This is a genomic window from Citrobacter sp. 172116965 (genome assembly GCF_013458095.1).
Lineage (GTDB): Bacteria > Pseudomonadota > Gammaproteobacteria > Enterobacterales > Enterobacteriaceae > Citrobacter > Citrobacter braakii.
Map to the genome: position 1 here is coordinate 2,355,978 of NZ_CP046673.1, position 56,752 is coordinate 2,412,729.

Below are 56,752 nucleotides of genomic sequence, written 5' to 3' on the forward strand. Positions count from 1 at the left end.
GGATCTATTATCGATGCAGGCTTTCAGTTTCAGGATTGACTAATGCAATTTAATAGAGTTGCTGAAGATTTCTTTCCTGGGATTGGTCAAGAAATTTGACCACTGTTTTGTAGTAAGAACGGCATCTGCTCTCTGATTCGTTCGTTGCCAGTCTGCCATTGGCACAAAGCGGCTATTCAGTCTGCTTAACTTTGTTTCCAGGTTCAAAGGGGGAACGATGAGGTTTTGGCAGAATATGCTTAAGTTAAATGCGAAAAGGAATTCAAATTGGATGGAGTTTTTCACACATGAAAGACATCTTTCAGGATGCAGGTAAAAATTACCGAACAAGCAGATTCTGCCAATCTGGATTCTCAATTTTATGGGAATAGGGCAGCATCGCACGATTAATCAGATCAAAGAATTCTGACTCCACCATCCTTACCGCTTTGCTTGTACCTGGCCCTTTCCATTCATCAAAGAGACGCCAGTAAAGCGATTTCAGCATATCGACCGCTGCCTCGAAAATCTTTACGTCAGGTTCAAACCAATGACACACCAGAAAATACATTTTTTGTTCTGCATCATGAATGGATGTGCACTGGGAAAGTTGACTCATAAATAGCTTTATCCAGACCAATGCTGCTGTTTTTAGCGGTGGCAGTACAATCCGCTGCTCTATCATGTATCGTGACAGATATAATTCAACCTCATTCCGTTCAGGTTGATTATCATGACCCAGTGAAGCGAGAATTAAGAGAGTCCCCGAATCATTTCCTTCGGTAATTTTATCTTCAGCCCATGCAATGATCAGGCAGTCCAGATTATCGTAGAGAAAGTGATATTTTCTTGAAAAAATAAGCAGTCCGAGCAGGTCATTGAGTGAGTATATACATGGCATCTGATGTTCTCTTTCCTGTATCGTTTACATGAACCTTGGCAATGCTCCTGTCTAAGGCCATCATTCATTTAACGGGTGGGGCTACGTATTCGAATGAAATGCCAGTTAACCTTAATTTTATCTTAACTATTGATATAAATACTATAAAGTGTAGTGACATACAGATTTTGACCACATAAGCCGAAGTGTGAGAAGTCCGCCTCTGGCACGGAGCAGTCTGGCTGGCGCCCCTCAAGAGCTGCTATGTCAAGAGCGGACGTTGAGCACGTTGTTCAACGTCACCAAATTCAGCCCCTGGAACTCAGTTTCTCGCGAGTCGGACCTTGAAAGTAGATACTACCTATATGGCAACTACGCGGTTGAGCCAGCACAAAACGAATTGTTTCCCAGACTGAGCGTCCATTTAATAAACGTTCCCCCATTCTGGATTGACTATCGACAAACGTATCTAACCCTGTAAGTTCGAAATCCGGTGGATACAACCCGGTCACACGTATATTTTCTTCGGACAACTGGTGTGACAGTTTAGATGTGAATCCGCTAAGCCCGTGTTTGCTGGCAAAAAAAGCGGGATGCGCAATTGAATCCGTAAAATTCGGAATCCCACATGAAGATATTATTGAGACGACATCCGCGCTTTCTGAACGTCTTAACCCAGGCAACAATGCATGAGTCAATATAATCGCACCTGTCAGGCCTGAACTGATGGTATTGATAATTTCTGCGTCTGGTTGATCGTCTAACGTTCCTGACAGCCACTGGGCGGCATTGAGGATTAAAATGTCGATGGGCTTGTCTGAAGTTAACAACTGTGAAGAAAACTGCGAAAGGGATTCAGGCTGGGTTAAATCACAGATATATCCTTTTGCAATCCCTCCTTCAGCCGCGATGATACTGCAAGTTTTTTGAATATCATCAGCACGCCGCGCGCAAAAATCCACCTCGACGCCTTCTTGCGCCAGCCACACGCACAGCGCCTGACCAAATCCTCCGCCTCCACCCGTAATTACAGCTCTTTTACCTCTTAGCATCTTCATCCATCCTTTTCTTTATGACTATGTGTGGATATAGATATACATGAGGAGGTGGATTGGCATCTTTCAATTAGTGCCATTTTTACATGAGGAATAGGGATAGGGGACTTGCAAAGCCAGCGTCTGGCGCGGAGCGGACTGAGCGTTAGGTTATTATATTCTCTGCAAGGATATGTATGCGCTATAAACCAATTTTAATTGTGCTATTTAGTCAGTAAATTTGCTTAAAATACCATCCCTCTTCTGTTTATAAAGACAAGAAGAGGGATGTATTAATCATTTAGATATCAGTAGCCTGCAGCCCTGTTGGCTTCTTTGATGCGATTGTTTCTTGCGTCTTTATCATGTTGGTCTTTTGCCTGCATTATCCCACTTGCAGCATCCACCCAATCATTTGCGGTACAACCTGATAATACCATACTCAACATTAATGCAAACGCATACTTCATTATAACTCCATCATTCATTATTGTATAAATAGCGTCTGTGTAATGCTCAATGTATTTAACGCTAATGCGGTTAATTTAACAAATAATCATATCTCAGGCAAGGTGAGGATCTCGAACCCGTACATGTAATGGGTAATTCATAATGATTAGCTGAAATAATTGAAGGTGCAGGGTGGAAATAACACTGCATAAAAAACGACATATCGTATTGAGTGGATTATTAAACAGCGAATTAATTAGCCTCTGTGACAGAGGTTATCTTTACGCGTCAACGCATAGCTGCGCCACTCCCGGCGATTGTCATTCGTCGGGAGCTATCTTTAATTATCGAACCTGTAGTGCTTTGAGTTCAGAACACCGGCAAACCCAGCCCTTGCTTTACTTCTTTTAATGTCTGCTGCGTGACCTCGTGCGCCTCTTCGCTTCCTTTTTTGAGCATCGCCATCAGCATACCTTTATCCTGGATGTAGGTTGCCCGCCGCTCGCGCATCGGGGCGATAAGCTCCTGCAAGCACATCTCCAGCTCGTTTTTGCATGTCCGGTCGCCCAGCCCGCCGCGCTGATAATGTGCTTTCATCTCCGCCACTTTTGCTTTATCCGGATGAAAAGCATCGAGGTAAGTAAATACCATATTGCCGTCAATCTGCCCCGGATCGGACACTTTTAGATGATTGGGATCGGTGTACATTGCGCTGACCGCATGATGAATAGCCTCTTCGCTGGCAGACAGGAGTAGAGTGTTGCCGAGCGATTTTGACATTTTGGCATTACCGTCGATCCCTGGAAGACGGCTGGTCTCACTCAGTAGCGCTTTACAATGCGACAAGATAGAGGTCGGTAACAGACTATTCATCTTATGCACGATCTCATTGGTCTGTTCGATCATGGGCAACTGATCGTCGCCGACGGGAACCACCTCGGCTTTGAAAGCGGTAATATCTGCTGCCTGGCTGATGGGATAAACCAGAAAGCCAACCGGTAACGAGCGGGCAAATCCTTTCTGCGCAATTTCGTTTTTGACCGTAGGATTTCGCTCCACGCGAGCCACGGTAACAATGTTCATATAAAGCGCGGTCAGCTCAGCGAGGGCGGGCAGGGCCGACTGCAGACAAATGGTGGTGAGTGACGGGTCGATTCCTGCGGCGAGGTAATCAGCCAGCACTTCGGGAATATTGTTGCGGATCTTTTGTGGTGTGCTGCCGTTATCGGTTAGCCCTTGCAGGTCAGCAACCAATATAAACTGCTGATAATCATGTTGCAGCGTGGCGCGCTGGCGCAGAGAGCCAACATAGTGGCCGAGATGCAGCGGGCCAGTGGGACGATCGCCAGTGAGGATGATAGTTTTGTTGTTCATGTAAGACTCCTTAATCAAAAAACCGAAAGGGGTCTTTAAATGCAAATAACCGCCTTTCGGCGGTTATTTAAAATGGGGAAAACACATTCTGACCGCCTTTAAGAAGGCAGCCACCACAGGTTGTGATTAAACGCGGTGATATTGTGTTTTGTGTTCATCCAGTCAACATATCACCGCCTGGCGCAGAGGTAAAGCAATGCACGACGTACAGACGTATCTTAGCTCGCTTCCAGCATGCCAAAGCTCACGATGCGCGAACGCCCTAACTCTTTCGCGCGATACAGCGCCACGTCTGCGGCGCGCAGAAGGTTGTCGCTCTGGGCGTGCTGCGGATAGCTGGCAACGCCGATAGAGACATCAACGTGACCAATCTCTGAGAGTCCAAAGCGCAGCGACAGTTCGCGTACACCATTATAAATATCTGTCGCAAAGCGGTTGGCGGCCTGCTCATCCGTATTGGCCAGCAACACCAGAAACTCTTCACCGCCGTAGCGGAAGGCCATGCCGCTGTCATGGACAACGCGCTGAATAGTGGTGGCGATACTTTTTATCACGCTATCGCCCGCCTCATGGCCAAAGCGGTCGTTAATATTTTTGAAATGATCGATATCGATCATCAGGCAACTGATTGGCTCTTTGTTACGCACTGCCTGGCTCATCTGGGTGCGCAGCGTATCTTCCAGATGATGACGGTTGCGCAGGCCGGTTAGCGGGTCGTAGAGTGCTTTCTCCAGCAGCGCATCACGCAGGCGCTGGTTGGCTAACGCCAGACCGAGTGCTTCCGCCATCAGTTCCAGATACGCGCGAGAGGGAGCGGAATCATTGCTGAGGTTCTGGAATGAGAGCAGGCCGATGGCTTCACCCTGGGCAATCAGTGGCACGCATAGGGTATGCTGCTGGCATGATTCCGGTAGATGGTAGCAGGCGATATCGGGTTCGCCTTGCACCGGTGGATGGCTCTGACCGCGGCGCACTGCCCAGCATTCGTCCGGGTGGAAAGCATCCGCTTTGCCCTGCGGTGAAAGCCATTGCGCAACGCAGCGCATTTGCCAGGGCTCTCGATCCAGTATGTAAAGCCGCCCGGCAATACCGGGAGCAACATTCGGCGCAAACAGCTCTGCCACATTAATGACATCGGCAAAATTCTCGCAGCCTTGCAAACGTTGAGTCATACGTGCGAGCAGCTCGCGGATTGCCCAGTCGGCGTCTCGTTCTTTCTCCAGTCGCTGACGTGCCAGGCCGTTCTCGCGAAAAATGCGGATCGCCTGTGCCATATCGCCGATTTCATCGATCTGATTAAAGCTGGGTGTCTCAACGGCGTAATCCTGCGATGCCAGACGGTTAACCACATCGCTCAAACGCACCACGGGACGCAGTACGCGGCGTTTTAAAATAAAACCGAGAACGAACAAAAATAACAGCGCCGTCAGCCCGACCATCACTTCCGAAGCCGTACGTAGCGTGCGCGATGTCTGAGTGGCATCTTCAATGGTGTTGCGTACGCGGCTGTCGAGTAACTGACGGAAATGATCTATCCGGTCCTGGGCTCGCTCCAGTTCCTGTTCATAGGATTTGCCATACAGCAGGGCGATGGCCTGCGACTCTTCACCGCGCGCGACGCTGGCAAGCGCCGCAGCTTGCTCATCCTGCAGGGCATCAACAATCTGCAGCCCTTCATGCAATAGCGCCAGTTCTTCATCCGTCGCCCCAATGTCTTTTAGTTTCGACAGTCGCTGTTCAACGGCTTTCAGCGACGCTTCTTTCTGGCGGTAGGCGTTAAGCGCTTCCGGGTCTTTTGCAATAACATATTCGCGTGCCAGATCGGACAGCGACCAGGCATCGAGCTCGACTTCTTCGGTCAGTTGATCGAATTGATAACGCTGCTCCACCACCTGGCGTTCGGTGTTATCGGCGCTGGAGGCCATCAACATGACAACGCCGGAGGCTATGGTCAGACACACCGTCGCGCTGTAGGCCCAGTTGGTGATTGTGGCAATTCGCACTGATTAGTTCCTTCTGCGACGATTAATGAATAAGCATGATTGAAATTATAGGAAACGTATGATTTTGCGTGAAAATAAAAAAGGCGGTCTCAGGACCGCCCTCTGTTATCGTCCTGCCATCATAAATCTGGAGGATTTTTTCCTTCTTCCATAAAGGCTTCGTCGATTCCTTCCACGTTACCTTCATGATCGCGCCCGGAAAACAGGTTCCAGCAGGTAATGAACAGTGCGGCAATCAGGGGGCCAATCACAAAGCCGTTAATGCCGTAGATCTCCATTCCGCCGAGAGTGGAAATCAGAATCAGATAATCCGGCATTTTGGTGTCTTTACCCACCAGCAGCGGGCGCAGGATATTGTCCACCAGCCCGACGATAATCACGAAGAAGCCAACAATAAACAGCCCTTGCCACAGCTGGTGCGTGGCGAAGAGGAATATTGCCGCAGGTACCCAGACGATCGCTGAGCCGACCGCGGGCACGAGGGAGAGAAACGCCATCAGCGCGCCCCACAGGACGCTGCCGTCGATGTCGACAATTGCAAACGCGATGCCGCCAAGAATACCCTGAACCAACGCCACGACCGCTGTGCCCTTGACTGTTGCCCGCGTCACGCCGACGAATTTGGCAAACAGGTGCTGTTTGGCAAAATCAGAAAGCGGTAATGAGTCCAGAATCTGGCGCACCAGGTACGGCCCGTCCTTCAGTAAGAAAAACAGCAGATACAACATGATGCCAAAGCTAATAGCAAAGCCGAATGTCCCCTTACCAATCAGGAACGCGCTGCCGGCGAGGTACTGTCCACCCTGCAGTACAACGTCGGACAGTTTTTTCTGGATCTGCGCGACGTTATCCAGATTATGTTCTGCGAGGAATCCTCTGGCCCAGTCAGGAAGATACGAAATAATGGCGGTGACCACTTCCGGGAACTGAGTGTCGTTTTGTTGTAATTTGGCATACACCACGTTCAGCTCAATAGCCAACGAGGAGAAGATCACCATCAGTGGGATAAAAACAATCAGACAGATGATGCCGATGGTGAGCAGTGACGCCAGCCCGTTACGTTCGCCAAGCGCGCTGCGCAGTCTGTTTTTCACCGGGTTAAAGATGGTGGTTAAGATTGCGGCCCACAAAATGGCAGAGAAATAGGGAGACAACACATCGAAGAACGCCCAGGTCACGAGGGCAAGTATGAAAATGAAGAAACCTTTAGTCAGTCCGTTAAATCGCATTAGTGAACCCTGTAATGAGAAGCAGTCCCGACTATAGAACCGTTCAGGGGAATTACCAACTTTCGCTGCGCATATTTTCTTAAATTGGTTAACCTGTTTTTCGTAGGGAGCCTGCGACAGATAAATAACGTACGCTATGATTTATTAGTGAAACAGTCATACTTTTCTTCCCGAAAAAGGGCGTCAAAAAAAGAGGGGGCGTTATGAACACTCAACCTGTAATCGGGATTAGTGGATGTTTAACCGGCTCAGCCGTGCGATTTGACGGCGGGCATAAACGGATGGGATTTGTGATGGACGAGCTGGCTCAGTGGGTGACTTTTAAACCTGTCTGCCCGGAGATGTCTATCGGTTTGCCTGTACCACGCCCCGCGTTGCGTTTGGTTCAAACCGCCCAGGGGAATATCCGCATGTGTTTTAGCCATGCGCCTGGTGAGGATGTAACCGATAAAATGTCCGATTTCACCGCTTCATATATCAATGGGCTTGGCGGTCTGTCGGGTTTTATCGTCTGTGCTAAATCACCGAGCTGCGGAATGGAGAGAGTGAGGCTGTATGACGAAAAGGGAAATCGCGGGCGAAAAGAGGGAACCGGTCTGTTTACCGGCACCTTAATGGAAACCTACCCGTGGTTGCCGGTCGAAGAAGATGGCCGCTTGCACGATCCGGTGCTGAGGGAGAACTTTGTCGAGCGAGGTGTTCGCGTTACATGAGCTTAATATGCTGCGAGCCACTGGTCTTACTCGCCACGGTTTACTCAACTTCCATAGCCGCTATAAGCTCCAGCTTTTGGCTCATCACCAGGCGGGTTACCGGGATATTGGCCCTTTCGTGGCCTCGCTCCATCAATGGGATGATTTGGACGCTTTTTTCGTGGTATATCGCGAAAAGCTAATGGCGATCCTCAAAAAGCCCGCCTCACGGAAAAATCATACCAACGTACTGATGCATATTCAGGGCTACTTCCGCGATCGGTTGAACACCCGCCAGCGCGGAGAGTTGCGTGACGTTATCCTCAACTATAGCGGCGGCCTGCTGCCAATATTGGCGCCACTGACTCTGCTCAAGCACTACCTTGCTGAATACCCAGACAGCTATTTACTTACCCAGAACTATTTTGATCCTTATCCGAAGGATTTAGCCCTACGGTTAATGATTAATTAGCCTGATAGCGAGTAAATCTGGGGCAGAAATATCCGTTGTTCGCGAAGGTTATCCCTGCCGTTTTCTGATGCGTTTAAGCAGGGATAACTTTCACGGTGTGTCATCGATGAGAAAATGCGGCCCTGCACCCACGGGCAAATGTGCCGACCGCGATTTAACCGTTTCTGATTTCCTCATCGATACAAGGCTGAGGTTTGCCAAACAGATATCCTTGCGCGAAATCGCAGCCCAGAGCCTGAAGTCTTGTCAGTTGCTCCTGCGTTTCAACACCTTCTGCAACAGCCTTCATATTGAGAGATTTCGCCATACCCGTGATCAGTTTGATGATAGTCAGGGCGTCTTCCTGCGTAGATATCGAATGCACAAAGGACTTGTCTATTTTGATTTTATCGAAGGCCAGTCTGCTGAGGCGCGAAAGAGAAGAGTATCCGGTACCAAAATCATCGATGGAGATTTTTACCCCCAGGGTCCGGAGCTTATTAAGCGTATTTATCGGTGTAGCACTCTCGGTAAAGAGAGAGGATTCAGTCACTTCCAGTTCGAGGCGGTCAGGTGGAAGTCCAGTTTCTTTCAGAATGGTTAACACGATTCCTGCAAAGGCCTTGCTGCTTAGCTGGACAGGGGAGACATTGACTGAAATTTTAGCCGGAACCGCCCAACCCGCGGCTTCCCTGCAGGCAATTTCCAGCACCGCTTTCCCCATCTCATTAATCATCCCTGTTTTTTCAGCAACAGGAATAAAGCTATCCGGCGACAGGAGGCCCTTGAGAGGATGGACCCAACGAATTAGCGCCTCATAGCTGTATATTTTCTGACTGAAAGAATCGACAATAGGCTGGTAATACACCACGAACTCTTTGTTCACTATTGCTAATGCCATATCATGCTCAAGCGTTCTGCTTTCTTGCAATTTTTCTAACATTCGTTGCCGGAAGACTTTTATCTTGCCAGAGCCTTCATTTTTGGCTTCATAAAGGGCCAGATCGGCAAATTTATAAAGATAGTCGGAGCGGCGCTCATTTTCTGAGATAACAATGCCAACACAGGTGGTTATGTTGATAATTGTGTTGTAAATAGTGTAGGGCTGGCTGATAAACTCACATATTTTCTGGGCTCGCGAAACGGCCCGACTTTCTGTCAGACCACTTGAGAGAAACGCAAACTCATCCCCGCCTAAGCGATACAACGTATCCGACGTTAGGCTTGTCGAAATCAGACGATCGGATATCTGGCGCAGTAACATATCACCGGCATCATGACCATACGTATCATTGACCTCTTTGAATCGATCTAAATCAAACAACATCACCGTCACAGCATCGTTATTTTTCTCTGCCATTTCGATTGTTTTATTTAAATCGCTCCAGAATAGCTGGCGGTTATTCATCTCGGTGAGCGAGTCATGGTAGACGTCATATTCCAGCTTGGCATTCTGAATTTGTAGCTTTTCCTTCGATTTTTGCAGTTCTTCGGCAAGACTCTTGACCTGAAGGTGCCCCCGCAGAATATTTCTGTTTTGATAAAAAATGAGCACACCCAGAATCGCACTCAGTATTATTAGCAGTACAGATGTCGTTGAGTAAATATAGTACAGCGTTTGAATTTTTTGGTTGGCGTTATTAATCGAGTTAACATCTTTGTTTAATGCGCCGGATGAAAGACGGCCAAGTTGTGCATCCAGGGTATGCATTTTTTTCAGATACGCCTGGAGTGCTGGACGGTTCATTTTCTCGAGATTATCATCCAGATAACTAAGGGTATTTTCAAGTGTTACCGCTAGCTCACGGTGGGCAATGTTGCTTTCTATGTAGCGCCCCAAATCACCTTCTTTTATCAAATCACTCTGGCTGAGCATAATGTCGAGACGCATGCGTACATCATCAAGATTCATCGTATCATCGATAGTGTAAAGACCAAGCAACGATTCAAATCGGTAATATTGAGATACCAACTGAGCGGCAGACCAGGAATCGGTGTAGTGAGTCAGTTTCTGTAGCTCTTGTTGCCGTTCATGGGTAATGACTCCAACTTATTGATAGTGTTTTATGTTCAGATAATGCCCGATGACTTTGTCATGCAGCTCCACCGATTTTGAGAACGACAGCGACTTCCGTCCCAGCCGTGCCAGGTGCTGCCTCAGATTCAGGTTATGCCGCTCAATTCGCTGCGTATATCGCTTGCTGATTACGTGCAGCTTTCCCTTCAGGCGGGATTCATACAGCGGCCAGCCATCCGTCATCCATATCACCACGTCAAAGGGTGACAGCAGGCTCATAAGACGCCCCAGCGTCGCCATAGTGCGTTCACCGAATACGTGCGCAACAACCGTCTTCCGGAGCCTGTCATACGCGTAAAACAGCCAGCGCTGGCGCGATTTATCCCCGACGTATCCCCACTGTTCGTCCATTTCCGCGCAGACGATGACGTCACTGCCCGGCTGTATGCGCGAGGTTACCGACTGCGGCCTGAGTTTTTTAAATGGCGGAAAATCGTGTTGAGGCCAACGCCCATAATGCGGGCGGTTGCCCGGCATCCAACGCCATTCATGGCCATATCAATGATTTTCTGGTGCGTACCGGGTTGAGAAGCGGTGTAAGTGAACTGCAGTTGCCATGTTTTACGGCAGTGAGAGCAGAGATAGCGCTGATGTCCGGCAGTGCTTTTGCCGTTACGCACCACCCCGTCAGTAGCTGAACAGGAGGGACAGCTGATAGAAACAGAAGCCACTGGAGCACCTCAAAAACACCATCATACACTAAATCAGTAAGTTGGCAGCATCACCACCTTGTTGAATAAATCGAACTTTTGCCTATTCCCGGGATTAGATTACACAGGCGTAGCAGACGTTCAAAAATAGTCAATTATCAGGAATTCAAAATATGCAAAATCACCTACGGGATCGTCAGCAACTTAATGAACTTATCAATGGCTGGATACACCGAGATTGGGGGAATATGCCGCGCTGGCTTGCTGCATGAGCCAGGCGGATAAACCTTGCTGAGCGCCGCATAACCTGGTTTATTCGCCAGCCTGAGCCGACTGGCGGGCATACAGATACGCGGTCGCTCTGGAGACGCCCAGATGCTGCGCCACAGTGTCCATAGATTTTCGTACGTTCAGCAAACCGTCTTTGCGTAATTGTTGAATCAGTCGTTTACGGTCTTCAGGTTTCAGGGCGCGGGCCGTCGTTGCGCATTTAGCGGCAAAGTCATCGATACGCTGGCGGATGACTTCGTTACTGCCGGGATCGATATGTTCCTTAATGGGAGAGTCAGCGGTTTCAGTAAAACGCGCAAGGGCACTCTGCATGCCACGAAACAGCGTCATATCCACGTTCAGACAGAGTGCTGCTACGTATTTGCCTTCATCATCCTTGATGCCGATGGAGGTACTTTTCACCGGGCGGCCATCGGCAAACTGGTTGCTGTAGTTGGCTATAATGCTGGGGAATTCAGGCGATGCGATTCGCGCCAGACCCAGTTCTGTTGCCGGTTGGCCGGGTTCTCGCCCGGACAGGTTATTATGGATGGATAAAATGGCATGTTCAGGATTTTTGAGATCATGAACCACCACTTCGCAAAACGGCGAGAAGGTCTCGCTCAAGCCCCTGGCGATAGTGTCAATTTGGCTGAGAAGTGAGTTGTTATCGGTTTTTGGCATGCCAGTCTCCTGCGGTGATGCTTGTTGCCATGATTGCGGGCAGTTTACAGTGAGCAGGGTTCGCTTTTCCAGACGCGAGTGTTCAGACGGTAATAAGGTATCCGCATGGCAGATACCTTCTTGATTACCCGGCAAGGAATTCACTGTAGCGGCTGATATCCACGTTCCCACCGCTGATGATAATGCCGATTTTCTTGCCGCGAAGCTCAGCTTTGCGCGCTCTGGCGGCGGCAAAACCCAGACAGCCAGTCGGCTCCACGACAATTTTCATTCGCTCAGCGATAAATTTCATCGAGGCGACTAATTCATCGTCTGAGACAGTCAGAATATCGTGCACATTTCGCTGGATAATCGGAAACGTAATATTCCCGAGATGTTGGGTCTGAGCACCGTCAGCAATGGTTTTCGGCGTATCGATATGAACAATCTTTCCGCTGCGAAACGATTGTTGACCATCGTTTCCTGCCTCCGGCTCGACACCATAGATGATGCAGTCAGGTGACAGATGTCTGGCTGCCAGTGAGGAGCCCGAAAGCAGGCCGCCACCGCCCAGACACACGAAAAGAACGTCTAGCTGACCCACTTCTTCAATCAGCTCTTTTGTGGCGGTACCCTGGCCCGCAATCACGTGCGGATGGTCGTATGGCGGGATCAGCGTCAATCCTTGTTTCTCTGCCAGCTCCCGTCCGATTTTTTCACGATCTTCGGTATAGCGATCGTAAATCACCACATTTCCACCATAGCCTTTTGTGGCTGCAACTTTAGCCGCCGGGGCATCATGCGGCATGATAATCGTCGCCGGGATCCCCAACAATTTTGCCGACAGGGCAATGGCCTGCGCATGGTTGCCGGACGAAAAGGTGACGACGCCCGCAGCGCGTTGTTCTGGCGTGAACTGGCGTAACGCATTCATGGCTCCGCGAAATTTAAACGCGCCCATTCTCTGGAAGTTTTCGCACTTGAAGAAAACTTCAGCACCAAATTCGTCATTAACCGTTCGGGAGGTCATCACCGGCGTTTTGTTGGCATAGTCGGCGATGCGCTCTGCCGCGGCGGCAACATCGTTATAATCAGGCAGTGTCATTTCAGTCATTGTTGTTCACCTGTATGTCGTTAAACGTCATGCTTGTGGGGCCAGGGCAATAGCTTCAACTTCCAGTGCGAAACCATAATGAAGCTCTGCAACGCCCGCTACCGCGCGGGAGGGCCGGAAATCACCGATCCACTCCCCATAGATTTTGTTAAACGTTGGCCATTGGTTGATATCTGTCACATAGACGCGTACTGACACCAGGTGCTGTCGAGAAACCCCAGCGCCAGCCAGGCAGGCATCAATATTCTGCAGTACCAGCCGCGTCTGCTCTTCAAAAGAGGCATCCGTTTTTTTTTCGCCATCACTTGTGACCGGCAACTGACCAGAAATGAAGACGAATCCGCCAGCCGTTGTACTGTGTGAGTAATGACCTGCAGGCGGAAAACCTCCTGCAGATGAGTTCAATGTAATGTCCACGGACATAAGTGAATCTCCTGTAGTTATTGATAATCCATTTTGTATAAAATAATACTGTTTGTATTATTTTATACGCTTTCATACCGCGTTCGGCTAGTGATAGTTTTCACAGATGATGATTTTGTGAACTAAGGCAAACGTGACCCACGTTATATAGCTATCCTGGCGCGGTGAAAGAGGGGGAACGCTTTTGATGAGGGTAAAGCTGGGGAGTGAAGAAGCGCCCCGGGGCGGGGCGTTAAAGCCAAAAATTAGCCGATATGGCCGTGGTTAATCTTACTTAACGGTTCATTGATATCGAAGATTTTGCACGTCACGTCATCCACACCCAGGTGCTTCAGGCGGGCCGTGTGTTTTTTGATATAGGCCAGAGCGCTGTCTTCATCCTGAAACAGGTAGATGCCACCCGCTTCGTGGTTTGCTGCGTTCTCGGTCCAGATTTTCCAGATGAAACCCGGCTCCTGGTTGATGGATTCGGCCAGTTCAACAAGCTGATGTGACATCTCAGTGCCAAACGGACCAGGAAAATCAAAGTGTATCTGCACGAGTTTGTTCGCCATAAATCCTCCATGGATTGGTTAATTCGGGTAAGGCTGCTAGCGTAACAGCACTTTACCTGTCAGATAAGTTACAGCTTGTCCACCGATATAAACACGTGTTCCTGTCAGCTGGCAGCGTAAATCGCCGCCGCGTTCAGAGACCTGGCGCGCCAGCATCTGCGTTTTATTCAGTTTTGCAGCCCAATAAGGAATCAGCATGCTATGCGTCGAACCGGTGACCGGGTCTTCCGCGACCGCTTCACCCGGGCAGAAGAAACGGCTGACGAAATCGTATTCCCCGTCACCCGGCGCGGTGATACATACCATTTTCCCGAGGGGAATCATGGCGTGGATATTCGGGCGCACAGCCTCAACCTGCTGTTGATTCTCCATCACGACCATGTAATCGCGCGCGACGCGCACTTCTTTATATTCGGTGATGCCCAATGTTTCCAGCAGTAAGGCGGGCGGTTCGGCAGGTTCGCTTTGCCAGGCAGGAAAATCAAGAGTCAGCCAATCACCGCTGCGCGTGACCGTCAGTGGACCCACAAAACGGGTGGCAAAATGGATGGTCGCTTCCGGGAAATCCAGATGTTCAAAGATGACATGTGCGGCGGCAAGCGTGGCGTGCCCACACAGATTAATTTCGCCTTGCGTGGTAAACCAACGCAGCTCGAAGCCATTCTCATTGGCGACAAAAAAAGCGGTTTCCGACTGGTTATGCTGCTGCGACATTTTTAATAATATTTCATCGGGCAACCAGTCATCGAGCGGGCATACTGCTGCGGCATTACCGCCAAACGTCGTAGTGGTAAAGGCATCTACCATGTAGAAATCGATTTGTTGCACGGTGTAACCCTCTCATCGCACTCAGGATATCCCACACTCTATCATGCAATGATTGTCATTGGTTAATCGCCCTGATTCGCCTGCGTGGTAAAAATTCGCTATCATCCGTTTCCACACTTCATCCTGGCCGCTCATGTCTACGATCCTCGATACCTTTATTGCCCCGCCTTGTCATGAGGAGATAGCGATCCTCTATCAGGACGAGCATCTGGTGCTTATCAATAAACCTACCGGACTGCTTAGCTTGTCGGGGAAAAACCCGCAGAATCTCGATTCGGTACATCACCGGCTGGTACAGATTTACCCCGGCTGTACGCTGGTACATCGGCTTGATTTTGGGACGTCAGGGCTGATGGTGATTGCCCGTAACAAGGCTATCAACGCCGCGCTTTGCCAGCAGTTCAGTCAGCGCGCGGTAAGCAAGGTGTATAGTGCGTTGTTGTGCGGGCATCTGAAAAACGATGAAGGCGTTATAGACGCAGCGATTGCCAAGGACCCGGCGCTGTTTCCACTGATGTCGATTTGCGCCATTAACGGTAAACCCGCGCGCTCGCGCTATCAGGTTATTGAGCGTTTTCATCATCGCCAGCAAGATGGGACGTTACTCGCTTTGACGCGGGTACGGCTGACGCCTGAAACCGGGCGTACCCACCAGTTGCGGATCCACTGTCAGCAGTTGGGGCATCCCATTTTGGGGTGCGATTTATATGGTGGGCGTCTGCTGCCAGGCACCGAACGGACGTCAAGACTGATGCTGCATGCCAGTGAACTGCATTTCAGGCATCCGGTCAGTCAGGAATGGATAACGGCCCAAAACGCCAGCCCGTTTTGAGGATATAAAAAAGCCGCCAGATGGCGGCTATTTGGGGATTATCGTGCGGCGCGTTGTAAAATAACCGCTGACGGCTGGCGCTGCAGAAAACGCATCCGCAGCATCATCAACACTGCCGCAGAGGTCAGGCCGATAATAAAGCCCATCCAGAATCCTGCCGGTCCCATCCGGTCAACCACCAGATCGGTCAGCGCCAGAATATAACCGCTCGGCAGACCCAGTACCCAGTATGCCGTAAAGGTAATAAAGAAAATGGAACGCGTATCTTTATAACCACGTAGGATACCGCTGCCAATAACCTGGATAGAGTCCGATATTTGATACACCGCGGCCAGTAACATGAGCTGCGCTGCCAGAGCGACAACTTCCGGGTTATTGTTGTAGATCAGGGCAATGTGCTCACGGAATGTCACGGTGAAAATCGCCGTCACAACCGCCATGCAGACGCCGACGCCCAGACCTGTTCTGGCTGCGGTTTGCGCATCCAGCGTGGAACCCTGGCCCAGACGATAACCGACTCGAATGGTGACGGCTGCAGCCAGAGACATCGGCAGGACGAACATTAACGAGCTGAAGTTGAGCGCGATCTGGTGTCCGGCCACGTCGACAATCCCCAGCGGGGAAACCAGCAGCGCCACCACAGCAAACAGCGTCACTTCGAAAAATAACGCCAGCGCGATAGGTAAACCCAGCTGTACCAGGCGCTTCATTACGGCGGTGTCCGGTTTCTGGAAACCACGCTCATTACGGATATCACGCATCGAGCGTGCGCGTTTAACGTATGACAGCATGGCGATAAACATCACCCAGTAAACCGCCGCTGTTGCCACGCCGCAGCCCACGCCGCCTAGCTCCGGCATGCCAAAATGCCCATAAATGAAAACATAGTTAACAGGAATGTTCACCAGCAGGCCGAGAAATCCCATCACCATCGCCGGTTTGGTTTTGGCCAGACCTTCACACTGGTTACGGGCTACCTGGAAGAACAAATACCCCGGCGCGCCCCACAGCAACGCGCGCAGGTAGCCGACGGCTTTATCTGCCAGCGCCGGGTCGATGTTATGCATGGAGCGAATAATGTATCCCGCGTTCCAGAGCACGATCATAATCAGAATGGAGACGCTGCCCGCCAGCCAGAAACCCTGGCGTATTTGATGGGCAATGCGATCGCGGCGCCCGGAACCATTGAGTTGCGCAATCACTGGCGTCAAGGCCAGCAGCAGTCCGTGACCAAACAGAATGGCCGGCAACCAGATAGATGTGCCAATGGCGACGGCCGCCATGTCCGTGGCGCTGTATCCGCCCGCCATGACGGTATCAACGAATCCCATTGCGGTTTGAGCGATTTGCGCAAGAATCACCGGAATTGCCAGAGCTAATAACTGACGCGCTTCACTTACATACTTTTGCACGTGTACACCACTATATTGTTGTTATTTGAGAGACTAAAAAAGCCGCCTTATATGGCAGCAAGGAGAAAAAGCAGGGGAAATTTCAGTCTATTGTAGCGAGGAATACGTAATTCTCCAGTGAAAAAACAGGCAGTAGCTGCGCATCGCTGGCAACCTGAATTTCCACCTGCTATTGTGCTGTGCAGAGATGTCTTAATTCAGTTCAGGAGTTAGAAGTATGTTTACGGGTATTGTGCAGGGCACCGCGAAATTGGTGTCCATTGATGAAAAACCAAATTTTCGTACGCATGTTGTGGAGTTACCTGAATATATGTTGGATGCGCTGGAGACCGGCGCATCGGTTGCCCACAATGGGTGCTGCCTGACGGTAACCGAAATCAACGGTAACCAGATAAGCTTTGATCTGATGAAAGAAACGCTGCGTATCACCAATCTGGGTGACCTGAAGGTTGGGGATTTGGTCAACGTTGAGCGTGCGGCAAAATTCAGTGATGAAATTGGCGGACATTTAATGTCGGGCCATATTATGACGACCGCCGAAGTGTCGAAAATTCTGACCTCGGAGAACAACCGCCAGGTGTGGTTTAAAGTTCAGGACCCGTCGCTGATGAAATACATCTTGTACAAAGGATTTATCGGAATTGATGGCATCAGTCTGACGGTCGGCGAGGTGACACCGACGCGTTTCTGTGTGCATTTGATCCCGGAAACGCTGGAACGTACGACGCTGGGTAAGAAAAAGTTAGGCGCGCGGGTCAATATCGAAATCGATCCTCAAACCCAGGCGGTGGTTGATACCGTTGAGCGCGTACTGGCGGCGCGTGAAAACGCCATCAGTAACGTAACGGGTGAGGCGGGAGCCTAAGCCAGAGTGTAAAACCCCCGTTGGCACGGGGGTGATAACGATTAGCGGGGAACGCGCAGGCCGTGTTCAACGCCGCGGGAAAAAACCACCTGCCACAGCTGAATGTCGCGAGCACGAAACGCACCGGCGCAGGCGTTCAGGTAATAGCTGAACATCCGTTTAAAGCGTTCGGTATAGTTATCGGCGATTTCAGGCCAGGATCTCATGAAACGCTCGTGCCATGCCATCAACGTTGTATCGTAATCCGCGCCAAAATTATGCCAGTCTTCCATCACAAAATGCGGCTCGCTGGCGTTGGCAATCTGGCGAACTGACGGTAAACAGCCGTTCGGGAAGATATATTTATTGATCCACGGATCAACGTTATTGTCAGTCTTCTTGGAGCCGATGCTATGCAGCAAAAAGAGACCGTCGGGTTTTAAATTACGATCAACCACTTCAAAATAAGTCGCGTAGTTCTTCGGCCCCACATGCTCAAACATGCCGACGGAGACAATGCGATCAAATTTGTCGTTCAGGTCGCGATAATCCTGCAGCAAAATTGTGACATCCAGCCCCGCACAACGCGCCTGCGCCATTTTCTGCTGTTCTGCCGAAACGGTCACGCCCACCACGCTAACGCCATATTGTGATGCCATAAACTGGGATAAGCCGCCCCAGCCGCAGCCGATATCGAGCACCCGCATGCCTGGCTTCAACTGCAGTTTTTCGGCAATCATTTTTAGCTTCGCCTGTTGGGCAGATTCCAGGGTATCGGCATCTTTCCAGTAGGCGCAGGAATACTGCATATAAGGGTCCAGCATGCGGATAAAGAGATCGTTGCCCAAATCGTAGTGTTCTTTGCCGACGACCCACGCACGTTTTTTGGTCTGTAAATTGAACAGGCGAGCCGTGGCGATACGTAGCGTGTCTTTAAAGTGGCGGGGGAGTTGGTTTTCAAGACCGGCGCGCAGGACTTTACAAAAAAACATGTCCAGCCGGTCGCATTCCCACCAGCCATCCATATAACTTTCGCCCAACCCTAACGATCCTTCCTGCAATACGCGTTTGAAAAAATCGGGGTTCGTTACGCGAATATCTGCCGGTGCCGGACCATTAATGGTAATACCTGCACGGCTCAATAATTCATTGGTGATGCGGTACCAGTCATCATCCGGTACGCTGACGTCTTCTATACACGATGAACTCATAGCTTCTCCATCACTGGTCGGTGATCAGAACCTTAAAATAGCGTAGACGCTTTTTTGGGCTTTGTGAGAACTCTCACGGAATTAATCCGCGAATCTATAATCCGACGTAGAACAGAGGAAGGGAGGAACCCTTGCCGAAAAGACCATCCATGGGAAAACGGGAACGTTCTTGTCCCCGTTAACACATAACAATTATCGTTTTTTTAACAACCGGAAATCAGTATAGGCCTGAATTTTTGACGATTCAACCAATAAATATTAGCAGGCTAATCAATCATCAAAGGTGATTACTAGTGAGACTCACCGTGGGCAATTTGCGCCCGATCATCTGTGTGCGGGGCTTTAGCCTTCTGCGACTGCATTTTGTAACCCGCGGCCGCCAGCAGCACCGTTGTCAGCATCACGCTGGTGGTGGTGAGCAGCGGGGTGGCGATCAACCAGGAAACCACAAGGCTTGCCAGGAAGCATAAACCCAGTTGCAGTGTGTTCTGCAATGCCGCTGCGCGTCCCGTAGCTTGTGGGAAAGGACGTAACGCCTGAGCCACAACAATTGGGTAGATTGCTCCATTGGCAATCGCCATAACGCAGAATGGGATGAGGATTTCAGCCAGCGCAACATGGTGAATAAAGCCGGTTGCCCAGGTGGCCACTACGCTAAAGGCATACAGAATGAGTAACCAGGGCAGCAACTGACGGCCCTGCCATTTTTGCAGCGCAGCGCGGCAGCCGTAACCACCAATTAAGAAAGCGATGGTTTGCGGAACATAACTCAGGCCAATCACCGCCGGACTGTAGCCCATTTCGCTGAGGATGAACGGGGAACCCGTCAGCCACGCGAAGAAGCTCGCGGAGCAGGCGGCATAAATCAGCACGTTTCCGCGGTAAACTTTTGAGCGCAACAGGGTAGCGAAAGTCAGTTTATCCTGGCTGTCGTCGCGTGCTTTAGCTGTTGGTTTTAAGCGCAGAGCCGGAAGCATCAGGATTAGAGTAATGGCAAACAGGGTGGCGAAAATGGCCTGCCAGGAAAAATGTACCAGGATCCAACTGCCTAATAACGGCGCTAATGCCGGGGATAACCCGACCAATGGCATAATGGTGGCAAAGATGCGGTTTACTTTTTGTGAAGGATAATAATCGGTGACCAGCGCCTGCCAGATAACCGATGCCGCACAAACGCCAACGGCCTGAACAAAGCGCAGTACCAGCAGACCGGTGGCATTTTCAACCCACAGCATGCCCAGACTGCCCAGCGCGAAGATGGATAAACCCAGCAGCAAAACTGGCTTGCGGCCATAATGGTCAGAGAGCGGCCCCCACAGAAGTTGCGCGACGGCAAAACCCGCTAAGAATAAGCTAAGGCTGGCGCTGACGGCAGATGCAGGCGTCTGCAGATCGGACTGAATTGCGGCAAAGGCGGGCAGATACATATCCGTTGCCAGAAAGCCGAGTACGCTAAGACCCGCCAGCCAGACTAAAAATCCTTTCCCAGGTTGCATCATCATTTCTCTTTTTTTAGCAGTAGAACAATGCCGCTGAGTGTAGTGAGTGTAATTCTTGCTGTGAAACGCTAATATTTGCTTACTGATTTCAAATTTTTTGTAGGCAGAATATGTGGTCGGAATATTCACTTGAAGTTGTGGATGCGGTTGCGCGTAACGGTAGCTTTAGTTCGGCCGCGCAGGAGTTGCACCGCGTACCCTCGGCGGTAAGCTACACCGTGCGTCAACTGGAAGAGTGGCTGGCGGTGCCGCTTTTTGAGCGACGCCATCGGGATGTGGAATTGACGCCTGCCGGTGCATGGTTTCTCAAAGAAGGCCGCTCTGTTATCAAAAAAATGCAGATCACCCGCCAGCAATGTCAGCAAATTGCCAACGGCTGGCGCGGGCAGTTGGCGATCGCGGTAGATAACATTGTCCGCCCGGATCGTACCCGACAGATGATCGTGGATTTCTATCGTCATTTTGATGATGTGGAACTGCTGGTTTTCCAGGAGGTGTTTAACGGTGTCTGGGATGCGCTGTCCGATGGGCGCGTTGAGCTGGCAATCGGCGCCACGCAGGCGATTCCGGTGGGGGGGCGCTATACCTTCCGCGACATGGGAATGCTGAGCTGGAGCTGCGTGGTGGCAAGCCATCATCCATTGGCGTCAATGCCCGGACCGCTAAGCGACGACACGTTGCGCAACTGGCCGTCGCTGGTGCGTGAAGACACGTCGCGTACGCTTCCCAAGCGTATTACCTGGCTGCTGGATAACCAAAAGCGCGTTGTGGTGCCTGACTGGGAATCTTCTGCTACCTGTTTATCTGCAGGTCTGTGCGTGGGCATGGTACCGACGCATTTTGCCAAACCGTGGATTGATAGCGGCAAATGGGTCGCGCTACAGCTGGAGAATCCATTTCCTGATGCCGCATGCTGCCTGACATGGCAACAGAACGATACGTCGCCGGCATTGAGCTGGCTGCTGGACTATTTAGGGGATAGTGAAACGCTGAATAAGGAATGGTTGCGGGAGCCCGATGAGGCTCCCGCACAACAGTCTTAACGACGGTAATCGCGGAACGGGCCGTCGGCAACGGAGCGGCGTTCTACAAGGCGCGGATGAACCTCGATAGACTGCGACTCTTCACGTTTATTCACGATACGGTCTAACAGCATGTTGAAGGCCGTTTCCCCCAGTGAATCTTTAGGCTGGTGAATGGTGGTCAGAGCTGGCGTGAAGAAGCGGGCATTGCGCACGTTGTCGTAACCGATGAGCGAAACATCCTGCGGTACGCGCAGTCCCATCTCGTCAGCGGCGCACAGCGCACCCATCGCCATGATATCGCCACCGCAGAAGACGGCGGTAGGACGATGCGACTGTGACAGAATTTGCTGCATGGCGCGATAGCCGGATTCAGGCTCAAAATCGCCCTGCACAATCCAGTTTTCAGGAACTTTAATCAGCGCTTCTTCCATCGCTTTCATAAAGCCTGCCAGACGCCCGGCTCCGGTATTACGCTCCATTGGGCCTGGGATCACGCCAATCTCACGATGACCGCGTTCTACCAGATACCGACCCGCCATGTAACCGCCTTCGAAGGCGTTATCAATGACCGTATCGGTAAAGTCGGCTTTAGCTTCGCCCCAGTCCATGACGACCATTGGAATATGGCGGTACTCTTCGAGCATCGAAAGCAGCGACTCCGGATACTCTGAACACATCACCAGCAGACCATCAACGCGCTTTTGCGCCATCATTGACAGATAAGCCTGCTGTTTTTCGAGACTGTTCCATGCGTTACCCAGAATCAGGGTATAGCCTTTCTGGAAACAGTTTTTCTCAACGGCTTCGATAATTTCAGCGAAATAGGCCGCTTCGCTGCTGGTGGCCAGCAAGCCAATAGACTTGGTGTGATTCACCTTCAGGCTGCGCGCCACGGCGCTCGGAGAATAGTGCAGCTCTTTGATCGCCGCCCAGACAGCATTACGCGTTTCTTCCGCGACAAAGCGCGTCTTGTTAATTACGTGTGATACGGTTGTAGTGGAAACGTTTGCTCGCTTCGCTACATCTTTAATTGTTGCCATTACATCTCACTCCAGACCATATCCTAAGCTCCTGAGAATACTCCAGGTAAACGTTTGCCTTAACACACCCTTAGCGCAACGTAAGGGTTGCGGCACGCCGGGAAAACGACACGGAACGTCAGGAAGGGGTCAATGGCCGGTACGCTAATCAAGTAAGCGTGGAATTTTGTCTGATCTTAACGAAAAGGGGAAGAGTTAAAAGCAGTTATCAATATAAATCGTGAGAGATTTTTGCTTTCAAGTGTGTAAAAATGCGCAATATCACTTTTTGTGTGGGAATAAAAAGGAGAAAACTTGATGAGCACCGATCTGAAATTTTCGTTAGTGACTACCATTATTGTTCTGGGTTTGATCGTCGCGGGTGGCCTGACCGCAGCGCTGCATTGATTTCCCCCGAGGGAGTTCGCTCTCCCTCATCCTTTCCGCTTGCCTTTCCCGTCGATTGTTTGCGAATAAGCAAAAGTCTTTTGCAATTTTGTTAACTTTATTAATTTTGCGATCAATGTCATGCTTTTGACTCTTATTTTATGTCGCGCCCCGGCTCGACGTTACGGAGTCGAAATATGAAACTCAATTATCCTTTACTGGCGCTGGCGATCGGCGCGTTTGGTATTGGCACCACTGAATTTTCGCCAATGGGATTATTGCCCGTCATTGCCAAAGGTGTGGATGTCTCGATTCCCGCGGCCGGAATGTTAATCAGCGCGTATGCGGTTGGGGTGATGGTGGGTGCTCCGCTGATGACATTACTGCTGTCCCATCGTGCGCGACGTAATGCGTTGATATTCCTGATGGCGATTTTCACGCTGGGCAACGTGCTTTCGGCTATTTCGCCGGATTACACCACCCTGATGTTATCGCGTATTTTGACCAGTCTGAACCATGGGGCATTTTTTGGTCTTGGCTCCGTTGTCGCTGCAAGCGTAGTACCCAAACATAAGCAGGCCAGCGCCGTGGCAACCATGTTTATGGGGTTGACCATTGCCAATATTGGCGGCGTTCCTGCGGCGACCTGGCTTGGTGAAACCATCGGTTGGCGTATGTCGTTTATGGCAACGGCGGGTCTGGGCGTCATCGCCATGGTCAGCCTGTTCTTCTCTTTACCCAAAGGTGGGGCGGGAGAGCGCCCGGACGTCCGTAGCGAACTGGCGGTACTTATGCGTCCGCAGGTGCTGTCGGCGCTGCTGACGACCGTTCTGGGAGCCGGGGCGATGTTCACGCTTTATACCTATATCTCACCAGTGTTACATACGATCACACATGCCACACCGGCGTTTGTGACCGGTATGCTGGTGCTGATTGGCGTTGGCTTCTCAATCGGTAACTATCTTGGTGGCAAACTGGCTGACCGTTCCGTCAACGGTACGCTGAAAGGCTTTTTACTGCTGCTGATGGTTATTATGCTGGCCATTCCTTTCCTGGCGCGTAATGAGCTGGGTGCGGCAGTTAGTATGGTGGTCTGGGGGGCAGCGACGTTTGCGGTCGTTCCGCCGTTGCAGATGCGCGTGATGCGCGTTGCCAGCGAAGCGCCTGGATTATCATCGTCAGTCAACATTGGCGCGTTTAATCTGGGGAATGCTCTGGGTGCCGCAGCCGGTGGGGCGGTGATTTCCGGTGGGTTGGGCTACAGCTTTGTTCCAGTGATGGGGGCAATTGTGGCGGGGCTTGCGCTGCTGCTGGTCTTTATCTCGGCGCGCAAACAGCCTGAAGAGGCTTTCACTACCGCGAATTAATGCTAAAACGCAGAAGGGTTCTCCTTCTGCGTCATCTTTTTTATGCTGCGAAGTTCTTCGCAACAAATTCCCAGTTCACCAGCGCCCAGAAGTTTTCCAGGTAGCCAGGACGGGCATTGCGATAATCGATGTAGTAGGCGTGTTCCCATACGTCAACGGTCATCAGCGGCGTCGCGTCGGTGGTCAGCGGTGTACCTGCATTGGAGGTGGAAACGATAGCCAGTTTGCCATCTGTTCCTTTTACCAGCCAGGTCCAGCCAGAACCGAAGTTTTTAATAGCGGCATCGGTGAACTGCGCTTTGAAATCCGCAAAGCTGCCAAAGGAGGCGGCAATTGCTTCGGCCAGTTTACCGGTAGGTTCGCCACCTGCGTTCGGTGCCAGGCAGTTCCAGTAGAACGTGTGGTTCCATACCTGTGCTGCGTTATTGAATACACCGCCTTCAGAGCTACGTACGATCTCTTCCAGTGATTTGCCTTCAAACGCCGTGCCTTTAATCAGGTTGTTCAGATTAGTCACGTAAGTTTGATGGTGTTTGCCATAGTGATATTCCAGCGTTTCGGCAGAAATGTGCGGTGCCAGAGCATCTTTGGCATACGGTAATGCAGGTAATTCAAACGACATTGCTTCTCTCCTTATTATTTGTATTGAGTACGCACAATAGCCTCATTGTGAGTAAGGATAGGGTAGCAAATTGAAAGGTTATGCAAAAGAAGAACTTACCCTACAGCAGGTACTGTAGGGTAAGTTTTTAACGAATTGTTTTTGGCGTCATTACCCGACGAGCGCCCACATAGTGGCGCTGCCAGTAATCTTCACTCAGAGAGGTGATTTGAATTTCCTGGCCGCTGCGCGGTGACTGAATAAACTTACCGTTGCCAACATAAACGCCAACGTGATCGGCAGTTCCACGCCCCTGGGTACGGAAAAATACCAGATCGCCATTTTTCAGTTCGCCACGTTCAATCGGCGCTGCATCGCGCAGATGATACATTTCGTTCGCAGTACGTGGAATGCGGAATTTCACCAGATCTTTATAGGCGTAATAGACCAGACCGCTGCAGTCAAACCCGGTTCTTGGTGAGGTGCCGCCCCAGCGATAAGGCTTGCCGATTTGGTTCATCAGCGTGGACATGGCGGTTTTAGTGGCTTTCTGCACTTTCACTTTATGCGCGTCAGCCAGCGTCGTTGGTGCGGTGGTTTTCACTTTTACACAGCGCGGCTTATGGCCTTTGCGCGGTGTGCATTTTTCAGTCCAGGTAACGGCAGCGGTTTGTGCTGCGGTGTTTTTACCACGACGGTTTGCCGTTTTAGTCGACTTTGCCGGAGCGGCAGTGCGATGTTTAGAAGAGGAAGCGGTTTTGGTGCTGGTTTTGCTGGTGGTTTTTGTCGCCGTTTTCTTGCTGGTTTTTGTTATTTTTTGGCTGGTTGTTGCGCTTTTCTTTTTATCTACCGTTTTGATGGTGTGAGAATGGGTAGGTGTCGTCCTGGCCTGCTTGGAAGCATGAGCCATGGGCGTAAAGGGCAGTGTAGTAAAAAGTAAAGCACAGAGCGTGATCGAGATTCGGTTTATCCGCGCCACTGAGCAATCCTCTGGTAAGGCAGGTCTATCATGCCTGCGTGTGATTTTCAAAACTTGATGATTCTAATCTATAGAAAGAGGGAAAGTTAATAGCTTTTTTGTTTAAAACTACGTTTCGTAACCGACCGCAAAAAAAATCAGCAATTAAAGTTGGCGTTGGTGAACGAATAATCAAATCCACAGGCTTTAAAGGGATAAGTGAGATTGTGAATGCAACTTTTGGCGTCAGGGGATAAAATAATAACGCGTAATGAAAATGTTATTTTCCGTTGCCTGTCTGACCCGCTACAATGTCAGACTACTGCCGTAAAAGAAGTTTAAGGAAGCAAGATAATGAGCACCACTATCGAAAAAATCCAGCGCCAGATCGCTGAAAACCCGATTCTCCTGTACATGAAAGGTTCCCCTAAACTGCCAAGCTGCGGTTTCTCCGCTCAGGCTGTGCAGGCGCTGTCCGCCTGTGGTGAACGCTTTGCTTATGTTGATATTCTGCAGAACCCGGATATTCGCGCCGAGCTGCCGAAATACGCAAATTGGCCAACCTTCCCGCAGCTGTGGGTTGATGGCGAGCTGGTTGGCGGCTGTGACATTTTGATCGAAATGTACCAGCGCGGTGAGTTGCAGCAGCTGATTAAAGAAACAGCGGCGAAATACAAAACCGAAGAGCCGGATGCTGAATAATATCAGCGTAAATAAAAAAGCGACCTCGTGATGGTCGCTTTTTTTATCGGTCCGTTATGCCTCTTCAGGTACCGGAAGAGGCCAGCCGCCGAGACGTTTCCAGCGGTTAACAATTTCGCAAAACAGCACGGCCGTCCGTTCGGTGTCATACAGCGCCGAGTGCGCCTGAGTCCCGTCAAATTCCATTCCCGCCGCCAGGCACGCTTTCGACAACACAGTTTGCCCCAGAGACAGGCCGCTTAAGGCCGCAGTATCAAAGGTGACGAACGGATGAAATGGATTACGTTTGAGCGAGGCGCGTTCTGCTGCGGCCATCATAAAACTGTGGTCGAATGTAGCGTTATGCGCCACCATGATCGCCCGATTGCAGCCGCTGTCTTTAATGCCTTTACGCACCATTTTAAAGATGGCATGCAGAGCGTCATATTCGCTGACCGCTCCGCGTAGCGGATTGTTAGGGTCAATTCCGTTAAAGGCGAGGGCTTCCGGCTGCAAATTCGCGCCTTCAAATGGCTCTACGTGGAAATGTAACGTCGTGTCCGGCATCAGCCAGCCTTGTTCATCCATTTTCAGTGTGATGGCTGCGATCTCAAGCAGCGCATCGGTTTTGGCATTGAACCCTGCGGTTTCGACATCAATGACGACAGGATAAAAACCACGAAAACGGTCACACAGACCGGAAAGTTGAGCGTTATCGGACATCTGGGTCTCTTAATACGGGAAAATTGCAGCGCGTATTATGGCAAAATGATGAGTATAAAACTACGGGCACAGACGATCTGCGCCCGTGGGGAGGTTAGTCGCCCAGGCCGCGCCCGGCGTCTTTCTCTTCGATCAGTTCAATTTTGTAACCGTCTGGATCTTCAACGAACGCAATTACGGTGGTGCCGCCTTTTACCGGACCGGCTTCACGCGTGACGTTACCGCCATTCTGACGAATACGTTCACAGGCTTCGGCCGCGTTGTCTACGCTCAGGGCGATATGGCCGTAGGCAGTGCCCAGCTCATACTTGTCGACACCCCAGTTATAGGTCAGTTCGATCACGGCTTCGCTGGTTTCAGGACCGTAGCCGACAAAGGCCAGGGAGTATTTGTATTCAGGGTTTTCGCTGGTTCGCAGCAGCTTCATGCCCAGCACGTTGGTATAAAACTCGATGGAACGCTGCAGGTCACCCACGCGCAGCATGGTATGAAGTAAACGCATCTTTTTCCCCTTCGAAAATGGCTAATACATTCAAAATGTTGTTTTAGTATAGCGGCGTTGTGACGCCGCTATCAATGGCAGAACGGAGTTTGTGACGTTAGAGGGTAGGATAATCGGTGTAACCTTCCGCGCCGCCGCCGTAGAAGCTTTCGGCACGTTGCGGATTCAGCTCCGCTTTACGCTGCAGACGCGCAACCAGATCCGGGTTTGCGATATAGGCGCGACCAAAAGCAACGGCGTCGATCAGGCCCTTCTCGATCAGTGCTTCTGCTTTTTCAGGTGTGTAGGCACCCGCACCAATGATCGGACCGTGGAAACGTGCACGAACTTTTTCGCGAAACGCATCGGAATACGGCTCGCCGCCAGCCCAGTCCGGCTCAGACATATGCAGGTAAGCGATTCCGCGCTTGCCCAGTTGTTCAATCAGATACAGCGCATCGGCTTCTTCGTTCGGGCCGTTGTCAACATTCTGGAATGAGCCAATCGGAGAGACGCGAATACCAATGCGGTCGGCACCCCATTCTTTAATACCGGCATCGACAACTTCCAGCACCAGACGTGCACGATTTTCGACGCTGCCGCCGTATTGATCGGTACGCTGGTTAGACGTTGGCGACAGGAACTGGTGCAGCAGATAGCCGTGAGCGGAGTGCAGTTCAACCATGTCGAAACCCGCTTCGCGCGCGTTGGCAATCGCCTGACGGAAGTCATTAACGATGCCGGGAATTTCTTCCGTTTCCAGCGCACGCGGCATTGAGGTATCCGCACGCGTTGCCAGACCATTTTCATCACGCAGCGAGGTCCGGGTACCGGCGCTAATTGCGGAAGGTGCGACCGGTGCCTGACCGTTGGGCTGCAGACTGGCGTGAGAGATGCGCCCGGTATGCCACAACTGGACCGCAATATGACCTTGCTCCGCATGTACGGCAGCGGTGATTTTTTTCCATGCGGCAATTTGCGCTTCGCTGTGTAAGCCGGGTGCCCCCGCATAGCCTTTCGCCTGTGCGGAAATCTGTGTAGCTTCACTGATGATAAGACCCGCGCTGGCGCGTTGACGGTAATACTCCGCCATCAGCGGAGTAGGGATGTCGCCAGGCTCAATGCTGCGCAGACGCGTCAGTGGCGCCATGAATACGCGGTTTGCTGCCGTAATAGCACCCACTTTCAGTGGGGAAAAAAGTTTTTCAGATGACATATGACACTCCTGAATAGACCGGTCGTCTAGTAATAAAAGAAATAAAAACGCCTGTTAAACGGCAGGCGTAGTAATGATGGTTTTAACGTGCGCCAGCGCATTTTCCAGCGGGGTGGCGCTACGAGAAATCTTGGCCTGCAGGTTGGCGCCCAGCCACAGAGCATACAATACCTGCGCCTGTTGTAACGGCTCGCCAACAAAGGACAGACAATGATTTGCCTGACCTTTCTCCAGCGCCTGCGCTAACAGCGCAATAATGTGCCGCGCGCCTTTATCCATCGCCGTGCGCATATCTTCTGACAGATCGCACACTTCGGCAGACAGTTTTACGGTTAAACAACCGCTGATAATGCCGTGCTGGCTAAACTGGTTCAGAGTTTCCTGATAGTAGGCCAAAATACGGTCGCGATAGTTTCCTGCCCCCGTATCAAAGTGCGTAGCCAGTCGCTGATGATAGGCCGCATAGTGGCGTTCCAGCATCGCAACACCGAACGCTTCTTTAGAGCGAAAATAGTGATAAAACGAACCTTTGGGGACTTCAGCGGTTTTCAGTAGTTCGCTTAAGCCCATACCGGTGAAACCGCGCTGCATGCACAGCAGTTCGCCAGTCGCCAGCAGATGTTCGCGTGTATCGTGTTCAGTGATTTTGTTCATGGAAAGGAGTGTAATAGACCAGTCGGTCTAATGCAATAGCGCTTGCGAGAAATTCAGTTAACGTCTTCAATAGGTATATCAATCTTACTAAAGGGAGGGGATGTGGCCGAACAGCTGGAGTTTTTCCCCGTCCAGAGCCCATGCCGTGGAATATGTCAGTCTGACGAGCGCGGTTTTTGCCGCGGCTGTTTTCGCAGTCGGGATGAGCGTTTTAACTGGCAAAAGATGAGCGATGCCGAAAAGCAGGAAGTGCTACGGCTTTGTCGTCAGCGCCTGATGCGTAAATTACGAGCAAACAAAGCCAACCCTTCGGAAGAACCGCAACAACCTTCACTCTTTTAAAAGCGTAATTGCGTATACTCGATGCACATTCACTTATAAGGAAGCTGCTATGGTTCAGCGTATTACTATTGCGCCGCAAGGTCCGGAATTTTCTCGCTTTGTAATGGGGTATTGGCGCCTGATGGACTGGAATATGTCCGCGCGCCAGCTAGTCAGCTTTATTGAAGAACATCTGGATCTGGGCGTTACCACCGTCGATCACGCCGATATTTACGGCGGATACCAGTGTGAAGCGGCGTTTGGTGAGGCACTGAAGCTGGCCCCGCATCTGCGTGAAAAAATGCAGATTGTTACCAAGTGCGGGATCGCCACGACGGCACGCACGGAAAATGCGTTGGGTCATTACATCACCGACAGCGCGCATATCATTGCCAGTGCGGAAGCATCGTTGAAGTTACTGGCGACCGATCATATTGATTTGCTGCTCATCCACCGTCCCGATCCGCTCATGGATGCGGACGACGTCGCTGACGCGTTCAAAAAATTGCACCATAGCGGAAAAGTGCGTCACTTTGGCGTATCTAACTTCACCCCGGCACAGTTCTCACTGCTGCAATCGCGTCTGCCGTTCACGCTGGCGACTAACCAGGTTGAGATCTCACCGGTACATCAGCCGCTCCTGCTGGATGGTACTTTAGATCAACTGCAACAACTGCGCATTCGTCCGATGGCCTGGTCCTGCCTCGGCGGTGGTCGTCTGTTTAATGACGATGCGTTCCAGCCATTACGTAATGAACTTGCCACAATCGCAGAAGAGTTAAACGCGCAGTCCATTGAGCAGGTGGTGTACGCCTGGATTTTACGTCTGCCGTCTCAGCCGCTGCCGATTATTGGCTCAGGGAAGATAGAGCGTGTACGCGCCGCCGTTGAGTCTGAGTCATTGAACATGTCTCGCCAGCAGTGGTTCCGTATTCGCAAAGCTGCGCTGGGTTACGACGTACCGTAATCGCGTTTTTGACGCTTCTCCGTTCAAATTTGTGTCACTGGTTTACACTTATCAATCAGACACCTTTTGGACGGAGGTCTTATGAAGCGTTTGAGTTTGGCCATTATTACTCTACTCGCCTGTGCAGGTGCGCAGGCTGCCAGTGAAGAAAAAGTGACAATGAATCTGGTAACGTCGCAAGGCGTCGGCCAGGCGATTGGTACGGTCACTATTGCTGAAACCGGGAAAGGGCTGGAGTTTACGCCCGATCTGAAAGCGCTGCCGCCGGGTGAACATGGCTTCCATGTGCATGCGAATGGCAGTTGCCAACCGGCGATTAAAGAAGGAAAAGCCTCAGCCGCGGAATCGGCTGGAGGCCATTATGATCCGCACCAAACCGGCAAGCACGAAGGTCCGGAAGGCGCAGGCCACATGGGCGACCTGCCGCTGCTGGTGGTGAATAACGACGGTAACGCCACAACACCGGTCATTGCGCCGCGGCTGAAAACGCTCGATGAGGTTAAAGGCAAAGCGCTGATGATCCATGTCGGTGGCGATAATATGTCCGATCAACCAAAACCGCTTGGCGGTGGTGGAGCGCGCTACGCCTGTGGCGTTATCAAATAATCAATTGCCTAGCGTACCCGGCGGAGGCGCCTGTTCGAGCTGAGAAAGCGAGCAGTGTAGTCGCCAGATAAGCGCCGACAGTTCTTGCGCCGCAGGTTGATGATGGTGGGCGAGCGTGTCGCAAATACGCTGTAGCTGACTCAGCGTGGCATTCAGCGGCCGTTGCTGAACGCCGCGCTCACTCATTACGTCGCGAAGCAGCGATATACACACGTCTCTGACGCGAGCCAGAGGATCTGAACGCACCTCCCAGGTGCGCAGTTGCCACACCACGTGCGAGCAGTTCAGCAAGACAACCCCCCAACGCAATAGCCAGCGTCGCGCCAGTGCATCCTGACTGTTGCTGAGCTGGCTGACGTGATGATAGGTCAGCGACTCAAATTCGTTTTCACTGAGTGAGGGATGTCGGCTGAGCTGATCGACAAAATCCCGGCGCAGGGCGCGAATATGGCGGCGACCTTTCCGCGCATCCGATCCAGGCCGCAGAATGGCGAATGCCAGCCACGATAGCGCCACGCCGGTGATTTTCGCCATATTGTCATTCAGGAAATCAGCAAAATCATAAACCGGTGGATTAGTCACCGCGATAAACGATCCCATAAACACGATTAGCTGTCCCCAAAGACCCGCCAGCGCAGGCATTTGCAGCTTCAGGAGTTGCATGGTAGCGAATAGCGGGAAGAGAAACAGAATAAATTGCCAGAGGTCAGAGATTTGCACCATCAGGCCAAACTTAACCACAAAGCTAAACAGCGACAGCAGAACCAGCGTGCGCATCAGCAAAGAAAGCGACTTAAACGGCGTGGCTACGGCGGAATAGAGCACGCTGCTGATGGCCGCGAGCGTTAGTGCGCCAGAGCCTGATTCCCATTGCGCGCCAATGCTCCATGCGCCGATAAGCATCAGGGTACAGAACGTACGCAATCCGCTCCAGAGAGCTTCCGCATTATCGGTATGACGGGCAAGTCCTGGCGTGCGGGCGATAGTAATACGCTCGGCGGTAACGCCATTTTCCAGTAAATGCAGATAATGACTGCTGCGTAAGTACAGCCGACAAAAATAACGCAGTCGTTGCCAGAAGGCGACGTGCCGATAGTCGCGCGCATCGAGAGGACGCAAGGGGGCGATAATACGCGCGACGGTGTAGGTGTCGGTATTGGATTTGACCAGCTCGCTGAGCAGTTGTTCGATGATTTGCCGGGTATTAGCCGGGGGAGTGGGCCAGTTCAGGAGCATCCTGCGCAGACTGGAGATCACGCTGGTCATACGTAACTGCTGATGCAACAGCGAATTGAGCAACGCATTTTGACGGCGAAAACGGTAGTGACTCCAGAACGCCTGAATACGCAGCAGGTTCATGGTCAGAATCTGACCGATAACACCTTCATGAGCTGTGCGAATCGCATCCGTTGTCTCCGGTTGCCAGAGTAAGCTGGCATGCTCCAGTAAACGCGAATGCATGTTTTTCAGCGCGGTAAGCAGCGTAGTGCCATCGGAGGTGCTGGGGAGGATCATCATCATCATGCCGCCGCACAGGATACCGACGATGACCTCGCATACGCGGGCCTGAGTAATATCCCACAACTGCGTAATCTCTATGGTATTGACCATGGGAAAAGCAATGATCGCCGCCGTATAACCAGCCAGTTGAAAGGCGTAGGCGACGTTATTGGTGAAGTGCGCGCAGGCCCAGGTACAAAAACCGATCCACACTGACATGCTCAGCAAAAACAACCACGGCTCATTGAGGGTATGACCGGCAATAATCAACGCGGCGGTGGCGCCCAGTAAGCTACCCGCAACACGACCCAGACTTTTGCTGATAACCCCGCCGACGGTGGGAAAGCTGACCACTGCCGCCGAGGTCATCGCCCAGTAGGGCTCATCCAGATTCAGGTAATAGGCGAATGTTAACGCCAGACACATCGCAATGGTATTTCGCAACGCATAACGCCACTGCGCTACCGTGGCTTTAAACCACGGCCAATGGCCTGGCATCAGGTGGGACAGTTTCATTTACGCTGGCCGATAGACACGCTGCAGGTCGTACCAGAAACCAGGGTGACATCCTGCGGCAGAGCGTCGAATTCGATGCGGACCGGAACGCGTTGGGCCAGACGCACCCACGGCACATTGGGTTTGATGTCGGGAATCAGGCCGGAATCGCTTTCCACACTTTGGTCGTAGATGGCGCGACCAATACTGGATACGTGACCCTGTAACTTTATGTTGCCGCTGTAGAGCGTGATAACCGCAGGTGCACCTTCACGAATGTGGCGCAACTTGGTTTCTTCAAAATACCCCATCACATAGAAAGAGTGGCTGTCGACAAGGGCAAACAGGGGCTTACCGGTTGAGGCGTAGTCTCCAGTACGAGTTGAAAGGTTGGTGACCCAGCCCGCTACGGGCGCTTTGACCACCGTCTGTGTCAGTTGCCACTGTGCCTGGCGCAGACTAGCCTCGGCTGCTTCAACGCTGGCCTGCATGGCTTTCACGTTGAGGTTAGCAGTATCCAGATCTTCGGCTGAGATATAATTTTGCGATAAATGACGGCGGCGGTTGGCTTCGTTATTGGCTTTCGCCAGATCGGACTGTGCCTTCGCCAGCTGCGCTTGCGCATTCAGTTCAGCAATGTGAAACGGCGTCTTGTCGATGATAAAAAGGACATCGCCTTTGTTCACAAACTGGTTATCTTTTATATTGAGTTCGCTAATGCTGCCTGAGACCTGCGGCGTGATGCTGACCTGCTCAGCACGTACTTTGCCATCACGTGTCCAGGGCGATTGCATATAGTAATTCCACATCCACCATCCGGCGAAAACTGCGATTGCAGCGACTATAATGGTGGAGAAGTATTTAATGGTTTTAAGCGACATAATCACCACACAATCAGCATTACAAAGGCCAGACATACGCAAAGCGTAAAGAGTGACAGATCCATTAACAGGGGATGCCAGATTTCGCCGGAGTAAATCCAGTCGCGTAGCAGGCGATGAACAATCAGCCAGAGAATAAATCCTGCTACAAACGCCTTGAAAACAGGAGGGAAGTAGACAGATGCTCCGATCATTAAATCTTGTAGGGGCAATCCTGTTGCATTAAACATAAACTTCACGGGCAAAATCCTTGGCGGAAGAGAGCATTGCTATAGGTTTAGCAAAAAAGAGACAATGAGTCTCTGTAACGCATAATGTCTGAAAAAATGTCAGCCGGTAAGCAAATTTGGCAATACATTTGCTGCACACTATTCTAAAATCAGCATAATAACTTAGCAAGCTAATTATAAGGAGATGAAATTGGAATCGCCATTAGGTTCTGATCTGGCACGGTTGGTGCGCATTTGGCGTGCTCTGATTGACCATCGCCTGAAACCTCTGGAGTTGACGCAGACGCATTGGGTTACGCTGCACAACATTCATCAATTGCCGCCTGATCAATCGCAGATTCAGTTGGCTAAAGCGATTGGCATCGAGCAGCCTTCGTTGGTACGCACGCTTGACCAGCTGGAAGAAAAGGGACTCATTTCACGACAGACTTGCGCCAGCGATCGTCGGGCTAAGAGAATTAAACTGACAGAAAAAGCAGAGCCGCTGATTGCAGATATGGAAGCGGTTATCAACAAGACGCGTGGAGAAATTTTGGAAGGGATTTCAGCTGAGGAAATTGATCTGCTGATTAAACTGGTCGCCAGACTGGAACACAATATTATTGAACTGCAGTCACAGGGCTGAAACGATAAGATGACGTGTGGCCAGAGCCTGACCACACGTGAATTCGATTAGCGTGGAGACACGGTAACCTGGCTGCCGTTGTTAGCCATAACAACGCGCTGGCCAGCTGAGAACTTGGTCGCACCCTGTTTCTGAACCACCATGATGGTATTACCGTCGTCCTTACGGATTTCCAGTTCTACACCCTGGGTTTTATTCATCGCACCTTGTACGCCTTGACCCGCTACGCCACCGGCAACTGCGCCAGCCGCCGTGGCTAATGAACGACCCGTACCGCCGCCGACGGTGTTACCCAGGAACCCGCCGAGTACCGCACCACCAATGGCGCCAATCACGTTTGCGTCATCGCCACCCTGGATTTGCACCGGACGAACATGAACAATTGTACCGTAGGTAACGTTCTGAACTTGTTTCGCTTCGGATGCGGTGTATACGTCGCCTGAAAGGCTATCATTGTTAACGCAGCCCGCCAAAGATACACCCATTAATGCAACAGTCAGCACACGTTTAATCATTTACAAATCTCCTTTAACACCACGAAACGCTAATAAAGCACCCTTCATGGCTAAATTATATGGCACTTGTGAGCCTAAGGTCACATGTTCTACTGGAACAATATGAAAATCTTAACCGAAATCGGATATACCGAGTATAAACGAATCATTCATATAATTGATGTAATAAAGCGTCCATTGTAATGATTAGCCCTCAAAAATCATTAAGGAAGCATGGCATTAGTCGGCACTTTATGGTTGAGTGTCAAGGCTAATTTGCTTAAAAGGATGACATATGAAATCGGGCCGTTTTATCGGTGTAATGTCTGGAACCAGCCTTGATGGCGTCGATGTTGTGCTGGCGACAATAGATGAAACGATGGTTGCGCAACAGGCGAGTCTGACCTGGCCTATCCCTCTCCATATAAAGCAGGCGATCCTGGATATCTGCCAGGGGCAGCAGCTTACGCTATCGCAGTTTGGCCAACTTGACGCACAGCTCGGTTATCTGTTTGCCGAGGCTGTGAATGCGCTGTTGGCACAGGAAAAATTGAAACCGCATGAGATCGTTGCGATTGGCTGTCATGGGCAAACCGTGTGGCATGAACCGACGGGAATCGCGCCGCACACGCTGCAAATTGGCGACAACAATCAAATCGTCGCGCGTACCGGGATAACGGTGATCGGCGATTTTCGTCGCCGCGATATCGCTCTCGGCGGGCAGGGCGCGCCGTTGGTTCCCGCTTTTCATCAGGCGCTGTTGGCTCATCCAACGGAGCGGCGGATGGTGCTAAACATCGGCGGAATTGCCAATCTGTCTCTGCTTATCCCACAGCAACCCGTTCGCGGTTACGATACCGGGCCGGGCAATATGCTGATGGATGCCTGGATCTGGCGGCAATGCGGCCAACCCTATGACAAAGATGCGCAGTGGGCCACATCGGGAACGGTGATCCTGCCTTTACTGCAAAATATGCTTAACGATCCTTATTTTTCTGCGCCTGCGCCGAAAAGCACTGGCCGCGAGTATTTCAATTATGGCTGGATAGAACGTCATATGGCGCAGTTCCCGGGAATAAGCCCGCGGGATGTGCAGGCGACGCTTGCCGAACTGACGGCCGTGACCATTTCCGAGCAGGTCTTGCTAAGCGGAGGCTGTGAACGGCTAATGGTATGCGGCGGCGGCAGCCGTAATCCGCTGCTGATGATGCGTCTGGCGGCGTTATTGCCAGGGACAGAGGTCACTTCAACCGATGAGGCTGGGATCAGCGGCGATGATATGGAGGCCCTGGCTTTTGCCTGGCTGGCGTGGCGAACGCTGGCGGGATTACCGGGAAATCTGCCTTCCGTGACCGGCGCATCAGAACCGAGCGTTTTAGGGGCGATTTATCCTGCTAACCCACGAACTCAGAGTTAACTGAAATTATTCAGCGCCATATGTCGATAAACTAGGGATATTAGGGAGGGTGCCATTACCCTCCAGGACCAGGAAAGTCTTCAGGATATGGCTATGAAAAAACTGTTGTTAGTGTGTCTGCCGGTACTACTTAGCGGGTGCAGCGTGTACAACCAATTTGTCGAGCGTATGCAAACGGATACGCTTGAATACCGCTGTGACGAAAAACCGCTTACCGTGAAGCTGAACAATACCCGGCAGATGGCGAGTTTTGTTTATGATAATCAGCTATTGAACCTCAAACAGGGCGTGTCGGCATCAGGTGCTCGCTATACCGATGGTATTTACGTCTTCTGGTCTAAAGGCGATGAGGCAACGGTCTATAAACGAGACAGAATTGTGCTAAATAACTGTCAGTTACAGAACCCGAAGCGTTGAGATTTTCACCTGGGCGGCGCACAATAGCGTCACCCACTGACAATCCGTAGCCAACATCATGTCTGATAACGACGAATTGCAGCAAATCGCGCATTTGCGCCGTGAATACACGAAAGGCGGTCTCCGCCGCCGCGATCTTCCCGCCGAGCCCCTTGCGCTGTTCGAGCGCTGGCTGGGGCAAGCCTGTGACGCCAAACTGGCCGATCCCACTGCGATGGTCGTTGCTACCGTCGATGAAAACGGTCAGCCTTATCAGCGTATCGTGTTGCTCAAACATTATGATGACAAAGGGCTGGTTTTCTATACCAACCTCGGTAGCCGTAAGGCACATCAGATTGAGAAAAACCCACGCATCAGCCTCCTGTTTCCCTGGCATACGCTGGAACGGCAGGTGATGGTGATCGGCAAGGCTGAGCGCCTATCCACGCTGGAAGTGGTGAAATACTTCCACAGTCGCCCACGTGATAGCCAGATTGGCGCCTGGGTCTCTAAGCAATCCAGTCGGATCTCCGCGCGCGGTATTCTGGAAAGCAAATTCCTCGAACTGAAGCAGAAGTTTCAGCAAGGTGAAGTTCCACTGCCCAGTTTCTGGGGAGGCTTTCGCGTGAGTATTGAGCAGATGGAGTTCTGGCAGGGTGGCGAAAACCGTCTGCACGATCGTTTTTTATACCAACGCGAAGATAACGCGTGGAAAATTGATCGCCTGGCCCCCTAAAGATGCAAAATTCTTGTTTTAAGCGCTGGTGCTGAACAATCCGGCGCTTTATTCTATGTTTCTTTCGCATCAGGCGAAAAGTCGTGTACCGGCTAAGGTGCAGTCGTTTTATACATGGAGATTTTGATGGCAAGCAGTAACTTGATTAAACAATTGCAAGAGCGGGGGCTGGTGGCCCAGGTGACGGACGAGGAAGCGTTAGCAGAGCGACTGGCGCAAGGCCCGATCGCGCTCTATTGCGGCTTCGATCCTACCGCTGACAGCTTGCATTTGGGGCATCTGGTTCCATTGTTATGCCTGAAACGCTTCCAGCAGGCAGGCCATAAACCTGTCGCACTGGTGGGTGGCGCAACCGGTCTGATTGGTGACCCGAGCTTTAAAGCCGCCGAGCGTAAACTGAATACCGAAGATACCGTGCAGGAGTGGGTGGATAAAATCCGCAAACAGGTTGCGCCGTTCCTCGATTTCGACTGTGGCGACAACTCGGCGATTGCTGCGAACAACTATGACTGGTTTGGCAGTATGAATGTACTGACTTTCCTGCGTGATATCGGCAAACACTTCTCCGTTAACCAGATGATCAACAAAGAAGCGGTGAAGCAGCGTCTGAACCGTGACGATCAGGGGATCTCTTTTACCGAGTTTTCATACAACCTGCTGCAGGGTTATGACTTTGCCTGCCTGAACAAACTGCACGGTGTTGCGCTGCAGATTGGCGGTTCTGACCAGTGGGGCAACATTACTTCGGGTATCGATTTGACCCGTCGTCTGCACCAGAACCAGGTGTTTGGTCTGACCGTTCCGTTGATCACTAAAGCTGACGGTACGAAATTCGGTAAAACGGAAGGCGGCGCTGTGTGGCTGGATCCGAAGAAAACCAGTCCGTACAAATTCTACCAGTTCTGGATCAATACCGCCGATGCGGATGTTTATCGCTTCCTGAAATTCTTCACCTTCATGGACATTGAAGAGATCAATGCGCTGGAAGAAGAAGATAAAAATAGCGGTAAAGCGCCGCGCGCCCAGTATGTTCTGGCTGAGCAAGTAACGCGTCTGGTTCACGGCGAAGAAGGTCTGGTAGCGGCAAAACGTATTACCGAAAGCTTGTTCAACGGTAATCTGAGCGATTTGAGCGAAGCGGATTTCGAACAGCTGGCGCAGGATGGCGTGCCGATGATCGAGATGGACAAAGGTGCCGATCTGATGCAGGCGCTGGTGGACTCCGAGCTGCAACCTTCTCGCGGCCAGGCACGTAAGACTATCGCGTCTAATGCGGTGACCATCAACGGTGAGAAGCAATCCGATCCGGAATATTTCTTCCAGGAGAGTGATATCCTGTTCGGGCGCTACACCTTACTGCGCCGTGGCAAGAAGAACTATTGTCTGATTTGCTGGAAGTAAGATTTAGTTAGCAGGGGCGTGGGAAACTACGCCCCTTTATTTTTTCAGGGTTGTGGTAAGTAAAATGAAGAATATCCTCGCCATCCAGTCCCACGTTGTTTTTGGTCATGCGGGCAACAGTGCAGCAGAATTTCCAATGCGTCGTCTTGGCGCAAATGTCTGGCCGCTGAATACCGTTCAGTTTTCTAACCACACACAGTACGGCAAATGGACCGGTTGCGTTATGCCGCCGAGTCATCTGACTGACATTGTCCAGGGCATTGCCGATATCGATAAACTCCAGACTTGTGACGCAGTACTGAGCGGCTATCTTGGCTCGGCTGAACAGGGCGAGCATATTCTGGGTATTGTACGCAAAGTAAAAGCGGCCAATCCGCAGGCGAAATATTTTTGTGACCCGGTGATGGGCCATCCGGAAAAAGGGTGTATCGTCGCGCCGGGCGTAGCGGAGTTTCATGTGCGCCATGCGCTTCCGGCCAGCGATATTATCGCCCCGAATTTAGTTGAGCTCGAAATTCTGTGCGAGCATGCGGTGAACAATGTCAATGAGGCCGTGGCGGCAGCGCGTGAGCTCATCGCTCAGGGACCAGAAATTGTGCTGGTGAAGCATCTGGCTCGCGCGGGTATCAGCGCAGATCGTTTCGAGATGCTGTTAGTTACTGCTGAACAGGCGTGGCATATCAGCCGACCGTTAGTCGATTTTGGCGCACGTCAACCGGTTGGCGTGGGTGATGTCACCAGCGGCTTATTGTTAGTTAAACTGCTGCAGGGCGCGTCTTTACAGCAGGCGCTGGAGCACGTGACGGCGGCGGTGTACGAAGTGATGATTGCCACCAAAAAAATGCACGAGTATGAGCTGCAGGTCGTGGCTGCGCAGGATTGTATCGCGAAGCCTGAACACTACTTCAGCGCGACGCAGCTGTAACCAATGCCCGATGGCGCTCACGCTTATCGGGCCTGCGTTTGGCTGTAGGCCGGGTAAGCGCAAGCGCTACCCGGCAACAACAATTAATTTAACCCTTCTGCTTTCAACGCCGCGGCAACCGCCGGACGTTCAGCCATACGCGCCATATACGCATCGATATTGCTTAATCCTGCCATATTCAGCTTAACCGCATAGGCCCAACGCAGCACGGTGAACAAATAGGCGTCCGCAATGCTGAAGCGCGAACCGCAGATCCATTGGTTATCTTGCAGCGCGTCGTTCACATACTGCATTTTTTTCTCCAGCAGCGCGCGAACGGTTGGCTTGAAGTCTTCCGGCGTATCGGGACGGAACAGTGGGGTAAAGCCTTTATGCAGTTCTGTCGCAATGTAGTTAAGCCATTCAATGGTTTTGTAACGGGAGAGGCTGCTGGTCGGGGCAAGGAGTTGACGGTCTGGAACGGTGTCCGCCAGGTATTGCATGATGGCGACGCCTTCGGTCAGTAGCGTACCGTCATCCAGCAGCAGCGCGGGAACTTGCCCTTTTGGGTTTACCGCGAAAAAATCATCGCCGTTTTCCAGACGCTTCTTCATCAGATCAACACCATCCAGCGTGAAATCTTTACCGCTCTCACGAAGTGTGATGTGGGAAGCAAGAGAACAAGCGCCCGGTTTGTAGAACAGTTTCATCGGTAACTCCTTTTGGCTGAGGTATATCGTATGGTAGTGCTAGCTCAGGCAAAAAAAAAGCCGCTAACACCAGTTAGCGGCCTGAAAAAGAGTTTCCCTGAGAATTACGCTGTCGCGGCCTTAGAGGCTTTCTCATTGACGTCATCGTCCTGAGTCATACGATTCAGTTTCGGTGCCGTCAGTAGCATCAGAACAGCGATAACAGCCGTAGCAACACCAATCTGCAGGAACACACGACCGTAGACTTCAAGGGACATCAGCGGGTCAGTGACGTTCTCTGGTACAGCCATCATGTTGGCTACGTAACCACCGATGATGTTTGCACCGGCAGTAGTCAGGAACCAGCTACCCATGATGAAGCCCATCAGGCGTTGCGGAACCAACTGAGCCACCATTGCCAGACCCAGACCGGAGATCATCAGTTCACCGATACTTTGCAGACCGTAGCAGATGATCAGCCAGTTAACGGAAACGATGCCCGCATCGGTAGCGAATTTAGCACCCAGCGGCAGGATCAGGAATGCACCGGAACACAGCACCATACCAATCGCAAACTTGGTTGGCATCGGCAGGGTATCGCCCATCTTGTTATAGATAGCGGCGAGGATTGGGCTACCAATGATGATCCAGAACGGGTTCAGTGCCTGGTACTGCTCAGGTTCGAAAGCAATGCCAAGAATAGAGTGCTCAACGTTACGAATCGCGAAGAAGTTCAGTGAGGTCGGCATCTGGCTGTACAGCACGAAGAAGATAATCGCTTCCAGCATCAGAATGAAGGCGACGATCATTTTACGACGCGCAGCACCGTGCATGGTGAATGCTTCTTTACCGAAGATAAACACGATACCCAGAGCAATGACGCCCAGAACCATACGTGCGATCTGCTGGTTGTGCAGCAACCAGGTTGCAATCGCGATCAGCACCACGACGCCAACAATAGTCAGCAACAGGTTACGGAAGTTGATCGGCTCAAAGTCAGGTTTAGAACCGTACTGTTTAACCCAGCGCTGACAGAATGCGAAGTTAACAACGGTAATCAGCATACCCACGACGCTCAGAGCGAACGCGGTGCTCCAGCCGTAATGCGCAGCCAACCACGGTGTTGCCAGCATAGAGAAGAATGAACCGATGTTGACGGACATGTAGTACATGGTAAATGCACCATCAAGACGCGGGTCATCTTTGGCATAGCAGGTAGAGAGCAGGGATGATGGGTTTGCTTTAAACAGGCCGTTACCGACCGCGATGGCCGCCATGCCCATATAAACGATACCCGCATCGTGACCAGACCATGCTACCAACGCATAACCGATGGCCAGGACAACGGCACCCAGCATAATGACACGTTTTGTACCCAGAACTTTATCACCTAACCAGCCGCCAATGGCAACCAGACCGTACACCAGGGCGCTAAAGGACGAGAAAAGGGTGATGGAATCCGCTTCTGACATACCCAGTTGTTTAACCAGGTAGACGGCCATAATTCCTTGCAGGCCGTAATAACCAAAACGCTCCCACAGCTCAATAGAGAAAATGAGATAGAACGCTTTTGGTTGTTTGAAGGCGTTTAAACTCACGCTTTCTGTTGGTTTATTGTTTGCAGTAGACACTTTTACCTCTTTTTTTACATCCCATATCAACGGGGGTGTTCAGGCACGTGATGAGTCAAGTTCATCCGTCCGATTGTTATAGTGGGAGGGGAAACGGCAAGTAATGTTCACTATCTTGACCATTCAGACAAGTGGTTTGTAATAATCTGTTACATATATCATGACTGGTGAAATCGTCGGGACTGTGAAATGTTATCTAGCGTTAAATTTCTTCATTTGAAAAATGGCAGATTTTTACACTGTTTAATCAGGGTAAAAACCGCAATGTGGCGATATGTTCTGCTATTTGCGCTTGAATCCAGTGATATAGGCCATGATCTGAAAAATAGCCAGTGTAATGTTTTGTTTAGAAACTGTTCAGTTAGGTCATCTGATTGTCACTTTAACTAAAAAATAAATATTTTTTAACATTATGTTATCTGGATGATCTGGATCACGTATAGATAGAAATTTCTTTTACTAAAAAAACGATTAACCTGCTCAGGTGTTAATTAACAAGAATATTGCATTAGATATGGGCGGTTGAGCGGCATCATTGTCGGGAAAATAAACTCAGGGGAGTGCATAACTAATCGTTATGTTAGCGAGGGGCAAGCAGTATGCCCCGGCAGCATCAGATATCGACTTTCTCTTTGAATTCGCAAAGATCTTCGATAATGCAGGAACCGCAGCGCGGCTTTCTGGCTATACAGGTGTAGCGGCCATGAAGAATTAACCAGTGATGGCAATCGACTTTAAATTCACTGGGTACGACTTTCAGCAGCTTCTCTTCAACCTGCTCAACGTTCTTACCTGGGGCGAACTGGGTACGATTACAAACGCGAAAAATATGGGTGTCTACGGCAATAGTGGGCCAGCCAAAGGCGGTATTTAACACCACATTAGCCGTCTTTCGCCCAACCCCGGGCAGGGCTTCTAATGCGGCCCGGTCTTCAGGCACTTCACCATTATGCTGCTCCAGCAGAATGCGGCAGGTTTTAATCACGTTCTCCGCTTTGCTGTTAAACAAACCGATTGTCTTGATGTAGGACTTAACCCCTTCAACGCCAAGCTCCAGCATCGCGGCTGGCGTATTGGCGATGGGGTAGAGCTTAGCCGTCGCTTTATTGACGCTGACATCGGTGGCCTGCGCGGAGAGCAAGACTGAAATCAGCAGTTCGAACGGCGATGTAAAATTTAGCTCGGTTGTCGGATGCGGATTGTTCTCACGCAGGCGCGTCAGTATTTCCAGCCGTTTTGCTTTGTTCATTACACATTCCCTGTTTCACCAGCCGGACTGTCCGTGACAGCCGCCTCGGCACGACATTTCTTCATTTTCTCATCAATCAGATACTTAACAGCCAGCATCAGACCCAGGCCAATAAACGCGCCTGGTGGCAGCATGGCCAGCAGAAACGGCGTATCGGTATGAAAGATCTCAACGCGCAATACTTTGGCCCAGCTACCCAACAAACCCTCTGCGCCATCAAAGAGTGTACCGTTACCAATTATTTCACGTAGCGAGCCCAGAACAAACATGGCGCCAGTTGCGCCCATGCCGATGGAAAAACCATCGAGTGCGGATAGCGCAGGGCCTTTTTTGGCTGCGAAGGCTTCAGCGCGGCCAACAACAATACAGTTGGTCACAATCAGCGGGATAAAAATGCCCAGAGACTGATACAGGCCAAAAGCGTAGGCATTGATCAACATTTGCACCGCGCTCACCACGGAGGCGATGATCATGACATAAATCGGAATACGTATTTCAGGCGGTGTCCAGCGACGAAGGGCAGAAATCGTCAGGTTCGTCAGCGTCAGGACGAGCGTAGTCGCGAGTCCCAGGCCCAGCGCGTTAGTGGCGGTCGAGGTAACGGCCAACAGCGGACACATCCCGAGTAACTGCACAAGCGCGGAGTTATTTTTCCATAACCCTTGGACAATAACGTCTTTAATTTCGCTCATGGTTTATTCTCCACAGGCGCTAAGTTGAGGAAGTTTCGCGGGCAGCGTCTGCGCATACAAACCGGCGCGTTTTACTGCATTAACTACCGCACGTGGCGTAATGGTTGCGCCAGTAAACTGGTCAAAGTCGCCGCCGTCTTTTTTCACCGCCCAGTGAGCGTCGTTACCCGCAGCGATCGTTTTGCCGCTAAAGTGTGTGATCCAGTCGGACAGTCGCAGTTCGATTTTATCACCCAGCCCTGGCGTTTCATGATGTTCGGTCACCCGCGTACCCAACACGGTACCCGAAAAATCGACACCAACCAGCAGTTGAATAGCCCCGGAATAACCATCTGGCGCCGTAGCTTCAAGAATTGCTGCAACGGGACGATCGTCCTGGCGGGCAATATACACTCGGTGAGTGCCTTTACCCAACGCCTGCGCATCGACCAGATAACAACTTTCTGACAAGTTATTATTGTAGCGATCGCCTGGCAGAACCTGATCGAACAGCGTTTTTTGCTGCAGCGCGGCCTGTTCATCAATGGTGGACTTGGTTAATTGATTGATTGCCGCGGTTAACCCCGTCGAGCCCGCTGCAAACAGCGCCAGAGTAATACCGTGTTTACGAATCGTTTTCAGCATAGGGAGTCCTTAGCGATGTCCGTACACGCGAGGGCGGGTGTAATAATCAATCAGGGGAACCGTGATATTTGCCAGCAATACGGCAAAAGCCACGCCATCAGGATAACCGCCAAAACTGCGAATCAACCACACTAACAGGCCCGCAAGTGCGCCAAAAATCAGGCGACCACGGTTGGTAGTTGATGCTGTAACGGGATCGGTAAGAATAAAGAATGCACCCAGCATGGTCGCGCCGGAAAGTAGGTGCAACTGGGGCGAGGCCAGCGAATCTGGCGAGAAAATCCAGCCTAAAGTGGCACAAACTGCGAGCGACAGCAGGAAGCTAACCGGGATATGCCAGCGAATCGCTTTCTGCCATAGCAACACGACGCCGCCCACCAGCCAGGCAAGGTTAACCCACTGCCAGCCAGCACCTGCAAGCATGCCGCTGTAGATTGGGTATTGCATCACCTGCTCAACAGTACGTCCCGCATGCAGCGAAGTCTTAAAGGTATCGAGAGGTGTTGCCTGACTGATACCATCAATACCCATACGCAGCGTGTTCATATCCCCGCCGCTGGCGGTATGTCCGCTAAAGATAACGTTCAGGGCGTCAAAAAAACCAGGCACAGTCGCCGCAATTTCATGCGGCGGCAGCCAGCTTGTCATCTGTACCGGGAATGAGATAAGCAGCACCACGTAACCAATCATGGCGGGGTTAAACGGGTTCTGACCGAGGCCGCCATACAGCTGTTTAGCAATGATAACGGCGAATACCGTGCCTAAAACTACCATCCACCAGGGGGCGAGCGGGGGAATACTCACGGCCAGCAGTAACCCGGTGAGCAATGCGGAGTTGTCTTTTAAAATCGCGGCAATGGGTTGTTTGCGCAGTTTAAGCACGCCCGCTTCGGCGGCGATAGCGCTGATGGCGGCCAGAACTATCTGGAACAACGTACCCCAGCCAAAGAACCACAGCTGAGCGGCGATCCCCGGCAATGCAGCCAGTAATACCAGCATCATGATACGCGATGTCTGGCGCTGGTTATGGGTATAAGGGGAGCTTGCTATTCTGAATACCATTTATTCCTCGTTTACAACCTGCTGCTGGGCGGCTTTCTTTGCCTGAGCGCGTGCAATAGCGGCCGCGACGGCGGCTTTACGCGGATCCGCCGGTTCGACTGTTTCCGTAACCGCCTGCTGCTCGAGCTTGCGAGCTTTGGCGCGGGCGATAGCCGCTTCCACGGCGGCTTTACGCGGATCCACCGGTTCGGCTGTTTCCGTAACCGTCTGCTGCTCAAGCTTGCGGGCTTTGGCGCGGGCGATAGCCGCTTCCACGGCGGCTTTACGCGGATCCACCGGTTCGGCTGTTTCCGTTACGGTTTCCTGCTCAAGCTTGCGGGCTTTGGCGCGAGCGATTGCCGCTTCCACTGCAGCTTTACGCGGATCCACCGGTTTGGCTGTTTCCGTTACGGTTTCCTGCTCGAGTTTGCGGGCTTTGGCGCGAGCGATTGCCGCTTCCACTGCAGCTTTACGCGGATCGATCTCTGTGCTGCTGCCTCCAGCTTGGGGAGGGTTTTCCATCCGGGTTGCGCGAGCTTGCGCCTTACGCGCCTCGCGTGCGGCAATCACGGCACTATTGTCTGGTTTTTCGCCAGCCTGAATGACCACCGGCTGCATTGCCTGAGCCTGCTTTTCTTTTACGCGAGCCAGCGCGGCGGCAATGGCATCATGATCTTTAGCCGCAGGCTGAACGGCAGCGCTTTTGTGACGTTCAAGACGTGCTGCTTTTTCACGTTCGAGTCGCGCCTGTCGGGCTTCAAATCGCGCTTTCGCTTCAGCGGCACGTTTTTCTTCCTGACTAATGGCATAAATCTCGGCTTTTTCCTGACGGAAATACTGAACCAGTGGAATATTGCTTGGGCATACCCAGGCGCAGGCACCGCATTCAATGCAGTCCGCGATATTGTGCGCCGTTGCTTTGTCGTGCTGCTGCCCTTTACTGAACCAATAAAGCTGTTGCGGCAGGAGATCGGCCGGACAGGCATCGGCGCATGCGCTACAGCGAATGCAGCCTTTCTCTTCCTGCGTTTCTCCCATTTCACTGGCAGAGGGCGCCAGAAGACAGTTGGTTATCTTCACCACCGGTACATCCAGCCATGGCAGCGTAAAGCCCATCAGCGGCCCGCCCATAATCACCATCTGGTCGGCGGAAGGGCAAAAGCCCGCGTCGTTGAGCAGATGACGAACCGGCGTGCCTAAACGCGCCCAGACGTTGCCCGGACGGCTGACGGCTTCGCCGGTCAGCGTCACGACACGCTCGGTAATCGGTTCTCCGTCAATCACCGCACGTTTAATCGCGTAGGCGGTTCCAACGTTTTGCATCAGCACGCCGATATCTGAGGAGCGTCCCCCGTGGGGAACCTGCTTGCCGGTCAGGATTTGCGTTAACTGTTTGGCCCCGCCTGACGGGTACTTGGTGGGGATCACGCGTAAGCTGATATCGTGTGAATCAGCCAGCACCGCGCGCAGCATGGAAATTGCCTGTGGCTTGTTATCTTCAATGCCCAGTAGAATTTCGCGTGGCTGAAGAATATGCGCCAGGATGCGGATACCTTCGACGACCTGCGCCGCGCAGTCCTGCATCAGGCGGTCATCAGCCGTAATGTATGGCTCGCATTCAGCAGCGTTAATGATCAGCGTTTCAATTTTATCTCCGCCGCCCTGCAGCTTAACGCCGGTGGGAAAACCCGCGCCACCCAGTCCGGCGACGCCGAACTGGTGAATACGTGCGATCAGCTCTTCCCGGCTGCGGGAACGGTAATCGGCCCAGCCGTCTCGCTCAATCCAGCGATCTTCGCCATCGGCGTCAATAATAACGCTCAGCTCAGCTAATGCCGATGGATGTGCAGTAGAATGCGGCGCAATAGCAACAACGGTGCCTGACGTTGGCGCATGTACCGGAAGCATTTTACCACGCCCAAGGGTTAACGCCTGACCACGCAGCACGGTGTCGCCAACGTTTACGCACAGCTCACCCTCCGCGCCAATATGTTGTTTCAGCGGAATAACAAAGCGTGGCGCCAGCGGAACCTGTCGCAGCGGCGTACCGTTCGACTGGGTCTTCATTTCTGGTGGATGAATGCCGCCATCAAAGTCCCAGATTTTGTTTTTTCTGATTGCAGAGAATAACTTAAACATGTTGTTCCACGGGAATGATGCGCACAGGGATGGTGTTTAAATCCCATTTCCAGCTATCAGGTGTCTCGGCCACCGGGCGTAATTCGATACATTGCGTCGGGCACGGATCAACGCACAGGTTGCACCCGGTGCAGAGATCGCTCATCACCGTGTGCATGGCGCGGGTCGCGCCCACGATCGCATCAACCGGGCAGGCCTGAATGCACTTTGTACAACCGATACAGTTATTTTCATCAATGACCGCCAGCATACGCACGGGGGTAACATCGTGTTCATCACCATCAATCGGCTGCGGGTCGACGTTCAGCAGGGCGGCAATTTTTAACATCACCGCTTCGCCTCCGGGTGCGCAACGGTTGATTTTTTCGCCCTGAGAGCCGATCGCTTCAGCGTAAGGATGACAGCCCGGATAGCCGCATTGTCCACACTGGCTTTGCGGGAGAATTTCATCAATTTTCTCCACGACAGGATCATCTTCGACGGCAAAACGTCGTGAGGCGTAACCCAAAATAGCGCCGAACGCCAGACCCAGTAGACTCACTGCGGCAACGGCAATCCAGATAGCATTCATTACAACTTCACCAAACCACTAAAGCCCATAAAGGCCAATGACATTAAACCAGCGGTAATCAGCGCAATCGCATTACCGCGAAACGGAGCAGGCACGTCCGCCACGGCGAGGCGTTCGCGGATGGCGGCGAACAGTACCATCACCAGCGAGAAGCCGACGGCGGCGGAAAAACCGTATAGCGCCGACTGTAAAAAGTTATGACCGAGATTGATATTCAGTAACGCCACGCCTAATACCGCGCAGTTAGTGGTGATCAGCGGTAGGAAGATCCCCAACAGGCGGTAAAGTGCAGGGCTGGTTTTGCGTACAACCATCTCGGTAAATTGCACGACGACGGCGATGACCAGAATAAAAGCCAACGTGCGCAGATAGATGAGATTGAGTGGAATGAGGATCCAGGTGTCAATCAGCCATGCGCAGATGGATGCCAGTGTCATGACAAACGTCGTGGCAAGGCCCATACCCATTGCGGTTTCCAGTTTTTTGGAAACGCCCATAAACGGGCAGAGCCCCAGAAACTTGACCAGTACAAAGTTATTGACCAGTACAGTTCCGACAAACAGCAGCAGGTAATCAGTCATTTTTCGGCCTGAAATAAAAAAGCCGCCTATTATCTGACAATCTACAACAGGCGACAACAGGTTAACTGTAGGGTTATTACGGATTCACAAACGTCGATTTAACGCGTTGCGAGCGTTTGAAATAGGGCACCAGCAGTGCTGCAGCCAGCAATGGGAACAGCAGTTGGCGCACGGCAAAGGCGTCCGGAACCGGTGAAAACGCAAACGCTTTAATCGCCAGTAACACGGAGATCAGCAGCCATAGAATATAATGCTTAGGCACACAGGCTCTGCGTTTGAAAAACGCAATCGTCAGCCACAGCGTGTAATACCACATGGCAATCGCGGTAATAAAAGAGACGCCCCATAACAGCAAATTTGCCGTACTTTGCGCACCCAGCGTTTGGAAGGTTTGCGGTGTAGCCAGCGCAGTGACATAAAGTAATAACGCCAGCGAAGCGCTCAACAATGCGACTAACAGCCAGGCCAGTGGCCCAAGTAGCCAGCCCCCGATACGTTGTGCCGGTGTGGTAGTCATCTCTTCTCCAGGTTTACGCGCGCAATCAAACATGCCATTCATTTTGGGGCAATTATTATAAAGCTTTTAACGTTGAGCGCTACTTTCTTCTTTATTGCACGTAATGCCAGACTGATTTGGGTACCTGACCAACATCAAACAGACGACCTCCTGAGATAAGCTCCGCACGGCGATGGTCTGCAGCGCGATACATATTGATAATGTCGCTATCGTCGGTGAGCGTGTAGTTAAGATGGTCGAACAGTTTTTCCAGACTTTCGAGTGAACTGATTTTGCGGAATTTTAATAAGTAATCCTGAACAGTCATAAATGGAAATCCATATTAATAAAATAATACCAACGGAGTAGTAAATATAAATAATAAACAACATGCACAGGTAAAAGCGGATTGACGCGCAAATGTGAGAAGAGTGTTCATACCTGTGGAAAAGCAGGCGCTATGCGCACCTGCGGTAAGGGTAACGCGCTTCGCTACAGCAGGCAATATGCACCGGAGTGGGATGCGGCATTATTCTCTTTTTTTGACAAAATTCGATCTTTTGCAGCCAACCCCTGCCGTTACTCGATGTTAATTGCCGGGTTATAAGGGACTGCAGATGCTTATTTCTTCTGCACAGCAGCAACGGGCTCCGGTGGCTGGTAATTGTCAATATGATTGGCAACACCCAGCAGGATCACAGAGACGGTGAGAACAATCCAACCTGCTAATTCAATAAGACGATTCATTACTGATGACATTTGCTTTGATTTATCCATAAACACAGGCTGCAAATGTTACTAATCTCTCAATAATACAGCAAGATAATTGGGAACGATTTCTCCCTCTTTTTCGCTGCAAGTTAAGCATAAGTGGCATATGTTTGACTTAAGTTAATAAACAACCTTTGTAGCGCAATGGTTATTAAACTATTGAGACGTTGCAGGGTATGGTGTGAAATAGGTCAGTCCTGAATTGAGAGGCTATAACATGAGTGACAACATCCGCGTTGGGCTAATTGGCTATGGTTACGCCAGTAAAACCTTCCATGCCCCCCTGATTGTGGGCACACCGGGCCTCGAACTGGCTGCGGTTTCCAGTAGTGATGAAGCAAAAGTGAAGGCAGACTGGCCAACGGTGGCGGTTGTTGCTGAGCCTAAACACCTTTTTAACGATCCGAATATCGACCTGATTGTGATCCCCACGCCTAATGACACTCACTTCCCGTTAGCGAAGGCTGCACTGGAAGCGGGCAAACATGTGGTTGTTGATAAGCCTTTTACCGTGACACTGTCACAAGCACGCGAACTGGATGCGTTGGCGCGTAGCCTTGGCCGCGTGCTGTCCGTTTTCCATAACCGCCGCTGGGACAGTGATTTTCTGACGTTGAAAGCCCTGCTGGCGGATGGCGTTTTGGGGGAGGTGGCGTATTTCGAATCCCATTTCGATCGATTCCGCCCCCAGGTTCGTGACCGCTGGCGTGAACAGGGGGGGCCGGGAAGCGGCATCTGGTATGATTTAGCACCGCATCTTCTGGATCAGGCGATTAACCTGTTTGGTTTGCCCGTCAGCATGACGGTAGACCTGGCTCAGCTCCGCCCAGGTGCGCAAGCGACGGATTACTTCCATGCCATCCTGACTTATCCGCAGCGTCGTGTGATTCTGCACGGCACCATGCTCGCTGCCGCTGAGTCGGCCCGTTATATCGTGCACGGTTCGCGTGGCAGCTATGTGAAGTATGGTCTTGACCCGCAGGAAGAGCGCCTGAAAAATGGCGAGCGACTGCCTCAGGAAGACTGGGGTTACGACATGCGCGATGGCGTGTTGACGCGAATAGAAGGCGAAGAGCAGGTTGAAGAGACCTGGCTGACTGTACCGGGTAATTACCCGGCGTACTATGCTGGCATTCGTGATGCGCTAAATGGTCATGGTGAAAACCCGGTACCGGCGAGACAAGCTATTCAAATCATGGAGCTGATTGAGCTGGGTCTTGAATCGGCGAAACATCGCTCGACGCTGTGCCTTGCCTGATTAGGCAAATGCCGGATGGCGATGCTCAGCATCTCATCCGGCACTTTAACCGTCACGCTGCGGCGACTTTCTCGCGCAGGGCACGTTTTTCTTCGTTACTCAGAAATGCCATTTCCAGGCCGTTGATTTGCGCCTGACGGATCTGTTCGCGCGTGAGTCCTGCCGCTGGCGCGGCAATGGTGTACTCGTGAATAATATCCACACCCTGTACCGCCGGATCGTCCGTATTCAAACTGGCTAAAACGCCATGCTCAAGGAATGTTTTCAGCGGGTGGGTTGCCAGAGAGGCGACGGTGCTGGTCTGAATGTTCGATGTCAGGCAGGATTCGATGCCGATACGGTGTTCGGCGAGGTAATCCATCAATGCACGATCTTCAACGGCTTTTACGCCGTGACCAATACGTTCTGCGCCCAGCTCTTTAATAGCCTGCCAGATACTTTCTGGTCCCGCGGCTTCGCCCGCATGCACGGTAATACGCCAGCCGGCGTCGCGCGCCTGATTGAAATGCGACAGGAACAGACTGCCCGGGAAACCGAGTTCGTCACCCGCCAGATCCAGTGCCGTAATATGGTCACGGTGGGCTAACAGCGCATCCAGTTCCTGCAGGCAGGCGGCTTCGCCAAAGGTACGGCTCATAATGCCAATTAAGCGAGCTTCGACGCCAAAGGTCTTGCAGCCCTCGCGAACGCCGGCAATGACGGCTTCAACCACGCCCGCAACGGGGAGTTGATGTGCCATCGCCATATAGCCGGGTGAAAAACGTAATTCTACATAGTGCAGGCCGTTACGTGCTGCATCCTCAATATTCTCAAATGCCACGCGGCGACACGCATCCAGCGAGGCCAGTACCTTCACGCCCCAGTCGAGCTTGGATAAAAAGCTCACTAAATCCGGCTCAGTTGATGTGACTTGCACATGAGGGATCAGCGTTTCCAGCGTTTGTGCCGGAAGCGTTAAATTGAACTGACGACCCAGATCCAGGATCGTTTGGGCACGGATGTTACCATCAAGGTGGCGATGGACGTCGGTCAGGGGGAGGGAAGTATCAATCATGGTCGCACTCGTGTATTTAGGTAAAGTGCGTCGTATTATATGAAAAAATCGGGATAAAAAGCTATGTTGCGCAATGAATAATTTCATTGCGCAAACTTAATTAGCGTACAGAACGGATGGCGTTAATCAGCCCCTGAACGCCTTTTTCAAGCTTGGATCTTGGGCATCCGGCATTGAGACGTACAAAACCGCGACCTTCTTCTCCGTAGGTGTATCCCGGCATGATAGCCACTTTCTGCTGGTGGATGAGAACATCCTGCAAGGCATGGTCATCAATATTGAGCGGACGCAGGTCAATCCATGCCAGATAGGTGGATTGAGGAATCTGCCAGTTGAGTTCGGGGAATGCGGCATTAAGCTCACGCGCAACGTAATGCAGATTGCTGGCAAGATAATCGCGCAGCGCATCAAGCCAGCTTGCACCCTGTTGATAAGCGGCAATATGTGCGCTAAGCGCCAGCACCGCAGGCGAGGAAAGACCATCGCGGCCTTTTAACGCGCTGAGGTAATCGTTGCGGCTTTGAGCATCTTCAATGAGTCCGTAAGCCCCGGTTAATGCCGGAATATTAAAACTCTTTGAGCCGGAAGTGAGCAGTGCCCAACTGCCGCGCGCGACGTTACTCCACGGGATGTGCGGCCGGTCTGACCATACCATATCCATATGAATCTCATCGGAGATAACTTTTACACCATGGCGCTGACACAGTTCCGCCATGGCTTCCAGCTCGTCGCGCGTCCACACTTTGCCCGTTGGGTTTTGTGGGCTGCAAAGCAGAAGAATTTTGCTTTCAGGTCGAGACAGGGCTTTCTCCAGCGCAACCATGTCGCAAAACCAGCCGTCGGCGCGTTTTTCTAGTCCGACTGCGCACACCTGGCGCTGATTACCTTCAATCGCTTTGTAAAACGCATCGTACGCCGGAGTATGAATAACCACCGCATCGCCCACGGATGACCACTGGCGGATCAACTCCGACACCATATAGATGACCGAGGGGCCATATACCAGCGACTGAGGATCTATTTGAGTGTTATGCCGCGAAAGAAACCAGTGGCTTATCGCCGCCAGAAACTCATCGTTTTTCCAGCGGCTGTAACCCAACACGCCATGTGACAGGCGCTGAGTCAGCGCCTCCAGAATGCAAGGTGCGGTGGCAAAATCCATATCGGAGATGGTGAATGGCAGCAGGTCGGCTGAACCAAAACGGTCGGCAACGTAATCCCACTGAGTACACCAGGTACCGTGCCTGTCCACAACCTTTGAAAAATCAAACATATTGTTGTCCTTAAGCCTGTACGGTGTTCATCAGAACCGCGATCTCGTCTTTCACTGACTGGACCTGCGGACCGATAACGACCTGAAGGTTATGCTGATTGAGTTGTACTACGCCAATGGCACGATTGTCCTTCAGAGCCTGTACGTTAACAAGCGACATATCTTTCACTGACAAGCGCAGACGGGTGATGCAATTATCCAGGCTGACAATGTTTTCTGCGCCGCCCAGCGCCGCCAGAATAGCAGGGACGTTATAACCTGATTTACCAGGCGCTCCGGCCATTACTTTTTCGATATTGCTGGCAATTTCGACTTCACGGCCCGGCGTCTTCAAATTGAAACGCGTGATGGCGAAGCGGAAGATCACGTAGTACACCGCAAACCAGATAGCCGCGACAACAGGGACCAGGTACCACTTGGTGGACAATCCGTGCAGGATGCCGAACACCACGAAGTCAATCAGGTTACCGTCAGTGTTACCGATAGTGACGCCAAGCACCGCCATCACGGTGAAGCCAAGACCGGTTAGCAGGGCGTGGATTACATACAGAACCGGAGCGACGAACAGGAATAAGAACTCGAGTGGTTCAGTTGTACCGCCGATGACACAGGCAATCAGGCCAGAAATTAATAACCCTTTAATTTTATGACGATTTTCAGGGCGTGCGCAGTGGTACATGGCTAATGCCGCACCCGGTAAACCGCCGAGGAACGCCGGCATTTTACCCTGGGACAGGAAGCGTGTTGCGCTTTCAGAGAAACCTTGCGTTGTCGGGCAGCTCAGTTGAGCCTGGAAAATAGTCAGTGCGCCGCTCACGCTATGGCCGCAGACTTCCTGTGTGCCGCCAGCTTCGGTGAAGCGAATGAGTGCCACCAGAATATGGTGCAGGCCAAAAGGCAGCAGCAGACGCTCACCGGTGCCAAACAGCATAGGACCAAATTCCCCCGCGCTATTGATGATGTGACCGAGTCCGGTAATGCCCATGGCGAAAACCGGCCAAATCAGGGGAATGACCAGCCCGACCAATCCCATCACCACCGAGGAGATGATAGGCACAAAGCGCGTACCACCGAAAAACGCCAGCGCATCCGGCAGACGAATGTTGTGGAAGCGTTCATGCAGCATCCAGACAATGATTCCGGCAATAACGGCACCGAGGATCCCGGTGTCGATCGACTGGATCCCCAGAATGTTTTGCACGTTGTTGGCTTTCAGGATCGCCGTATCTGTGGTGGGTAAGATACCTTTGGCGGTTAACCAGAAATTGACGGCGAGGTTCATGACCGCATAACCGACAAAACCGGCAAACGCCGCAACGCCTTTGTTCTCGCGCGCCAGGCCCAGAGGAATGGCAATACAGAACATGACTGGCAGGAAGCTAAACGCAAATGAGCCAACTTTACTCATCCAGGTAAAGATGGCCTGAAGCACCGGATTCCCCAACGCCGGGATCAGCGTTAAGACATCATGGCTGCTCAACGAGCTGCCGATCCCCAACATGATCCCGCAAAATGAAAGCAGCGCTACAGGCAGCATAAAGGTTTTGCCCAACTGCTGGAAAAATTCCCATAACGTTATTTTTGGTGTGGTTCTCGCCGTCATCAAACGACTCCTTGTAAAGGCTAGCTGACTAATGATGGCGAGAAGATAAAACGTTTTACCTAATTTTAGTGCGGTATAAATCACATTATCGAACGATAATAGGGGGTATAAATATAAGTGATTGATAAAACGTTTTATCCGTCACGTTATCAGGGAGTTTTCTGTTTTTATGGCTATAGCCAAAAAAATAACCATCCATGATGTTGCGCTGGCTGCGGGGGTTTCGGTCAGCACCGTCTCATTGGTGCTCAGTGGAAAAGGGCGAATTTCATCAGCGACCGGGGAGCGGGTGAATGCTGCTATTGAGCAACTGGGGTTTGTGCGTAACCGCCAGGCATCAGCGCTGCGCGGCGGGCAGAGCGGAGTAGTTGGTTTGATTGTACGCGATCTTTCAACGCCGTTTTACGCCGAGCTGACGGCAGGTCTGACGGAAGCGTTAGAAGCGCAGGGGCGCATGGTCTTCTTACTGCACGGCGGTAAAGATGGGGAGCAGCTGGCGCAGCGTTTCGCGATGTTACTCAACCAG

At 51.6% G+C, this 56,752-nt stretch carries 58 protein-coding genes and 2 pseudogenes (1 of these 60 running past the window's edge); 18 read left to right on the forward strand and 42 right to left on the reverse strand.

Annotated features, from left to right (window positions below; genetic code table 11):
- Positions 1–319 precede the first annotated feature (319 nt).
- The 6 genes from GPJ68_RS11315 to GPJ68_RS11340 all read right to left on the reverse strand — a co-directional run bounded on the left by GPJ68_RS11315 (position 320) and on the right by GPJ68_RS11340 (position 6,949).
- Positions 320–880 (reverse strand): hypothetical protein, encoded by a 561-nt coding sequence (locus GPJ68_RS11315; RefSeq protein WP_019076712.1) that lies wholly within the window; start codon positions 878–880, stop codon positions 320–322.
- 287 nt (positions 881–1,167) lie between these two features.
- Entirely contained in the window at positions 1,168–1,911 is a 744-nt protein-coding gene (locus tag GPJ68_RS11320) for an SDR family oxidoreductase (protein WP_075849170.1), read from the reverse strand.
- A 290-nt stretch (positions 1,912–2,201) separates the two neighbouring features.
- Positions 2,202–2,363 carry a hypothetical protein gene (locus GPJ68_RS11325; RefSeq protein ID WP_016152967.1) on the reverse strand — a complete coding sequence of 54 codons (162 nt, stop codon included), beginning with the start codon at positions 2,361–2,363 and terminating at the stop codon, positions 2,202–2,204.
- Between the two features lie 349 nt (positions 2,364–2,712).
- Complete coding sequence (gene trpS, locus GPJ68_RS11330; protein ID WP_104652409.1) at positions 2,713–3,717, reverse strand: tryptophan--tRNA ligase; 1,005 nt, start codon at positions 3,715–3,717, stop codon at positions 2,713–2,715.
- Between the two features lie 218 nt (positions 3,718–3,935).
- The gene (locus GPJ68_RS11335) at positions 3,936–5,720 is read right to left on the reverse strand and encodes a diguanylate cyclase (RefSeq protein WP_047417683.1); all 1,785 of its coding nucleotides are present in this window, start codon (positions 5,718–5,720) and stop codon (positions 3,936–3,938) included.
- A gap of 119 nt (positions 5,721–5,839) precedes the next feature.
- A complete protein-coding gene (locus GPJ68_RS11340) occupies positions 5,840–6,949 on the reverse strand; it encodes an AI-2E family transporter (protein ID WP_016156415.1) in 1,110 nt (369 codons plus the stop codon).
- Positions 6,950–7,152: 203 nt separating this feature from the next.
- Between GPJ68_RS11340 and GPJ68_RS11345 the strand changes: the two are divergent.
- A pseudogene (locus GPJ68_RS11345) lies at positions 7,153–8,113 on the forward strand (YbgA family protein).
- 154 nt (positions 8,114–8,267) lie between these two features.
- Here the strand turns inward: GPJ68_RS11345 and GPJ68_RS11350 are convergent.
- The 7 genes from GPJ68_RS11350 to GPJ68_RS11380 all read right to left on the reverse strand — a co-directional run bounded on the left by GPJ68_RS11350 (position 8,268) and on the right by GPJ68_RS11380 (position 14,671).
- A complete protein-coding gene (locus GPJ68_RS11350; protein ID WP_180837421.1) occupies positions 8,268–10,133 on the reverse strand; it encodes a bifunctional diguanylate cyclase/phosphodiesterase in 1,866 nt (621 codons plus the stop codon).
- Positions 10,134–10,142: 9 nt separating this feature from the next.
- Positions 10,143–10,840 (reverse strand): IS1-like element IS1B family transposase gene (locus tag GPJ68_RS11355; RefSeq protein ID WP_235611130.1). Its coding sequence is split into 2 segments (ribosomal slippage): positions 10,143–10,591 and positions 10,591–10,840, totalling 699 coding nucleotides; the frame shifts between segments, so codons are not numbered across the junction.
- A gap of 291 nt (positions 10,841–11,131) precedes the next feature.
- Positions 11,132–11,773, reverse strand: coding sequence for a transcriptional regulator (locus GPJ68_RS11360; protein ID WP_016152975.1), 642 nt, complete (start codon positions 11,771–11,773; stop codon positions 11,132–11,134).
- 124 nt (positions 11,774–11,897) lie between these two features.
- Positions 11,898–12,866 (reverse strand): threo-3-hydroxy-L-aspartate ammonia-lyase, encoded by a 969-nt coding sequence (locus GPJ68_RS11365; protein WP_016156418.1) that lies wholly within the window; start codon positions 12,864–12,866, stop codon positions 11,898–11,900.
- A gap of 27 nt (positions 12,867–12,893) precedes the next feature.
- The gene (locus tag GPJ68_RS11370; RefSeq protein ID WP_016156419.1) at positions 12,894–13,289 is read right to left on the reverse strand and encodes a RidA family protein; all 396 of its coding nucleotides are present in this window, start codon (positions 13,287–13,289) and stop codon (positions 12,894–12,896) included.
- 245 nt (positions 13,290–13,534) lie between these two features.
- Positions 13,535–13,843, reverse strand: a complete 309-nt coding sequence (locus tag GPJ68_RS11375) for a monooxygenase (protein ID WP_016156420.1) — start codon at positions 13,841–13,843, stop codon at positions 13,535–13,537.
- Between the two features lie 36 nt (positions 13,844–13,879).
- On the reverse strand, positions 13,880–14,671 hold the full coding sequence (locus tag GPJ68_RS11380; RefSeq protein ID WP_065554474.1) for a PhzF family phenazine biosynthesis protein: 792 nt from the start codon (positions 14,669–14,671) through the stop codon (positions 13,880–13,882).
- Positions 14,672–14,804: 133 nt separating this feature from the next.
- Here GPJ68_RS11380 and GPJ68_RS11385 point away from each other — a divergent pair, with 133 nt between their 5' ends.
- On the forward strand, positions 14,805–15,503 hold the full coding sequence (locus tag GPJ68_RS11385) for an RluA family pseudouridine synthase (RefSeq protein WP_104652105.1): 699 nt from the start codon (positions 14,805–14,807) through the stop codon (positions 15,501–15,503).
- Between the two features lie 38 nt (positions 15,504–15,541).
- Here GPJ68_RS11385 and mdtK read toward each other — a convergent pair whose 3' ends face one another.
- A complete protein-coding gene (gene mdtK / locus GPJ68_RS11390) occupies positions 15,542–16,915 on the reverse strand; it encodes a multidrug efflux MATE transporter MdtK (RefSeq protein ID WP_104652104.1) in 1,374 nt (457 codons plus the stop codon).
- Between the two features lie 217 nt (positions 16,916–17,132).
- Between mdtK and GPJ68_RS11395 the strand changes: the two genes are divergently transcribed.
- Positions 17,133–17,780: a riboflavin synthase gene (locus GPJ68_RS11395; protein ID WP_047417658.1), complete on the forward strand. Its 648-nt coding sequence runs from the start codon at positions 17,133–17,135 to the stop codon at positions 17,778–17,780.
- Between the two features lie 41 nt (positions 17,781–17,821).
- Here GPJ68_RS11395 and cfa read toward each other — a convergent pair whose 3' ends face one another.
- Entirely contained in the window at positions 17,822–18,970 is a 1,149-nt protein-coding gene (gene cfa, locus GPJ68_RS11400) for a cyclopropane fatty acyl phospholipid synthase (protein ID WP_104652103.1), read from the reverse strand.
- A 290-nt stretch (positions 18,971–19,260) separates the two neighbouring features.
- On the reverse strand, positions 19,261–20,466 hold the full coding sequence (gene punC / locus GPJ68_RS11405; RefSeq protein WP_104652102.1) for a purine nucleoside transporter PunC: 1,206 nt from the start codon (positions 20,464–20,466) through the stop codon (positions 19,261–19,263).
- A gap of 113 nt (positions 20,467–20,579) precedes the next feature.
- Between punC and punR the strand changes: the two genes are divergently transcribed.
- On the forward strand, positions 20,580–21,512 hold the full coding sequence (gene punR / locus GPJ68_RS11410; protein ID WP_019076726.1) for a DNA-binding transcriptional activator PunR: 933 nt from the start codon (positions 20,580–20,582) through the stop codon (positions 21,510–21,512).
- On the opposite strand, the gene purR is transcribed toward punR, so the two are convergent.
- Positions 21,509–22,534 (reverse strand): HTH-type transcriptional repressor PurR, encoded by a 1,026-nt coding sequence (gene purR / locus GPJ68_RS11415; protein ID WP_003832757.1) that lies wholly within the window; start codon positions 22,532–22,534, stop codon positions 21,509–21,511. The two genes, punR and purR, sit on opposite strands and share 4 nt — an antisense overlap.
- A gap of 297 nt (positions 22,535–22,831) precedes the next feature.
- Between purR and cydH the strand changes: the two genes are divergently transcribed.
- Positions 22,832–22,921, forward strand: coding sequence for a cytochrome bd-I accessory subunit CydH (cydH, locus tag GPJ68_RS11420; protein ID WP_003029209.1), 90 nt, complete (start codon positions 22,832–22,834; stop codon positions 22,919–22,921).
- A 176-nt stretch (positions 22,922–23,097) separates the two neighbouring features.
- Positions 23,098–24,267, forward strand: a complete 1,170-nt coding sequence (locus GPJ68_RS11425) for an MFS transporter (protein WP_046276347.1) — start codon at positions 23,098–23,100, stop codon at positions 24,265–24,267.
- A gap of 40 nt (positions 24,268–24,307) precedes the next feature.
- Here GPJ68_RS11425 and sodB read toward each other — a convergent pair whose 3' ends face one another.
- Together sodB and GPJ68_RS11435 are read right to left on the reverse strand one after the other, a co-directional pair.
- A complete protein-coding gene (gene sodB / locus GPJ68_RS11430) occupies positions 24,308–24,889 on the reverse strand; it encodes a superoxide dismutase [Fe] (protein WP_016152988.1) in 582 nt (193 codons plus the stop codon).
- 127 nt (positions 24,890–25,016) lie between these two features.
- Entirely contained in the window at positions 25,017–25,847 is an 831-nt protein-coding gene (locus GPJ68_RS11435) for a C40 family peptidase (RefSeq protein ID WP_101700692.1), read from the reverse strand.
- 333 nt (positions 25,848–26,180) lie between these two features.
- Between GPJ68_RS11435 and grxD the strand changes: the two genes are divergently transcribed.
- Positions 26,181–26,528 carry a monothiol glutaredoxin 4 gene (gene grxD / locus GPJ68_RS11440; RefSeq protein ID WP_003832760.1) on the forward strand — a complete coding sequence of 116 codons (348 nt, stop codon included), beginning with the start codon at positions 26,181–26,183 and terminating at the stop codon, positions 26,526–26,528.
- A gap of 54 nt (positions 26,529–26,582) precedes the next feature.
- Here grxD and rnt read toward each other — a convergent pair whose 3' ends face one another.
- From rnt to GPJ68_RS11460, 4 genes are all read right to left on the reverse strand, one after another.
- Complete coding sequence (rnt, locus tag GPJ68_RS11445) at positions 26,583–27,230, reverse strand: ribonuclease T (protein ID WP_016152990.1); 648 nt, start codon at positions 27,228–27,230, stop codon at positions 26,583–26,585.
- Positions 27,231–27,324: 94 nt separating this feature from the next.
- Entirely contained in the window at positions 27,325–27,732 is a 408-nt protein-coding gene (gene gloA / locus GPJ68_RS11450; protein WP_003029198.1) for a lactoylglutathione lyase, read from the reverse strand.
- Positions 27,733–27,829: 97 nt separating this feature from the next.
- Positions 27,830–28,927 carry an alkene reductase gene (locus tag GPJ68_RS11455; RefSeq protein WP_003029197.1) on the reverse strand — a complete coding sequence of 366 codons (1,098 nt, stop codon included), beginning with the start codon at positions 28,925–28,927 and terminating at the stop codon, positions 27,830–27,832.
- Between the two features lie 54 nt (positions 28,928–28,981).
- On the reverse strand, positions 28,982–29,581 hold the full coding sequence (locus GPJ68_RS11460) for a TetR/AcrR family transcriptional regulator (protein ID WP_016152991.1): 600 nt from the start codon (positions 29,579–29,581) through the stop codon (positions 28,982–28,984).
- Positions 29,582–29,683: 102 nt separating this feature from the next.
- On the opposite strand from GPJ68_RS11460, the gene GPJ68_RS11465 reads away from it, so the two are divergent.
- From GPJ68_RS11465 to sodC, 3 genes are all read left to right on the forward strand, one after another.
- Positions 29,684–29,923: a DUF1289 domain-containing protein gene (locus GPJ68_RS11465; protein WP_016156428.1), complete on the forward strand. Its 240-nt coding sequence runs from the start codon at positions 29,684–29,686 to the stop codon at positions 29,921–29,923.
- A gap of 49 nt (positions 29,924–29,972) precedes the next feature.
- Complete coding sequence (locus GPJ68_RS11470) at positions 29,973–30,869, forward strand: aldo/keto reductase family oxidoreductase (RefSeq protein WP_016152993.1); 897 nt, start codon at positions 29,973–29,975, stop codon at positions 30,867–30,869.
- Between the two features lie 81 nt (positions 30,870–30,950).
- Positions 30,951–31,475, forward strand: coding sequence for a superoxide dismutase [Cu-Zn] SodC (sodC, locus tag GPJ68_RS11475; protein WP_016156429.1), 525 nt, complete (start codon positions 30,951–30,953; stop codon positions 31,473–31,475).
- Here the strand turns inward: sodC and GPJ68_RS11480 are convergent.
- The 3 genes and pseudogenes from GPJ68_RS11480 to GPJ68_RS11490 form a co-directional block, all read right to left on the reverse strand.
- A pseudogene (locus tag GPJ68_RS11480) lies at positions 31,451–33,491 on the reverse strand (FUSC family protein). The gene sodC and the pseudogene GPJ68_RS11480 overlap by 25 nt on opposite strands.
- Positions 33,488–34,351 carry an HlyD family secretion protein gene (locus GPJ68_RS11485; protein WP_016152996.1) on the reverse strand — a complete coding sequence of 288 codons (864 nt, stop codon included), beginning with the start codon at positions 34,349–34,351 and terminating at the stop codon, positions 33,488–33,490. Before GPJ68_RS11485 ends, GPJ68_RS11480 begins: the two are co-directional and overlap by 4 nt.
- Positions 34,352–34,353: 2 nt before the next feature.
- On the reverse strand, positions 34,354–34,590 hold the full coding sequence (locus GPJ68_RS11490) for a DUF1656 domain-containing protein (RefSeq protein ID WP_016152997.1): 237 nt from the start codon (positions 34,588–34,590) through the stop codon (positions 34,354–34,356).
- A gap of 175 nt (positions 34,591–34,765) precedes the next feature.
- Here GPJ68_RS11490 and slyA point away from each other — a divergent pair, with 175 nt between their 5' ends.
- Positions 34,766–35,206, forward strand: coding sequence for a transcriptional regulator SlyA (slyA, locus tag GPJ68_RS11495; protein ID WP_019076732.1), 441 nt, complete (start codon positions 34,766–34,768; stop codon positions 35,204–35,206).
- Between the two features lie 47 nt (positions 35,207–35,253).
- On the opposite strand, the gene slyB is transcribed toward slyA, so the two are convergent.
- Entirely contained in the window at positions 35,254–35,721 is a 468-nt protein-coding gene (gene slyB, locus GPJ68_RS11500; protein ID WP_016152998.1) for an outer membrane lipoprotein SlyB, read from the reverse strand.
- A gap of 274 nt (positions 35,722–35,995) precedes the next feature.
- Between slyB and anmK the strand changes: the two genes are divergently transcribed.
- The 5 genes from anmK (at position 35,996) to pdxY (ending at position 40,575) form a co-directional block, all read left to right on the forward strand.
- Positions 35,996–37,117 carry an anhydro-N-acetylmuramic acid kinase gene (gene anmK, locus GPJ68_RS11505; protein ID WP_016156434.1) on the forward strand — a complete coding sequence of 374 codons (1,122 nt, stop codon included), beginning with the start codon at positions 35,996–35,998 and terminating at the stop codon, positions 37,115–37,117.
- An 87-nt stretch (positions 37,118–37,204) separates the two neighbouring features.
- Positions 37,205–37,534, forward strand: a complete 330-nt coding sequence (gene mliC, locus GPJ68_RS11510) for a C-type lysozyme inhibitor (RefSeq protein WP_085951051.1) — start codon at positions 37,205–37,207, stop codon at positions 37,532–37,534.
- A gap of 58 nt (positions 37,535–37,592) precedes the next feature.
- Positions 37,593–38,249 carry a pyridoxamine 5'-phosphate oxidase gene (gene pdxH / locus GPJ68_RS11515; RefSeq protein WP_003029169.1) on the forward strand — a complete coding sequence of 219 codons (657 nt, stop codon included), beginning with the start codon at positions 37,593–37,595 and terminating at the stop codon, positions 38,247–38,249.
- 126 nt (positions 38,250–38,375) lie between these two features.
- A complete protein-coding gene (tyrS, locus tag GPJ68_RS11520; RefSeq protein WP_003836431.1) occupies positions 38,376–39,650 on the forward strand; it encodes a tyrosine--tRNA ligase in 1,275 nt (424 codons plus the stop codon).
- A gap of 64 nt (positions 39,651–39,714) precedes the next feature.
- The gene (pdxY, locus tag GPJ68_RS11525) at positions 39,715–40,575 is read left to right on the forward strand and encodes a pyridoxal kinase PdxY (RefSeq protein ID WP_019076734.1); all 861 of its coding nucleotides are present in this window, start codon (positions 39,715–39,717) and stop codon (positions 40,573–40,575) included.
- Positions 40,576–40,658: 83 nt separating this feature from the next.
- Here pdxY and gstA read toward each other — a convergent pair whose 3' ends face one another.
- From gstA to blr, 12 genes are all read right to left on the reverse strand, one after another.
- The gene (gene gstA, locus GPJ68_RS11530) at positions 40,659–41,264 is read right to left on the reverse strand and encodes a glutathione transferase GstA (protein WP_016153002.1); all 606 of its coding nucleotides are present in this window, start codon (positions 41,262–41,264) and stop codon (positions 40,659–40,661) included.
- A 104-nt stretch (positions 41,265–41,368) separates the two neighbouring features.
- Positions 41,369–42,874 carry a dipeptide/tripeptide permease DtpA gene (gene dtpA / locus GPJ68_RS11535; RefSeq protein WP_016153003.1) on the reverse strand — a complete coding sequence of 502 codons (1,506 nt, stop codon included), beginning with the start codon at positions 42,872–42,874 and terminating at the stop codon, positions 41,369–41,371.
- Between the two features lie 613 nt (positions 42,875–43,487).
- On the reverse strand, positions 43,488–44,123 hold the full coding sequence (gene nth, locus GPJ68_RS11540) for an endonuclease III (protein ID WP_016153004.1): 636 nt from the start codon (positions 44,121–44,123) through the stop codon (positions 43,488–43,490).
- Positions 44,123–44,815, reverse strand: a complete 693-nt coding sequence (locus tag GPJ68_RS11545) for an electron transport complex subunit E (RefSeq protein ID WP_180837353.1) — start codon at positions 44,813–44,815, stop codon at positions 44,123–44,125. Before GPJ68_RS11545 ends, nth begins: the two co-directional genes overlap by 1 nt.
- 3 nt (positions 44,816–44,818) lie before the next feature.
- Positions 44,819–45,439, reverse strand: coding sequence for an electron transport complex subunit RsxG (gene rsxG / locus GPJ68_RS11550; protein WP_047358431.1), 621 nt, complete (start codon positions 45,437–45,439; stop codon positions 44,819–44,821).
- A 9-nt stretch (positions 45,440–45,448) separates the two neighbouring features.
- The gene (rsxD, locus tag GPJ68_RS11555) at positions 45,449–46,501 is read right to left on the reverse strand and encodes an electron transport complex subunit RsxD (protein ID WP_094169213.1); all 1,053 of its coding nucleotides are present in this window, start codon (positions 46,499–46,501) and stop codon (positions 45,449–45,451) included.
- A complete protein-coding gene (gene rsxC, locus GPJ68_RS11560; protein ID WP_104652098.1) occupies positions 46,502–48,619 on the reverse strand; it encodes an electron transport complex subunit RsxC in 2,118 nt (705 codons plus the stop codon).
- Positions 48,612–49,190: an electron transport complex subunit RsxB gene (gene rsxB / locus GPJ68_RS11565; protein WP_006684670.1), complete on the reverse strand. Its 579-nt coding sequence runs from the start codon at positions 49,188–49,190 to the stop codon at positions 48,612–48,614. The genes rsxC and rsxB overlap by 8 nt, the downstream gene beginning before the upstream one ends.
- Entirely contained in the window at positions 49,190–49,771 is a 582-nt protein-coding gene (gene rsxA / locus GPJ68_RS11570; protein WP_003029144.1) for an electron transport complex subunit RsxA, read from the reverse strand. Before rsxA ends, rsxB begins: the two co-directional genes overlap by 1 nt.
- A 76-nt stretch (positions 49,772–49,847) precedes the next feature.
- Positions 49,848–50,288, reverse strand: coding sequence for a DUF2569 domain-containing protein (locus GPJ68_RS11575; RefSeq protein ID WP_016153009.1), 441 nt, complete (start codon positions 50,286–50,288; stop codon positions 49,848–49,850).
- Between the two features lie 91 nt (positions 50,289–50,379).
- Positions 50,380–50,595, reverse strand: a complete 216-nt coding sequence (gene ydgT, locus GPJ68_RS11580) for a transcription modulator YdgT (RefSeq protein WP_003832804.1) — start codon at positions 50,593–50,595, stop codon at positions 50,380–50,382.
- A 293-nt stretch (positions 50,596–50,888) separates the two neighbouring features.
- Entirely contained in the window at positions 50,889–51,014 is a 126-nt protein-coding gene (blr, locus tag GPJ68_RS11585; protein ID WP_019076739.1) for a division septum protein Blr, read from the reverse strand.
- Positions 51,015–51,255: 241 nt separating this feature from the next.
- Here blr and GPJ68_RS11590 point away from each other — a divergent pair, with 241 nt between their 5' ends.
- Entirely contained in the window at positions 51,256–52,296 is a 1,041-nt protein-coding gene (locus GPJ68_RS11590) for an oxidoreductase (RefSeq protein WP_016153010.1), read from the forward strand.
- A gap of 52 nt (positions 52,297–52,348) precedes the next feature.
- Here GPJ68_RS11590 and add read toward each other — a convergent pair whose 3' ends face one another.
- The 3 genes from add to malX all read right to left on the reverse strand — a co-directional run bounded on the left by add (position 52,349) and on the right by malX (position 56,226).
- Positions 52,349–53,350, reverse strand: coding sequence for an adenosine deaminase (add, locus tag GPJ68_RS11595; RefSeq protein ID WP_016153011.1), 1,002 nt, complete (start codon positions 53,348–53,350; stop codon positions 52,349–52,351).
- 100 nt (positions 53,351–53,450) lie between these two features.
- Positions 53,451–54,623 (reverse strand): MalY/PatB family protein, encoded by a 1,173-nt coding sequence (locus tag GPJ68_RS11600; RefSeq protein ID WP_094169217.1) that lies wholly within the window; start codon positions 54,621–54,623, stop codon positions 53,451–53,453.
- Between the two features lie 10 nt (positions 54,624–54,633).
- Complete coding sequence (gene malX, locus GPJ68_RS11605; RefSeq protein ID WP_104652096.1) at positions 54,634–56,226, reverse strand: maltose/glucose-specific PTS transporter subunit IIBC; 1,593 nt, start codon at positions 56,224–56,226, stop codon at positions 54,634–54,636.
- Positions 56,227–56,395: 169 nt separating this feature from the next.
- On the opposite strand from malX, the gene GPJ68_RS11610 reads away from it, so the two are divergent.
- Positions 56,396–56,752, forward strand: partial view of a Mal regulon transcriptional regulator MalI gene (locus GPJ68_RS11610; RefSeq protein WP_180837355.1) — the 5' portion only. Its footprint extends 672 nt past the window's final position; 357 of the gene's 1,029 nt are visible here — the first part of the coding sequence; its start codon is at positions 56,396–56,398; its stop codon lies beyond the right edge, outside the window.

Excerpts from the sequence above, each read along its gene's own strand:
- GPJ68_RS11315 (WP_019076712.1), bottom strand. The coding sequence starts at position 880 with ATGCCATGTATATACTCACTCAATGACCTGCTCGGACTGCTTATTTTT.
- GPJ68_RS11320 (WP_075849170.1), bottom strand. The coding sequence starts at position 1,911 with ATGCTAAGAGGTAAAAGAGCTGTAATTACGGGTGGAGGCGGAGGATTT.
- GPJ68_RS11325 (WP_016152967.1), bottom strand. The coding sequence starts at position 2,363 with ATGAAGTATGCGTTTGCATTAATGTTGAGTATGGTATTATCAGGTTGT.
- trpS (WP_104652409.1), bottom strand. The coding sequence starts at position 3,717 with ATGAACAACAAAACTATCATCCTCACTGGCGATCGTCCCACTGGCCCG.
- GPJ68_RS11340 (WP_016156415.1), bottom strand. The coding sequence starts at position 6,949 with ATGCGATTTAACGGACTGACTAAAGGTTTCTTCATTTTCATACTTGCC.
- GPJ68_RS11360 (WP_016152975.1), bottom strand. The coding sequence starts at position 11,773 with ATGCCAAAAACCGATAACAACTCACTTCTCAGCCAAATTGACACTATC.
- GPJ68_RS11365 (WP_016156418.1), bottom strand. The coding sequence starts at position 12,866 with ATGACTGAAATGACACTGCCTGATTATAACGATGTTGCCGCCGCGGCA.
- GPJ68_RS11370 (WP_016156419.1), bottom strand. The coding sequence starts at position 13,289 with ATGTCCGTGGACATTACATTGAACTCATCTGCAGGAGGTTTTCCGCCT.
- GPJ68_RS11375 (WP_016156420.1), bottom strand. The coding sequence starts at position 13,843 with ATGGCGAACAAACTCGTGCAGATACACTTTGATTTTCCTGGTCCGTTT.
- GPJ68_RS11385 (WP_104652105.1), top strand. The coding sequence starts at position 14,805 with ATGTCTACGATCCTCGATACCTTTATTGCCCCGCCTTGTCATGAGGAG.
- GPJ68_RS11395 (WP_047417658.1), top strand. The coding sequence starts at position 17,133 with ATGTTTACGGGTATTGTGCAGGGCACCGCGAAATTGGTGTCCATTGAT.
- cfa (WP_104652103.1), bottom strand. The coding sequence starts at position 18,970 with ATGAGTTCATCGTGTATAGAAGACGTCAGCGTACCGGATGATGACTGG.
- punC (WP_104652102.1), bottom strand. The coding sequence starts at position 20,466 with ATGCAACCTGGGAAAGGATTTTTAGTCTGGCTGGCGGGTCTTAGCGTA.
- punR (WP_019076726.1), top strand. The coding sequence starts at position 20,580 with ATGTGGTCGGAATATTCACTTGAAGTTGTGGATGCGGTTGCGCGTAAC.
- purR (WP_003832757.1), bottom strand. The coding sequence starts at position 22,534 with ATGGCAACAATTAAAGATGTAGCGAAGCGAGCAAACGTTTCCACTACA.
- cydH (WP_003029209.1), top strand. The coding sequence starts at position 22,832 with ATGAGCACCGATCTGAAATTTTCGTTAGTGACTACCATTATTGTTCTG.
- GPJ68_RS11425 (WP_046276347.1), top strand. The coding sequence starts at position 23,098 with ATGAAACTCAATTATCCTTTACTGGCGCTGGCGATCGGCGCGTTTGGT.
- sodB (WP_016152988.1), bottom strand. The coding sequence starts at position 24,889 with ATGTCGTTTGAATTACCTGCATTACCGTATGCCAAAGATGCTCTGGCA.
- grxD (WP_003832760.1), top strand. The coding sequence starts at position 26,181 with ATGAGCACCACTATCGAAAAAATCCAGCGCCAGATCGCTGAAAACCCG.
- rnt (WP_016152990.1), bottom strand. The coding sequence starts at position 27,230 with ATGTCCGATAACGCTCAACTTTCCGGTCTGTGTGACCGTTTTCGTGGT.
- gloA (WP_003029198.1), bottom strand. The coding sequence starts at position 27,732 with ATGCGTTTACTTCATACCATGCTGCGCGTGGGTGACCTGCAGCGTTCC.
- GPJ68_RS11455 (WP_003029197.1), bottom strand. The coding sequence starts at position 28,927 with ATGTCATCTGAAAAACTTTTTTCCCCACTGAAAGTGGGTGCTATTACG.
- GPJ68_RS11460 (WP_016152991.1), bottom strand. The coding sequence starts at position 29,581 with ATGAACAAAATCACTGAACACGATACACGCGAACATCTGCTGGCGACT.
- GPJ68_RS11470 (WP_016152993.1), top strand. The coding sequence starts at position 29,973 with ATGGTTCAGCGTATTACTATTGCGCCGCAAGGTCCGGAATTTTCTCGC.
- sodC (WP_016156429.1), top strand. The coding sequence starts at position 30,951 with ATGAAGCGTTTGAGTTTGGCCATTATTACTCTACTCGCCTGTGCAGGT.
- GPJ68_RS11485 (WP_016152996.1), bottom strand. The coding sequence starts at position 34,351 with ATGTCGCTTAAAACCATTAAATACTTCTCCACCATTATAGTCGCTGCA.
- slyA (WP_019076732.1), top strand. The coding sequence starts at position 34,766 with ATGAAATTGGAATCGCCATTAGGTTCTGATCTGGCACGGTTGGTGCGC.
- slyB (WP_016152998.1), bottom strand. The coding sequence starts at position 35,721 with ATGATTAAACGTGTGCTGACTGTTGCATTAATGGGTGTATCTTTGGCG.
- anmK (WP_016156434.1), top strand. The coding sequence starts at position 35,996 with ATGAAATCGGGCCGTTTTATCGGTGTAATGTCTGGAACCAGCCTTGAT.
- mliC (WP_085951051.1), top strand. The coding sequence starts at position 37,205 with ATGGCTATGAAAAAACTGTTGTTAGTGTGTCTGCCGGTACTACTTAGC.
- pdxH (WP_003029169.1), top strand. The coding sequence starts at position 37,593 with ATGTCTGATAACGACGAATTGCAGCAAATCGCGCATTTGCGCCGTGAA.
- tyrS (WP_003836431.1), top strand. The coding sequence starts at position 38,376 with ATGGCAAGCAGTAACTTGATTAAACAATTGCAAGAGCGGGGGCTGGTG.
- pdxY (WP_019076734.1), top strand. The coding sequence starts at position 39,715 with ATGAAGAATATCCTCGCCATCCAGTCCCACGTTGTTTTTGGTCATGCG.
- gstA (WP_016153002.1), bottom strand. The coding sequence starts at position 41,264 with ATGAAACTGTTCTACAAACCGGGCGCTTGTTCTCTTGCTTCCCACATC.
- nth (WP_016153004.1), bottom strand. The coding sequence starts at position 44,123 with ATGAACAAAGCAAAACGGCTGGAAATACTGACGCGCCTGCGTGAGAAC.
- GPJ68_RS11545 (WP_180837353.1), bottom strand. The coding sequence starts at position 44,815 with ATGAGCGAAATTAAAGACGTTATTGTCCAAGGGTTATGGAAAAATAAC.
- rsxG (WP_047358431.1), bottom strand. The coding sequence starts at position 45,439 with ATGCTGAAAACGATTCGTAAACACGGTATTACTCTGGCGCTGTTTGCA.
- rsxD (WP_094169213.1), bottom strand. The coding sequence starts at position 46,501 with ATGGTATTCAGAATAGCAAGCTCCCCTTATACCCATAACCAGCGCCAG.
- rsxC (WP_104652098.1), bottom strand. The coding sequence starts at position 48,619 with ATGTTTAAGTTATTCTCTGCAATCAGAAAAAACAAAATCTGGGACTTT.
- rsxB (WP_006684670.1), bottom strand. The coding sequence starts at position 49,190 with ATGAATGCTATCTGGATTGCCGTTGCCGCAGTGAGTCTACTGGGTCTG.
- rsxA (WP_003029144.1), bottom strand. The coding sequence starts at position 49,771 with ATGACTGATTACCTGCTGCTGTTTGTCGGAACTGTACTGGTCAATAAC.
- GPJ68_RS11575 (WP_016153009.1), bottom strand. The coding sequence starts at position 50,288 with ATGACTACCACACCGGCACAACGTATCGGGGGCTGGCTACTTGGGCCA.
- ydgT (WP_003832804.1), bottom strand. The coding sequence starts at position 50,595 with ATGACTGTTCAGGATTACTTATTAAAATTCCGCAAAATCAGTTCACTC.
- blr (WP_019076739.1), bottom strand. The coding sequence starts at position 51,014 with ATGAATCGTCTTATTGAATTAGCAGGTTGGATTGTTCTCACCGTCTCT.
- GPJ68_RS11590 (WP_016153010.1), top strand. The coding sequence starts at position 51,256 with ATGAGTGACAACATCCGCGTTGGGCTAATTGGCTATGGTTACGCCAGT.
- add (WP_016153011.1), bottom strand. The coding sequence starts at position 53,350 with ATGATTGATACTTCCCTCCCCCTGACCGACGTCCATCGCCACCTTGAT.
- GPJ68_RS11600 (WP_094169217.1), bottom strand. The coding sequence starts at position 54,623 with ATGTTTGATTTTTCAAAGGTTGTGGACAGGCACGGTACCTGGTGTACT.
- malX (WP_104652096.1), bottom strand. The coding sequence starts at position 56,226 with ATGACGGCGAGAACCACACCAAAAATAACGTTATGGGAATTTTTCCAG.